Annotated in this window: 38 protein-coding genes and 3 tRNA genes (1 of these 41 only partly in view); 7 read left to right on the forward strand and 34 right to left on the reverse strand. The window is 67.6% G+C overall.

Features of this window, described 5'->3' with window-relative positions; translation table 11 throughout:
- Positions 1-442, reverse strand: partial view of a DAK2 domain-containing protein gene (locus ACZY0Y_RS07985; RefSeq protein WP_463957355.1) — the start only. The gene continues 620 nt to the left of window position 1, outside the view; 442 of the gene's 1,062 nt are visible here — the first part of the coding sequence; it begins with the start codon at positions 440-442; its stop codon lies off the left edge, out of view.
- 22 nt (positions 443-464) lie between these two features.
- The gene (gene thiL / locus ACZY0Y_RS07990) at positions 465-1,523 is read right to left on the reverse strand and encodes a thiamine-phosphate kinase (RefSeq protein ID WP_463957336.1); all 1,059 of its coding nucleotides are present in this window, start codon (positions 1,521-1,523) and stop codon (positions 465-467) included.
- 95 nt (positions 1,524-1,618) lie between these two features.
- Here thiL and ACZY0Y_RS07995 point away from each other — a divergent pair, with 95 nt between their 5' ends.
- A complete protein-coding gene (locus ACZY0Y_RS07995; RefSeq protein ID WP_463883463.1) occupies positions 1,619-2,122 on the forward strand; it encodes a DUF3515 family protein in 504 nt (167 codons plus the stop codon).
- 3 nt (positions 2,123-2,125) lie between these two features.
- Here ACZY0Y_RS07995 and ACZY0Y_RS08000 read toward each other — a convergent pair whose 3' ends face one another.
- The 6 genes from ACZY0Y_RS08000 to leuC all read right to left on the reverse strand — a co-directional run bounded on the left by ACZY0Y_RS08000 (position 2,126) and on the right by leuC (position 8,696).
- The gene (locus ACZY0Y_RS08000; protein WP_463883465.1) at positions 2,126-3,271 is read right to left on the reverse strand and encodes a D-alanine--D-alanine ligase family protein; all 1,146 of its coding nucleotides are present in this window, start codon (positions 3,269-3,271) and stop codon (positions 2,126-2,128) included.
- A gap of 2 nt (positions 3,272-3,273) precedes the next feature.
- Complete coding sequence (locus ACZY0Y_RS08005; protein ID WP_463957337.1) at positions 3,274-4,326, reverse strand: NAD(P)H-dependent glycerol-3-phosphate dehydrogenase; 1,053 nt, start codon at positions 4,324-4,326, stop codon at positions 3,274-3,276.
- Positions 4,323-5,096 (reverse strand): lysophospholipid acyltransferase family protein, encoded by a 774-nt coding sequence (locus ACZY0Y_RS08010; RefSeq protein ID WP_463957338.1) that lies wholly within the window; start codon positions 5,094-5,096, stop codon positions 4,323-4,325. The genes ACZY0Y_RS08005 and ACZY0Y_RS08010 overlap by 4 nt, the downstream gene beginning before the upstream one ends.
- 10 nt (positions 5,097-5,106) lie before the next feature.
- Positions 5,107-6,432, reverse strand: coding sequence for a UDP-N-acetylglucosamine 1-carboxyvinyltransferase (gene murA / locus ACZY0Y_RS08015; protein ID WP_024367320.1), 1,326 nt, complete (start codon positions 6,430-6,432; stop codon positions 5,107-5,109).
- 152 nt (positions 6,433-6,584) lie between these two features.
- Positions 6,585-7,187 (reverse strand): 3-isopropylmalate dehydratase small subunit, encoded by a 603-nt coding sequence (leuD, locus tag ACZY0Y_RS08020; RefSeq protein ID WP_024367317.1) that lies wholly within the window; start codon positions 7,185-7,187, stop codon positions 6,585-6,587.
- A 54-nt stretch (positions 7,188-7,241) separates the two neighbouring features.
- The gene (gene leuC, locus ACZY0Y_RS08025; RefSeq protein ID WP_463957339.1) at positions 7,242-8,696 is read right to left on the reverse strand and encodes a 3-isopropylmalate dehydratase large subunit; all 1,455 of its coding nucleotides are present in this window, start codon (positions 8,694-8,696) and stop codon (positions 7,242-7,244) included.
- A gap of 125 nt (positions 8,697-8,821) precedes the next feature.
- Between leuC and ACZY0Y_RS08030 the strand changes: the two genes are divergently transcribed.
- Both ACZY0Y_RS08030 and ACZY0Y_RS08035 read left to right on the forward strand, forming a co-directional pair.
- Positions 8,822-9,541, forward strand: a complete 720-nt coding sequence (locus ACZY0Y_RS08030; RefSeq protein WP_069952151.1) for an IclR family transcriptional regulator — start codon at positions 8,822-8,824, stop codon at positions 9,539-9,541.
- A 17-nt stretch (positions 9,542-9,558) separates the two neighbouring features.
- Positions 9,559-10,095 (forward strand): DUF1697 domain-containing protein, encoded by a 537-nt coding sequence (locus ACZY0Y_RS08035; protein WP_463957340.1) that lies wholly within the window; start codon positions 9,559-9,561, stop codon positions 10,093-10,095.
- 9 nt (positions 10,096-10,104) lie between these two features.
- On the opposite strand, the gene ACZY0Y_RS08040 is transcribed toward ACZY0Y_RS08035, so the two are convergent.
- The 4 genes from ACZY0Y_RS08040 to ACZY0Y_RS08055 all read right to left on the reverse strand — a co-directional run bounded on the left by ACZY0Y_RS08040 (position 10,105) and on the right by ACZY0Y_RS08055 (position 14,306).
- Positions 10,105-11,724: a GTPase gene (locus ACZY0Y_RS08040; RefSeq protein ID WP_463957341.1), complete on the reverse strand. Its 1,620-nt coding sequence runs from the start codon at positions 11,722-11,724 to the stop codon at positions 10,105-10,107.
- Positions 11,721-13,466, reverse strand: a complete 1,746-nt coding sequence (locus tag ACZY0Y_RS08045) for a dynamin family protein (protein ID WP_463957342.1) — start codon at positions 13,464-13,466, stop codon at positions 11,721-11,723. The genes ACZY0Y_RS08040 and ACZY0Y_RS08045 overlap by 4 nt, the downstream gene beginning before the upstream one ends.
- A 565-nt stretch (positions 13,467-14,031) precedes the next feature.
- Positions 14,032-14,104 (reverse strand) — tRNA-Glu (locus ACZY0Y_RS08050).
- 130 nt (positions 14,105-14,234) lie between these two features.
- Positions 14,235-14,306: transfer RNA gene (locus ACZY0Y_RS08055), tRNA-Gln, on the reverse strand.
- 332 nt (positions 14,307-14,638) lie between these two features.
- Between ACZY0Y_RS08055 and ACZY0Y_RS08060 the strand changes: the two genes are divergently transcribed.
- Positions 14,639-16,042 (forward strand): hypothetical protein, encoded by a 1,404-nt coding sequence (locus tag ACZY0Y_RS08060; RefSeq protein WP_463957343.1) that lies wholly within the window; start codon positions 14,639-14,641, stop codon positions 16,040-16,042.
- On the opposite strand, the gene ACZY0Y_RS08065 is transcribed toward ACZY0Y_RS08060, so the two are convergent.
- The 17 genes from ACZY0Y_RS08065 to ACZY0Y_RS08145 all read right to left on the reverse strand — a co-directional run bounded on the left by ACZY0Y_RS08065 (position 16,039) and on the right by ACZY0Y_RS08145 (position 38,470).
- The gene (locus ACZY0Y_RS08065) at positions 16,039-16,797 is read right to left on the reverse strand and encodes an HAD family hydrolase (RefSeq protein WP_463957356.1); all 759 of its coding nucleotides are present in this window, start codon (positions 16,795-16,797) and stop codon (positions 16,039-16,041) included. The two genes, ACZY0Y_RS08060 and ACZY0Y_RS08065, sit on opposite strands and share 4 nt — an antisense overlap.
- 2 nt (positions 16,798-16,799) lie before the next feature.
- The gene (gene gltX, locus ACZY0Y_RS08070; protein ID WP_463883478.1) at positions 16,800-18,332 is read right to left on the reverse strand and encodes a glutamate--tRNA ligase; all 1,533 of its coding nucleotides are present in this window, start codon (positions 18,330-18,332) and stop codon (positions 16,800-16,802) included.
- A 131-nt stretch (positions 18,333-18,463) separates the two neighbouring features.
- Positions 18,464-19,240: a fumarylacetoacetate hydrolase family protein gene (locus ACZY0Y_RS08075; protein WP_463883480.1), complete on the reverse strand. Its 777-nt coding sequence runs from the start codon at positions 19,238-19,240 to the stop codon at positions 18,464-18,466.
- A gap of 27 nt (positions 19,241-19,267) precedes the next feature.
- Positions 19,268-20,041 (reverse strand): MBL fold metallo-hydrolase, encoded by a 774-nt coding sequence (locus ACZY0Y_RS08080; protein WP_463957357.1) that lies wholly within the window; start codon positions 20,039-20,041, stop codon positions 19,268-19,270.
- Between the two features lie 165 nt (positions 20,042-20,206).
- A complete protein-coding gene (locus ACZY0Y_RS08085; RefSeq protein ID WP_463883482.1) occupies positions 20,207-21,319 on the reverse strand; it encodes a branched-chain amino acid aminotransferase in 1,113 nt (370 codons plus the stop codon).
- 137 nt (positions 21,320-21,456) lie between these two features.
- Entirely contained in the window at positions 21,457-22,509 is a 1,053-nt protein-coding gene (locus tag ACZY0Y_RS08090) for a 3-isopropylmalate dehydrogenase (protein ID WP_463957344.1), read from the reverse strand.
- A 105-nt stretch (positions 22,510-22,614) separates the two neighbouring features.
- Positions 22,615-23,397 (reverse strand): class F sortase, encoded by a 783-nt coding sequence (locus ACZY0Y_RS08095; protein ID WP_463957345.1) that lies wholly within the window; start codon positions 23,395-23,397, stop codon positions 22,615-22,617.
- 109 nt (positions 23,398-23,506) lie between these two features.
- Complete coding sequence (locus ACZY0Y_RS08100; RefSeq protein WP_463957346.1) at positions 23,507-24,163, reverse strand: hypothetical protein; 657 nt, start codon at positions 24,161-24,163, stop codon at positions 23,507-23,509.
- A gap of 518 nt (positions 24,164-24,681) precedes the next feature.
- Complete coding sequence (metG, locus tag ACZY0Y_RS08105) at positions 24,682-26,241, reverse strand: methionine--tRNA ligase (RefSeq protein WP_463880262.1); 1,560 nt, start codon at positions 26,239-26,241, stop codon at positions 24,682-24,684.
- Positions 26,242-26,251: 10 nt separating this feature from the next.
- Entirely contained in the window at positions 26,252-27,019 is a 768-nt protein-coding gene (locus ACZY0Y_RS08110; RefSeq protein ID WP_024366359.1) for an ABC transporter ATP-binding protein, read from the reverse strand.
- The gene (locus ACZY0Y_RS08115; RefSeq protein WP_463957347.1) at positions 27,016-29,805 is read right to left on the reverse strand and encodes an FtsX-like permease family protein; all 2,790 of its coding nucleotides are present in this window, start codon (positions 29,803-29,805) and stop codon (positions 27,016-27,018) included. The genes ACZY0Y_RS08110 and ACZY0Y_RS08115 overlap by 4 nt, the downstream gene beginning before the upstream one ends.
- Positions 29,806-30,010: 205 nt before the next feature.
- A complete protein-coding gene (gene serA, locus ACZY0Y_RS08120; protein ID WP_463957348.1) occupies positions 30,011-31,606 on the reverse strand; it encodes a phosphoglycerate dehydrogenase in 1,596 nt (531 codons plus the stop codon).
- Between the two features lie 126 nt (positions 31,607-31,732).
- Complete coding sequence (gene ilvC / locus ACZY0Y_RS08125; RefSeq protein ID WP_463957349.1) at positions 31,733-32,758, reverse strand: ketol-acid reductoisomerase; 1,026 nt, start codon at positions 32,756-32,758, stop codon at positions 31,733-31,735.
- 82 nt (positions 32,759-32,840) lie between these two features.
- The gene (gene ilvN / locus ACZY0Y_RS08130) at positions 32,841-33,353 is read right to left on the reverse strand and encodes an acetolactate synthase small subunit (RefSeq protein ID WP_024366363.1); all 513 of its coding nucleotides are present in this window, start codon (positions 33,351-33,353) and stop codon (positions 32,841-32,843) included.
- Between the two features lie 2 nt (positions 33,354-33,355).
- Complete coding sequence (locus ACZY0Y_RS08135; protein WP_463880258.1) at positions 33,356-35,254, reverse strand: acetolactate synthase large subunit; 1,899 nt, start codon at positions 35,252-35,254, stop codon at positions 33,356-33,358.
- A 427-nt stretch (positions 35,255-35,681) separates the two neighbouring features.
- Positions 35,682-37,403, reverse strand: coding sequence for a dihydroxy-acid dehydratase (gene ilvD, locus ACZY0Y_RS08140; RefSeq protein ID WP_463880255.1), 1,722 nt, complete (start codon positions 37,401-37,403; stop codon positions 35,682-35,684).
- A gap of 128 nt (positions 37,404-37,531) precedes the next feature.
- The gene (locus tag ACZY0Y_RS08145; protein WP_463957350.1) at positions 37,532-38,470 is read right to left on the reverse strand and encodes a LysR family transcriptional regulator; all 939 of its coding nucleotides are present in this window, start codon (positions 38,468-38,470) and stop codon (positions 37,532-37,534) included.
- Between the two features lie 116 nt (positions 38,471-38,586).
- Between ACZY0Y_RS08145 and ACZY0Y_RS08150 the strand changes: the two genes are divergently transcribed.
- From ACZY0Y_RS08150 to ACZY0Y_RS08160, 3 genes are all read left to right on the forward strand, one after another.
- Complete coding sequence (locus ACZY0Y_RS08150) at positions 38,587-39,597, forward strand: sunset domain-containing protein (protein WP_463957351.1); 1,011 nt, start codon at positions 38,587-38,589, stop codon at positions 39,595-39,597.
- 38 nt (positions 39,598-39,635) lie between these two features.
- Entirely contained in the window at positions 39,636-40,811 is a 1,176-nt protein-coding gene (locus tag ACZY0Y_RS08155; RefSeq protein WP_463880250.1) for a PQQ-dependent sugar dehydrogenase, read from the forward strand.
- A gap of 117 nt (positions 40,812-40,928) precedes the next feature.
- Positions 40,929-41,004: transfer RNA gene (locus tag ACZY0Y_RS08160), tRNA-Lys, on the forward strand.
- Between the two features lie 63 nt (positions 41,005-41,067).
- On the opposite strand, the gene ACZY0Y_RS08165 is transcribed toward ACZY0Y_RS08160, so the two are convergent.
- From ACZY0Y_RS08165 to ACZY0Y_RS08185, 5 genes are all read right to left on the reverse strand, one after another.
- On the reverse strand, positions 41,068-41,688 hold the full coding sequence (locus tag ACZY0Y_RS08165) for a hypothetical protein (RefSeq protein ID WP_463957352.1): 621 nt from the start codon (positions 41,686-41,688) through the stop codon (positions 41,068-41,070).
- Between the two features lie 76 nt (positions 41,689-41,764).
- On the reverse strand, positions 41,765-41,926 hold the full coding sequence (locus tag ACZY0Y_RS08170; RefSeq protein WP_463957353.1) for a hypothetical protein: 162 nt from the start codon (positions 41,924-41,926) through the stop codon (positions 41,765-41,767).
- A gap of 15 nt (positions 41,927-41,941) precedes the next feature.
- Positions 41,942-42,076 carry a hypothetical protein gene (locus ACZY0Y_RS08175; RefSeq protein WP_272927707.1) on the reverse strand — a complete coding sequence of 45 codons (135 nt, stop codon included), beginning with the start codon at positions 42,074-42,076 and terminating at the stop codon, positions 41,942-41,944.
- Between the two features lie 82 nt (positions 42,077-42,158).
- A complete protein-coding gene (locus ACZY0Y_RS08180) occupies positions 42,159-42,665 on the reverse strand; it encodes a cysteine hydrolase family protein (RefSeq protein ID WP_463957358.1) in 507 nt (168 codons plus the stop codon).
- A gap of 19 nt (positions 42,666-42,684) precedes the next feature.
- Positions 42,685-43,146, reverse strand: a complete 462-nt coding sequence (locus tag ACZY0Y_RS08185; RefSeq protein ID WP_463957354.1) for a universal stress protein — start codon at positions 43,144-43,146, stop codon at positions 42,685-42,687.
- Positions 43,147-43,388: the final 242 nt, after the last annotated feature.

Below are 43,388 nucleotides of genomic sequence, written 5' to 3' on the forward strand. Positions count from 1 at the left end.
CGGAAAGCATGGTTCCGGGAACCGGGTCGCTCAGCGCGGACCAGGCCCGGAGCTGGGCGCGGTTCAGGGCGGCGGCCAGCAGCGGAGCGCTCAGCCGGTGGTGGCCGCCGAGGGGTTCGGCTGCGGCGCAGAGGAACACGGCGAACAGGGTGCCGGAGTTGCCGCGCGCCTGTTCCATGGCGGCCAGGCCGGCCCGTGCCAGGATGGCGCCGACGTCGTTCTGGGCCGGGTCCGGCGGACCGAAGGAATGGACCCCGGGGTCCGCGCCGATCTGGGGTATCGCCGCAGTGTCCAGGCTGTGAAGTGCCTGGGCGGCGGCACGCACCGTCAGGTAGAGATTGGTGCCGGTGTCACCGTCGGCGACCGGGAAGATGTTGATGGCGTTCAGGCGGTCGCTGTGGTTTCCAAGCGTCGTTTCGGCCTTGCCCAACCACCGCTTCATCGCTTGCGCGTTGGCGGCAATTTTAGTCTGCAAAGTGATCCCATCCCACAGTGTCAGCGGGCCTTCCCGCTATGGTTACGCCCGTGCGGTCCGTTGATGCAGGGGCTTCTACCGAGCCTATCGCAGCGAACCCGTGAGGCAGCTGAACGCCCGGCGGGAATGTGGCCAGCAGTCCGTGGTCCTCCCCGCCGCCCAGGACCCAGTCCATCGGATCTGCGCCGAGCAGTTCGGCGGCAGGCAGGAGCGGACCTGCCAGTTCCTTCAGGGCCGCTGCGTCCATGTTCAGGACGGCGTGGCTGGCGGACGCCATCCGGTTGCCGTCGCGGACCAGGCCATCAGAAATGTCCATCAGGGCCGTGGCACCGGAGTCCCGGGCCAGCGGGCCCGCCGCGAGCGGGGGCAGGGGCCGGCACTGCGTGTCCAGGAGGGCGCGCTGCTCCAGGCTGAGGTCCTCGACGGGGGTAGCCGATTCCAGCAGCGCCAGACCCGCCGCCGCCCGACCCACTGTGCCGGCCAGCGCCAGGGTGTCCCCCGGGCGGGCGCCGGAGCGCAGCACGGCCGCCTTGCCGTCGAGGGTGCCCAGGATCGCGACGCTGACCGCGAGTTCACGTCCCCGGCCGAGGTCTCCACCGGCCACGGCACAGTCCGGCGCGCCCAGTTCCCGGATGCCGGCACTGATTCCGTCGGCAAAGTCCTCGACCCAGGCGACACGGGTTTCCGGGGGCATGGTCAGGCTGACGACGAGGGAGGTGGCGCGGGCGCCCATGGCGTTGATGTCGCTGAGGTTTTGCGCGGCGGCCTTCCAGCCGACGTCGTAGCCGGTGGTCCGGTAGCCGTTGTTCCACTCCAGGCGGAAGTCCTGGTCCGCCACCTGGGTGTCGATGCTGAGGACTGTCCGGCCGTCCGGCGCGGCCACAATCGCGGCGTCGTCGCCGGGGCCCAGGATCAGGGACGGGTTGTGTTCCTGGCCGTAGTGCAGGCGCGGGAAGATACGCTCCAGGAGCTGGGATTCGGAGAGCTCCGCCACGGTCAGGGGCGCTGTGGGCGGGGTCGTACTTGGGACAGTCTCGTGTTCTTGCACAGCCCTACGCTATCGCGAGGCGGTGACAGCGGCGGGCTTTGTGCGGCAGTCGCAGGCCGTCCGGTCGTCCTTCCGCACCGGGATAGGCTTAAACCATGCATCAGCTCCGTTTCCCGGCCCTCGCACGTCCGCTCCGTATCCTGGCCACGGCGGCAGCCGCAGGGATCCTGCTGAGCGCCTGCTCCCCGGTGGTCGACGTCGCTCCCGCCAAGGACGCGGCGAACGCCGCGTGTGCCCCCATGATGGTGGCGCTGCCGGATGCGATCGGGGAGGCCAAGCTGCGCAAGACCAACAGCCAGGCCACCGCGGCGTGGGGCGATCCGTCGCTCGTGATCCTGCGCTGCGGGGTCAACGTGCCGGGTCCGACGACGGACCGCTGCGTCAGCGTGAACGGCGTCGACTGGGTCATCAAGGAAGGCGACCCGGTGTGGACGCTGACCACCTTCGGCCGCGAACCCGCCACGGAGATCCTGATGGACCCGGACAAGATCAGCTCCGCCACGGTGCTCGCGGACCTCGCCGCCGCCGCCGCGAAGGTGCCGGCGGCCCGGAACTGCGTGGGCCAGGCGGACCTGCAGAACCTGCCGCCCAGCCAGTAACCGCTAGCGCAGGCCGGTCTTGCGGTGCAGCGCCAGGTAGATCAGCTCGTCGATCAGCTCCGCGTAGCCCAGACCGGTGGCCTTCCACATCTGCGGGTACATGCTCTTGGGCGTGAACCCGGGCATGGTGTTGATCTCGTTGATGATCAGCTCGCCCTCGGGCGTGTAGAAGAAATCGACCCGGCTCAGTCCCTCGGCCCCCACGGCGTCGAACGCGACGGCGGCCAGCTCGCGGACCCGGGCGATGGCTTCATCCGGGAGGTCGGCAGGGCAGCTGAGGTCCGCGGCGTCGTCCACGTATTTGGCGTTGAAGTCATAGAACTCATGCCCGCCGCCGGCCACGGCAATCTCCCCCGGCATGGACGTCCGGGGAGCATCGGTCCCCCGGCCTTCCAGCACGGCGCACTCGATCTCGCGGCCCACAATGCCCGCCTCGATGACAAGCTTCGGATCATGTTCACGGGCGGCCTCGATCGCGGCGTCCAGGCCTTCGAGTGAGTCCACCTTGGAGATGCCCATGGAGGAACCCGCCCGTGCGGGCTTGACGAAGACCGGGAACCCGAGCTGGTCCACGCGCTTGCGGACAGTCTCCGGGTCATTGCGCCACTGCCGGTCCGTGACGGCGATGTACGGACCCACATGCAGCCCGGCGGATTCAAACACCACCTTCATGAAGTGCTTGTCCATGCCCACGGCGGACGCCAGCACCCCCGCGCCCACGTAGCGGGTGTCGGAGAGCTCCAGGAAGCCCTGGATGGTGCCGTCCTCGCCGAACGGTCCATGCAGCAACGGGAACACGACATCCACGGCACCGAGTTCCTGCGGCACCTGGTTCGGTGAGGCGACAATCAGCTGGTGTTCGCCGCCGATTTCGGTCAGCGCCACGGTCCGGGCCGAGGACGCCACCTCCGGCAGGGATGACGCCGAGAGTGACCAGTCATGCGTGTCCCCGGAGGCCAGCACCCACTGTCCAGTCTTGGCGATCCCGATCGGGATGACCTCGTACTTCGTCTCGTCAATGGCCCCAAGGACGCCGGCCGCCGTCACGCAGCTCACCGCGTGTTCGCTGGAACGGCCACCGAACAGCACCGCCACCCGGGGACGACGCTGGGCGCTCAGGCCCTCTGTGCTCACGTTTTCTTCAGACACGCTCAGTAATCGCCTTCAGGTTTCAGGTCCCGGGACAGCAGCAGCGGCCCCAGTTCGTCAACGGACAGTTTTCCGGCCAGCACGGCTACCACCGCCGCGGTGATGGGCATCTCGACGCCGAGCTTGCCCGCCAGCTCGTGAACGGCCTGGGCGGATTTGATCCCCTCGGCCGTCTGCGTCATTTCGGCCGTGACCTCGTCCAGGGTCAGGCCCTTGCCCAGCAGCCGTCCCGCCGTGTGGTTCCGGGACAGCGGCGAGGAACAGGTGGCCACGAGGTCGCCGAGGCCGGCCAGCCCGGCCATCGTCCGGGCCTCGCCGCCCAGGGCGAGTGACAGCCGGGAAGTCTCCGCCAGTCCGCGGGTGATCACCGAGGCCTTGGTGTTGTCGCCCATCTGCTTGCCCTCGCAGATGCCGACGGCCAGGGCAATGATGTTCTTGACGATCCCGCCGATTTCGACGCCGACGACGTCGCCCGTCGTGTACGGCCGGAAGTACGGCGCGGTACAGCTCCGCGCGACCCAGCCCGCCGCAACGGAATCGGCGCAGGCGACCACGGACGCGGTGGGCTCCTCCCGCGCGATCTCCATCGCCAGATTGGGGCCGGAGACGACGGCGACCCGCTCGGCAGGAATCCCCAGCTCTTCGCAGATGACCTCGCTCATCCGGGCGTCGGAGTGCAGCTCGAGTCCCTTCATCAGGGAGACCACCAGCGCACCGGGAGCCAGCAGGCCCTTCCATTCGCGCAGCTGCGGCCGCAGGGTCTGGGCCGGAACGGCCAGGACCACCAGCTCGGCGCCGGCGAGGACCTCGGCGACGTCCGTGGACGCGGTGATGCTGGGTGGAAGGGCAATGTCCTTGAGGTAATGCTCGTTCCGGTGCTTCAGGTTAATCTGCTCGACGACTTCTCCGCGGCGGCCCCACAGCCGGATCTCGCGTTCGACGCCGGAGGCCGTGGCGGCGTCAGCGAGGATCTTCGCGAAGGTGGTCCCCCAGGATCCGGCCCCGAGGACGGCCACCCGGGTGGCGGACGCCGTTGCGCCGGAGTCCCCCGTCACTTGGCGCCGTCCGCGCCAGTGGCAGTCCCGGCGTCGCCCTCAACAAAGCGGCCGTGCGTGGACTGGTTGTGGGCCGACGGGTCCCACCGGACCAGCGGCGGCTGTCCACCGCGAAGAGTGGCGAGGAGTTCGGTGATGGCCTCCATGATCACGTTGGTGGCCTCGGTAAGGGTGGCCTTGTCCAGCGGCCGGCCGGCGAAGGCGCTGAGGTCCACGGGATCTCCGACCACCAGGCGCGAGGTCTTCCGCGGGAAGATGTGGAACCGCTTGGCGTAGCGGGGAAGGACCTCGTGGGCTCCCCAGTGCGCCATCGGCACCACGGGGATTCCGCTCTCAAGCGCCATGCGCGCGGCGCCGGTGTGGCCCTTCATCGGCCACAGCTCGGGGTCCCGGGTCAATGTGCCCTCGGGGTAGACGATGATGGCGCCTCCTTCGTCCACCACTTCCTTGGCGATCTGCAGCGAGCGGTTGGCTCCCGCCGACGAGCGTTCCACCGGGACCTGTTTGGTGGCGCGCAGCACGAATCCCAGCACGGGCACTTTGAACAGTCCGGCTTTGGCCAGGAAGTGCGGCATCCGCTGCTGGTTGTAGAGCATGTGCCCCACCACCAGGGGATCGATTTCGGTGCAATGGTTGGGGGCTGCAATGAAGCCGCCGGCGGGCAGCTTCTCCAGGCCGATCCATTTCTTCCGCATCAGAAGGTTCATGACCGGCCGGACAATCCCGGCTACAACGACAAAGGTGATGTGGCTCTTGGCCGTTTCCTTCATGTCGCCCCCGCTACTCGGTCGAGGTGATGTCGAAATCGGCGCCCAGGCCCGCAAGCTTCTCCGTGAAACGCTCGTAGCCGCGGTTGATGATGTCGATGCCGGTGACACGCGAGGTGCCGTTCGCGGCCAGTGCCGCGATCAGGTGGCTGAATCCGCCGCGGAGGTCCGGCACGTCAATGTCGGTGCCGGTCAGCTGGGTTGGACCCGAGATGACGGCTGAATGCAGGAAGTTGCGCTGGCCGAAACGGCACGGGACGCTGCCGAGGCATTCGCGGTGGACCTGGATGTTGGCGCCCATCCGGATCAGGGCTTCCGTGAAGCCGAAGCGGTTCTCGTACACGGTTTCGTGGACGATCGACACGCCCTCGGCCTGGGTCAGGGCGACGATGAGCGGCTGCTGCCAGTCGGTCATGAAACCGGGGTGCACGTCCGTCTCGAGGACCAGTGGGTTGAGCTTGCCGCCCTTGTGGTAGAACCGGATGCCATCATCGCCAATGTCCATCCCGCCGCCGACCTTGCGGTAGGTGTTGAGGAACGTCATCATGTCGCGCTGGGTGGCGCCTTCGACGAAGATGTCCCCGCGTGTGACGAGTGCCGCGGAGGCCCAGGAGGCCGATTCGTTGCGGTCCGAGAGGGCGCGGTGGTTGTAGCCGCCGAGGTCCGGGACGCCCTCGATCCTGATGGTGCGGTCCGTCTGGACGCTGATGATGGCGCCCATTTTCTGCAGCACCGCGATGAGGTCGACGATTTCGGGCTCGGTGGCTGCGCCGGAGAGCTCGGTGATGCCTTCGGCCCGCGTGGCGCTCAGCAGCACCTGTTCGGTGGCGCCGACGGACGGGTAGGGCAGGGAGATCTTCGCGCCCTTGAGCCCGCCGGGCGCGGAGATGTGGATGCCGCCGGGACGCTTTTCGACGACCGCGCCGAACTGCCGCAGCACGTTCAGGTGGTAGTCGATGGGGCGGTCGCCGATCTTGCAGCCGCCCAGGTCCGGGATGAAGGCCTCGCCGATCGCGTGGATCAAGGGCCCGCACAGCAGGATCGGGATGCGGGAATCGCCGGCGTGGGCGTCGATCGCCGTGTGGGAGGCCGTCTTGGCGTTGGTCGGGTCGAGGGTCAGGTCCCCGGTGATGGGGTCTTTCTCTACCGTGACGCCGTGGAGTTGGAGCAGGCTGGTGACAACCTCGACGTCCTTGATTTCGGGGACGTTGCGCAGCACGGATGGCTCATTGCCCAGCAGGGCAGCCACCATGGCTTTGGGGACAAGATTCTTGGCCCCCCGCACGGTGACGCGGCCAGTAAGCGGGACGCCTCCGCGGATTGTCAGAACACTACTCATATACCGGTTTCCTCACGACTACTCGCCCCAAATCCTTACAAAGGCACCAGCTAAGCATAGGAGCTTGCGTTACCGATCTGAAATACGGGGTGCGCCACGCCGTGGTGGCGGCCGCGGTCACCACTGTCGAAAACGACGAGGGAGACGCCGCGTCAGGACAGCTTGGCCGGCAGCGTCTTGGGCATAAACGCGGGCCGGGTGGCCTCGAAAGCGGTGATGTCTTCCTCATGCTTGAGGGTCAGCCCGATGTCGTCCAGGCCCTCGAGCAGGCGCCAGCGGGTGTAGTCATCGATTTCGAACGGCGCGACGATGTTGCCGCACTGCACGGTCTTGGAGACGAGGTCCACGGTGACCGCGGTGCCGGGGGCGTTTTCGAGTTCCTTCCAGATGAGTTCGATGTCGTCCTGGGCCAGTTCGGCGGCCAGGAGGCCCTGCTTGCCGGAGTTGCCGCGGAAGATGTCCGCGAAGCGTGAGGACAGCACGGTCTTGAAGCCGTAGTCCTTGAGCGCCCAGACGGCGTGCTCGCGGGAGGAGCCGGTGCCGAAGTCGGGGCCGGCCACCAGCACGGAGCCGGCGTTGAAGGGTTCCTGGTTGAGGATGAACGCCGGGTCCTTGCGCCAGGCGGCGAAGAGCGCGTCCTCGAAGCCGGTGCGTGTGATGCGCTTGAGGTAGACGGCCGGGATGATCTGGTCCGTGTCGACGTTGCTTTGGCGCAGCGGGACGCCGATGCCGGTGTGGGTGGTGAACTTTTCCATGGCGGATCCTTCTAGGCTGTGTGGATCTGAGCAGGGTGGATCTGTGCGGGCGGGCTAGGCGGCGTCGGTACGGACCGCTGCGGACCCGGGGGCGGGGTCCAGGTCCGACGGCGAGCTCAGGGTGCCGCGCACCGCCGTCGCCGCTGCCACCACCGGGGAGACCAGGTGGGTGCGCCCGCCCTTGCCCTGGCGGCCCTCGAAGTTCCGGTTCGAGGTGGACGCGCAGCGCTCCCCCGGTTCCAGCTGGTCCGGGTTCATGCCCAGGCACATGGAGCAGCCGGCGAAGCGCCATTCGGCCCCGAAGTCCTTGAAGACCTTGTCCAGGCCCTCGGCTTCGGCCTCGAGGCGGACGCGGGCGGAGCCGGGCACCACGAGCATCCGGATGTTGGGGTCCTTGGTGCGGCCCCGGATGATGTCCGCTGCCGCGCGGAGGTCCTCCATCCGGGAGTTGGTGCAGGAACCGAGGAAGACCGTGTCCACCCGGATGTCCTTCATCGGGGTGCCGGCTTCCAGCCCCATGTACTGCAGCGCGCGTTCCGCCGCGGCCTTGGCGTTCTCGTCGCCGAAGTCCTCGGGCGAGGGCACCTTGGCGGAGAGGGACACACCCTGGCCGGGGTTGGTCCCCCAGGTCACGAAGGGTTCCAGGGTGTCGGCGTCGAGGTCCACCTCGACGTCGAACGTGGCGTCGTCGTCGGAACGCAGGGTGTTCCAGTACTCGACGGCGGCGTCCCACTCGGCGCCCTGCGGCGCGTGCGGACGGCCGAACATGTAGTCGTACGTGGTCTGGTCCGGGGCGACGAGTCCTGCCCGGGCGCCTGCCTCGATGGACATGTTGCAGATGGTCATCCGGGCTTCCATGGACAGCGCCCGTATTGCGGAGCCGCGGTATTCAAGCACGTACCCCTGGCCTCCGCCGGTGCCGATTTTGGCGATGACGGCCAGGATGATGTCCTTGGCGGAAACGCCGGGGCGCAGGGTGCCCTCAACGTTGATGGCCATGGTTTTGAAAGGCTTCAGCGACAGCGTCTGGGTGGCCATGACGTGCTCCACCTCGGAGGTGCCGATGCCCATCGCGAGGGCGCCGAAGGCCCCGTGGGTGGAGGTGTGCGAGTCGCCGCAGACCACGGTCATGCCGGGCTGGGTGAGGCCCAGCTGCGGGCCGACGACGTGGACGATGCCCTGCTCGGCGTCGCCAAGGGAGTGCAGCCGGACACCGAATTCCTGGCAGTTGTTGCGCAGGGTCTGGATCTGCGTGCGGCTGGTGAGATCGGCGATTGGCTTGTCGATGTCCAGCGTGGGAGTGTTGTGGTCCTCGGTGGCGATGGTGAGGTCGGGCCGGCGCAGCGGGCGCCCGGCCAGCCGGAGGCCCTCAAAGGCCTGCGGCGAGGTCACCTCATGCACCAGGTGGAGGTCGATGAAGAGAAGGTCGGGCTGGGCGTTGGCTCCTTCGCCGTCGCCTTTGCGCACCACGTGCGCGTCCCAGACTTTCTCGGCCAGTGTCTTTGCCACGGCCTTCTCCCTTCACTGCGGTGATTCGTACTTGCCGGCTTGTTGTCTCCACTGAATCAGGACTCCCGCGTAATGCGCCAGCAGATTGACTTGCATCTCAGATAATGAGACGGCAATATCATTACATGGACAATTCTAGTGGCGTCGGTGTCATCGATAAAGCGGCCCATGTGCTTGACGCACTTGAGGCCGGGCCCACCACCCTGGCGCAGCTTGTTGCTGCCACGGGACTGGCGCGGCCCACCGTGCACCGGCTGGCGCTGGCGCTGGTCCATCACCGGCTGGTGAGCCGCGACATCCAGGGCCGTTTCGTGCTCGGCAGCCGCCTCGTGGAACTCGCCTCCGCCGCCGGCGAGGACCGCCTGATCGCCTCCGCCGGGCCTGTCCTGATGCAGTTGCGGGACGCCACGGGTGAGAGCGCCCAGATTTTCCGCCGGCAGGGTGAGTGGCGCGTCTGCGTGGCCTCCGCCGAGCGGCCCATCGGGCTGCGCGACACTATTCCGGTGGGCACCCAGTTGTCCATGAAGGCCGGCTCCGCCGCCCAGGTGCTGCTCGCCTGGGAGGACCACGACCGGCTCCTCGAAGGCCTGCAGGCCGCCCGGTTCACCCCCACCGTCCTGGCCGGAGTACGACGCCGGGGCTGGGGCCAGAGCCTCGGCGAACGCGAGCCGGGGGTCGCCTCCGTTTCGGCACCCGTGCGCGGTCCGTCCGGACGCGTGATCGCCGCGGTGTCCATCTCCGGCCCGATCGAACGCCTCACCCGCCAGCCCGGCCGGCTGCACGCCGAGGTGGTCTGCAACGCGGCCCGGGTGCTGACCGAAGCCTTGCGCAAGACCAACGACTGACGGCATAGGCTGTCCGCATGAACAGCTATGCGGTCTTCCTGCGCGGGGTCAATGTCGGCGGCATCACGATCAAGATGGCCGAACTGAAGCAGGCCCTCGCCTCCCGGCCCTTTTCGGGCGTGAAGACGCTCCTGGCCAGCGGAAATGTAGTGCTCGCCAGCGAACTTTCCCCCCGGGGTGTCAAGAAGGAATTCGAGGCCTGCCTCCGGGCAGCCTTCGGCTATGACGCCTGGGTGGTGGTGCTTCCGGCGGAACGGGTGGGCGAACTGGTGGCGGCCTGCCCCTACCCCGCGGACGACGCGTCCACCCACACCTATCTCACGCTGGGCTCGGACACCGACGTGCTTGCTGAGCTGTATGAGGCCGGCAAGGGCCTGGACGGGGCGCAGGTGGCCACGCTGGGACCGGAGGCCCTGGCGTGGCTGGCACCCGCCGGCGGCACCCTGGACAGTCCGTTCAGCAAGCTGTCCTCAAAGCCGAAGTACAAGGCCTCCACCACAACCCGCAACCTGCGCACCATGATCAAGGTCCGCGACGCCGCAGCCCTGTTGTAGGCATGCTTTCTATTGACGCGCCGCCGCCTGGAGGGCCTTGTTGAAGGATTCCAGCCGGCTGACCTCAAGCTCGACGGGCTCCACCACCAGGTTCTCCGCCACCGCAGCGACGGCAGCCGTGAGCCGTTTCCGGGCCGCTGAGCCCCGGGCCCTGGCCGCGGCCCCCGCGATGAACTTGGCCAGGATGGCGAGGACAATCCCAAGAAGCGCCCCGCCGGCGATCATGACGGTCGGCACCGGCCAGCCCTGCACCCGCGGGACCTCAGGCACGGGAAGCTGAAAGTAGCCCAGCGCAGCGAGCACGCCGAGCCAGGCGAAGCCGCCCAGGGCCGTCAGCAATGCCAGCCACTGCACAATGTTGAACGGCGTCCACCACCAGGCCTTGCTCCCGGCTTTCAGCTCCGTGGACGCGATGGCCTGGTCCAGCGCGTCCGGCAGCCGGTCGCGGCCCTCACGGGCGGCAGCGCGGATGACGGCCCGCCAGGGGCCGGGGGCGCCGTCGGATGCTGCCTCGGCAAATTCCCGGACCGCGGCATCCGTGCGGGCCCGTTCCGGGGCGCCTGCCGGCGGCAGCGAGGTGCGGTTCACTTCCGGCCTGGCGCCCTCGCGGCGCAGGTTCAGCCGCCTGAGCGGATCGGGCCGGAAGCGGACCAGCCAGCGGGTGACAGGCCAGCCGGTGCGGCGGGTCGACTCCAGCTGGTAGGACCGGACGACGGCGTCCACCACGAGCGGGACATTCGCGGCGACGGCCAGTTCCCCGGCCAGCCGGGACTTCGACGCCGTTTTGACCCCCGCCGCCCCGCCCTCTCCGGACGCCTCGGCAAGCCATGCCGAGGCGCGGGTGACGTCAGCGCCGAGGCGCTGCGATTGGGCCTGCCGCTGCGTGGCCACCTGCCGGATGGCGGCCCGGACTTTGTCCACGCCGGTGCCCGCCACGGCGGAGGCGCCAATGACCGTCACTTTGCCCAGCCCGTCCCGTGCCAGAATGCCCTTGAGTGACTCCAGCACCGGCGGAAGGTCCCGGTCCGGGAGCCGGTCAATCTGGTTGAGTACCACGAGGGTGACGGCGCCGTGGGACGCCAACGGGGCGAGGAAGTCGTTGTGCACCGCGGCGTCGGCGTACTTTTGCGGATCGAGCACCCAGACGAGGACGTCGACGAGTCCGACCATCCGCTCCACGATCCCGCGGTTGGCAGCGCGGGTGGAGTCGAAGTCGGGAAGATCCAGGAGGATCAGGCCCGTGCCCTCGTCGGCGAACCCGGGGACCGGGCTGGCGTGGTGCCGGTTCCGGACCTCCAGCCAGTCCAGGAGCTCCTCGCTGCCCTCGGTTCCCCAGATGCCGGCGAGCGGTTCGGAGGTCGTGGGCCGGCGGGCGTCCGCCGTCGCGATTTCCTCCCCGCTGACAGCGTTGAAGAGGGAGGACTTGCCGCTGCCGGTCGCCCCAAAGAATCCGACCACGGTGTGGTCCGCCGAGAGGGAGCGCCGGGAGCCCGCCCGCTCCAGCACCTGGAGCACGCTGCCCAGGACGTCCGCGGGGAGCGCCCCGGCGGCCAGTTCACGCGCTTCGTTCAGGGCTATGAGCCTGCGGTCCAGCCGGGAGGCCTCGGCGGCGGCGCCGTGGCGGCTCATGCGGAGTCCGCCAGCCGGCGGAGCGCCGCGGCATGGCCGGCGAGCACTGCGGGGTCGATGCCGCCGGAAGGATCAAGCCGGTCCAGGAACCGCCGCTGCTCGTCCTGAAGCAGGTTCTGGCAGCGGGTGTGGAGGTCCTCCCGGGCAGTCTTGGCGAGCCGACGGACGGCGTCCTCGCCGAACACGGCTTCCAGCAGCCGCTGTCCGGCAATGGCGGTTCCGCCTGCGACGCCGACCTCCAGCCCGGTCAGCCCGGCGGTCATGGAAAACACCACGATCATCAGGGCGGCGCCGAGGCCGTTGATGCCGAAGGACAGCCAGCGGGCCTGCGTGCGCTTGCCCTGGCCCTCGGTCCGGATGAGTTCCATGAGGCTCCCCTGCCAGGCCCGGATCTCGGCAGCCGCCCTTTCGGCGAATCCGTCGGAGGTGCCGGCGAGGTCGTCGCTGCCCAGCAGTTGGCGGCCGGCGGGATCGGAGCGCCAGCGCCCGTCCGCATCGTCGCCCGCGTTGGCGGCCTCATCGATAATAACGGCCTGCAGACCGGTCTCGATCGCCGTCTCCACCCGCACCGCCGGCGCCGGTTCGCCACGAACGAACGCACCGACCCGGTCACGGAACCGGCCAATGTTCTGCTCCATCGCCCGGAAGAACTCACCGGTGCCCACAAAGTCCTGCCAGCGGGTCAGGACCTCGCCCCGCAGCAGGGCACCGTCACGGGTGGCCTCAAGGATCCGGGCCACGGCGTCCCGGTAGGCGCTGCGGGCGTCCCCCGCGAGGACTTCCGCGGCATGGTCCTGGTCTCCGGCGGCCTTCGCCGCCGCCTCGACGCGGTCCGCCAGGGCCTTGACGGTCCCGTTGAGGGTCCGCCGGGCGATGCCGGCGCGTCCGGCCGCGTCCGCGGCGATTTCCTGCAGCCAGAGCCGCAATGGCTCGACGGCGGCCGCCGGAAGCATCCCCATCCCGTCCAGTTCCGCTTCGGGTACAACAAAGAGGCAGGACGAGCCGAGGCCTTCCCGGCTGAGCATGGACTGCAGGTCCGCGCTGACCTCGGCTTCGGCGGCGGGCGGGACCCGGTCCAGGACCACGGCCACCATAATGTCCCGCGAGGCCGCGTCCAGCAGCAGACGCCACGGGACGGCGTCGGCATAGCGGTTGGCGGTGGTGACAAAAACCCACAGGTCGGCGGCCGCCAGCAACTGGCCGGCAAGCTTGCGGTTGTCAGCGGAAATCGAGTCGACGTCGGGCGCGTCCAGCAGCGCGATCCCCTGCGGCACCGCCGTGTCGGCGACCAGCACGAGCGAGGTGACCTCGGCGGCGTCCGGGGTGGGACCGGCCTGGCTGGCGGGCAGCGGCGCAGGGTTGACCGTGCCGCGGACCCGGCCCAGGCCCGGCAGCACCCGCTGGTCCTCGAACCAGCGTCCGTCGGCGGGGTGGTGCAGCAGGATGGGCTGGCGGGTGGTGGGCCGGATCGCGCCGGCGCGGGTGACGGCATGGCCCGCGAGCCCGTTGACCAGGGTCGATTTGCCCGCGCCGGTGGAACCGCCCACGACGGCGAGGAGCGGCGCGTCGAGGCTGCGGTAGCGCGGCAGGATGTAGTCCTCGAGCTGGGCGAGGGCGTGGCGGATGTCACCCCGGGCCTCGTCCGCGCCGGCCAGGGCCAGCGGCAGCGCGGTTGCAGCCAGGTCACGATGGACGGCTTCCAGCAGTTCAACGGCATGGCCGGGAGTTTGGTCGGAGCTCACCGCATCATCATGCCAGTTCCGGGCCACGCCGGTTCAGGATCGGGGTTGTGGGACAAAACGTGTGAATGGAATGGTGCCCGCTTCCCAGTGACGCGGCGGGGCTCCGGGGTAGCTAGGCTTCGAAAGCTTAGGGCTGCTGGGGTGCTTGTAAGCGGTCCGGGTAGGCGCCTGCTGCGTGCCGGCGTGCCGGCCGGACATGAACCGCGAAGAAGCGCGCCACCGAGAGGCTGTTGTCCCTGCGCAGCGGGAGCCCCGGGCATTCCTTCCGGTTCGTCTGACCTGAACTCCGGACGGCGCCGTTCGCGTTGCGGGGCGCCTTTGAACATGATTTCCGGCCCTGGGCTCCGGTGTTTGCGGCGTGTCCGTGTCGATGTGCCCCCGGACCGCCCACGACGGGCGAAACCAGGGGGCGCGCCCGGGCCCGCTTGCTTAGGGTCCAGGCAGGACGCGCCCGGCACGCCGGGGGTTTGCACACGTTTTGTCCAATCACCCTATAACCCAGGATCGACGACCCGCCGGACAACAAAAAACGGCCCCGGGCTGATGCCCGGGACCGTTCAATCTGTGACCCCAGCGGGATTCGAACCCGCGTTACCGCCGTGAGAGGGCAGCGTACTAGGCCGCTATACGATGGGGCCGCGTACTCTCCAGAACAGCATTCCTGCCGTTCGCGCTAAGCGATTATTTCATACACTCAGCAAGTGTTTCAAATCGGCAAACCGATTCAAAACCCCTGATCAGCCGCGGAATTTCGCGGATTTTTCAGAGCTGGGATACCAGGACTCGAACCTAGAATGACGGTACCAGAAACCGTAGTGTTGCCAATTACACCATATCCCAATGCAACTTTCGGGCCGGATCCGCGGGTCGAAACCCGCGCTCCCGGCGCCTCAGCACGAGTAATTACTTTACCCGAGAGTTTTCCTTCGCACAAATCGGCCACCCGGACGCCTGCAGAACGGCGCCGCGACTCCGGGGCGCGCACGCCGCACCCAGAAAACCCTTGCCAATCCGCCCCCCACAAGTTTACGCTCGGTAAGTTACCAACGAGTAACCACCCTCCCCCATGCCACTGAGGGCAGCTACGCGGGCATTTCCGAATGTTAGCTGCATCACAGTTCGGGGGCTGGCAGCAAAGCCGCTGCCGGCAACGCCGTCGAGAGGAACCATCTGTGACACAGAGTCGTGCCGCCATCAACAAGACCCGCACCCGTGCCCAACAGATCGCCATCGCCACCCTTGCCCTGCTGCTGATTGCCCTGCTGGGGTTCTACACCCTCGTCACCGGCCGGATTGCGGATGGTTCAGCCCGGCTCAAGGAGGGCGCGGGGCAAGCCTCCGCCGGCGCCTCACAGCTGAAAGACGGCGCCGGGAAGCTCGCTACGGGCGCCGGCCTCGCAGACACCGGTGCAGGCAAGCTCGCCGCCGGTGCCGAAAAGGTCCGTGACGGGATCAGCCAGAAGCTGGCCCCGGGCGCCGAGAAGCTCCAGGCCGGCGCGGACCTGCTGGCCACGGGTGCCGTGAAGATTGAAACCGATGTCAACAACAAACTCGCCCCCGGCGTCTACAAGGTCGACGACGGCGCGCACAAGCTCGCCGCTGGAGCCGTCCAGCTCTCGGCCGCCCTGACTCCGACCGCCGCCGGCAACGCGGAGAACAACCTGGCCGACGGCGCCACGCAGCTTGAGGCGGGCGCGGCCCGGCTGGCATCGGGATCCGGCGAACTCGCGGCCGGGACGGTCCAGCTCAAGGGCTACCGTGGCGCCAACAATGACCCCGAAGCCGGGACCGGGACTGCCGCCCTGGCGCAGGCCCTCGAACTCCTGCAGGCTGCCGCCTCGGATCCGGCGCAGGGCCTGGTGCCTCTAGCCGTGGTCAAGGACAAGATTGCCAGAATCGCGGCCGGGGCCAAGAAGCTTGACGCAGGCGCATCCCAGCTGCAGGCCGGAGCGGGCCGCCTGCAGGATGGCGCAGGCCAGCTGCACGCCGGGACGGGAAAGCTGACGGCCGGTTTCGGGACCCTCGCCGGCAAGCTCAACAGCCGGGACCCCAACAACCCCGGCGTGGTGCTCGGCACCGAACTGCTGGCCGACGGGACGTCGAAGATCCGGACGGGCATCGACGGCGTACCGGGTGACCCGGAGCATCCGGGCCTGATCAAGGCGGCCGCCAGGATGACTGACGGCAGTTCCCGGCTGGCTGACGGGACGGTAGCGCTGAACGCCGGCATCAAGGGCGATCCTGCGGATCCTGCCAACCCCGGCCTGCTCAACGGCTCCCTTGCCCTCGCCTCCGGAGCCTCCGAGCTCTCAGCCGGCAACACCAAGCTGGCATCGGGCTCCTCGCAGCTTTCCACCGGTGCGGACAAGCTGGCAGACGGGAACGCCCGGATCGCGGAAGGCACGGGGACGCTGTATTCGAGCGCCGCGGCCGTCTCGCCGTCGAACATGGTCGGGCAGTCCGATGCCGGCCTGGCCCTTGGGATCGTCGGTGCCCTGGGCCTGGGCTCGGCCGGCGGGTTCCTGGTGCTGCGGAACCGCCGCGCACAGGCCGGTTCAGCGCCGGCGGAGCTTTAGGCCAGCAACTCCAGCAGGGAACCGACCTCGCGGCCCACAAAGCCCGGGGCCGGTTCCCCGCCGCGGTTCAGCCAGACGCCCAGGAGGCCGGCCGCCGTCGAGCCGTCAGCATCCAGAAGCCGGTTGTCCCCCACATAAAGCGTCTCGCCGGCACCGGTGCCCAGACGGCGGACGCCCTCCAGGTAGATGGCCGGATCCGGCTTGGCCGCACCCACGGTGTCGGTGCCCACCAGGATGCTGATGCGTTCCAGGCCGGCGGCGTCGAGCTTGACCCGCTGGTAGTCGTGGACGTTGTTGCTCACGGCGCCGTAGGGAATGCCGGCGGCATCAAGGGCGTCCAGGATCGGGGTGACGTCGTCGAAGGCACGGATGTAGCCGTGCTGCCGGCTGGCGTAGGAGCTGACCCAGTGGTGGGCCTGCTCCCCCTCCTCCAGCTCGACGCCGAAGTGCCCCAGGGCCGCCCGGCCGCGGAGGAGCCGCTGCTCGTTGAAGGTCAGCTCCCCGGCCAGATACCGGTCGTAGAAATGCGTGGTCTCGCGGGTGAAGATCCGCCCGAACTTCTCCCACCCGGCCGGGTCCAGGGCGGGCAGGAGGTGCTCGCTGGCGTCGCGGAGGGCTGCCGTCATGGCGAACTCGAGGTCCACCAGGGTGTCGTCGATGTCGAACAGCACCCCGCGAACGCGGCCCAGTCCGCCGTCCAGGCCGGCGGCCAGGGCGGCGGTCCGGGCGCTGGTGATTGCCTCGGGCGAGCTCATCATCAGCCGCGGAAGGCGCGCAGCCGGGCCAGGGACGAGTCCTTGCCCAGGATCACCATGGATTCGAACAGCGGCGGGGAGATCCGGCGGCCGGAGATCGCCGTGCGGACCGGGCCGAAGGCCAGCCGCGGCTTGACGCCGAGGCCTTCCACGAGGGCCTCCTTGAGGGCCGCCTGGATGGAATCGGCGGTCCAGTCGGCCAGCGGTTCCAGGGCGGCAAGGGCGGCGTCGAGCACCTCCGTAAGGTTCTCCGGCAGTCCCTTGCGGGCGTCGTCCGCGACGTCGATGGCGTCGTCGTTCTTGAACAGGAAGGCGAGCATCCCGGGGGCTTCGCCCAGCAGCGAGATACGCTCCTGGATCAGTGGGGCCGCCTCGGCGAGGATCTCCTCCTGGCGTGCGGTGAGGGTCTCGCCGACAAACCCGGCGGTGCGCAGGTACGGGACGAGCCTGCCGCGGAAGTCCCCGGCGTCGAGCATCCGGATGTGCGTGCCGTTGATGGCCTCGGCCTTCTTGATGTCGAAGCGGGCCGGGTTGGCCAGGACGTCGTTGACGTCGAAGTGCTCGATCAGCTGGTCCACCGTGAAGATGTCCTCGTCGGCGGAAAGGCTCCAGCCCAGCAGCGACAGGTAGTTGAGCAGGCCCTCGGGGATGAAGCCCCGGTCCCGGAGCAGGAACAGGTTGGACTGCGGGTCGCGCTTGGAGAGCTTCTTGTTGCCCTCGCCCATGACGTACGGCAGGTGGCCGAAGACCGGCAGGTAGCTCGCGACGCCGATGTCCATCAGCGCGCGGATCAGCACCACCTGGCGGGGCGTGGACGAGAGGAGGTCCTCGCCGCGGAGCACGTGGGTGATGCCCATAAGAGCGTCATCGACGGGGTTGACCAGGGTGTACAGCGGGGAGCCGTCGGCGCGGACGATCACGTAGTCCGGGATGCTGCCGGCCTTGAAGGTGATGTCGCCGCGTACCATGTCGGTGAAGGTGACGTCCTCGTCCGGCATCCTGACGCGGAGCACGGGCTTGCGGCCCTCGGCCTTGAACGCGGCCAGCTGCTCCGCTGAGAGTTCACGGTCGAAGTTGTCGTAGCCGAGTTTGGGGTCCCGGCCCGCGGCGCGGTGGCGGGCCTCGACCTCCTCCGGCGAGGAGTAGCACTCGTAGGCGTAGCCGGCGTCGATCAGCTTGGCGACGACGTCCTTGTACAGGTCCAGGCGCTGAGACTGGCGGTAGGGCTCGTGCGGGCCGCCGACCTCCACGCCTTCCTCCCAGGTGATGCCGAGCCATTTGAGGGCCTTGAGCAGCTGCTGGTAGCTCTCCTCCGAGTCGCGCGCCGCGTCCGTGTCCTCGATGCGGAACACGAAGGTGCCCTTGGTGTGCCGCGCGTGGGCCCAGTTGAACAGGGCTGTGCGGATCAGGCCGACGTGCGGGGTGCCGGTGGGCGACGGGCAGAACCGGACGCGGACCGGGGTGTCGGCGGTGACTTCGCTGGTCACACTGGGGGCGGAGCTGGAGACGGCGTCGTGCGCGGAGGGAGTAGTCATAGTGGTACCAACATTACCAACCCGGATCATCGCCGGACGCCCACGCTTTCCGCTACGAAAACGGACAGCCGCACCGTGGATCCACGGTGCGGCTGTCCGAAATCGGCGCAGTTTTCTTCCGGCGGAGTTCCCTACCGCCGGACGACGGGGTTGGAGAGGCGGCCGATGCCCTCGATCTCGACCTCGAAGCGGTCGCCGGCCTGGACGAGTCCGACGCCGGCCGGGGTCCCGGTCATGATGACGTCGCCGGGCAGCAGGGTGAAGGCCTGCGAGACGATGGAGACGAGTTCGCGGACGCCGCGGATCATCTGGCTGGTGCTACCGTCCTGGCGCAGTTCGCCGTTGAGCCGGCCCTGGATCTGCAGGTCCTCGGTGTTCAGTTCGGTCTCGATCCACGGGCCCAGCGGCGCGGAGGTGTCGAAGCCCTTGGCCCGGGCCCACTGCAGGTCGGTCTTCTGGACGTCGCGGGCCGTGAGGTCGTTGCCGCAGGTGTAGCCAAAGATGACGTCGTCGACGCGCTCCTCGGGGACGTCCTTGCAGATCCGGCCGATCACGACGCAGAGCTCAGCCTCGAAGGACACTTCCTCGGAAAACTCCGGCAGGACGATAGGGTCGTTGGGCCCGATCACGGAGGTGTTGGGCTTCAGGAAGAGCAATGGCTGCTTGGGGACCTCGTTGCCGAGTTCCTGCGCGTGTTCCACGAAGTTGCGGCCAACGCCGATGACCTTGCTGCGCGGGATGATCGGCGCCAGCAGGCGCACGTCCTCCAGTTTGTGCCGGACAGCGGTTCGTTCCACGCCGTGGAAGAAAGGGTCGCCGTTAATGACAGTGACTTCCTCACTGCCGGACTCACCTTCAACAATGCCGTAGAGGGGATCAGAATCGACTACAAACCGGGCGATACGCATGGCTCCAAGCGTACCGTCTCCGGCGGGCTAGGGGGTGCCGCTGTCCAGGCGCAGGTAGTGCAGCTGCGCGGCCACTGAGAGTTCCGCCGCAGGCCGCACGGCGGGGTCGACGGCGGCGTAGACGGCGTCGGCGACCTCGGCTACCCCGGCCCCGGCTCCCAGGTTCTCGAGGGCGGTGCGGATTTGCCCGAGGCGGTCCTCGCGGTGGTCCCGGTAGGCGCGGACGATCGTGTCCAGGGCGGGCAGCATCGGCCCGTGGGCCGGCAGGACGGTCGCGGGGCCCAGGCGTTCGAGCCGGTCCAGCGACGCGAGGTAGTCCCCCAGGGTGCCGTCAGGGTAGTCCAGAACCGTGGTCCCGAGGCCCAGGATCGTATCGCCGGTGAGGACCGAGCCCTGGGGGCCGTCGTGCGGCAGGTGGAAGCAGACCGAGTCCGAGGTGTGGCCCGGCGTCGCCAGCACCCTGATTTCAGCCCCGGCGGCGTGGATGACTTCGCCGTCCACGAGGGGGCTTCCGCCGTGGCAGTGGGCCGGGTCCGCGGCGCGAACGGGTGCTCCGGTCAGTTCGGCGAACCGGGCGGCGGCGGCCGTATGGTCGGCATGCCGGTGCGTGATCAGGATGAGTTCGACGGCGCCGGCCCGGGCCAGTTCCTGCAGGTGCGGCTCATCGAGCGGGCCGGGATCCACCACGACGGTGCCGGCCGCTCCGGGGGCGGAAATCACGTAGGAGTTGGTCCCGTGCAGGCTCATCGGCCCCGGGTTGGGGGCAAGCCTGAAGCGGGTCAGCTCTGTGCTGCGCACCATGGCGCGGGGGTCGTCCGGAATCACAGTTCCATCTTCCCACCGAACCGGCGGTCATACGAGCGTCCGTCACACGAGCAGCAGCACCACCCATTAACGACGACGGCGGCCCCGCACCGGAACGTGGGGGCCGCCGTCGAACGCTGCGTGTTGGTGAGGCCGTCCCGCTTAGGCGAGGCGGGTCAGCCAGCCGTGGGTGTCCTCGATGGTTCCGGTCTGGATGCCCAGGAGCTGTTCGCGGATGGCCATGGTTGTCTCCCCCGCCCTGGCGTCTTCGGAGCCGATGAACTCGGTGTTGTCCTTGAGCACGCCGATGGGGGTGATGACGGCGGCGGTTCCGCAGGCGAAGACCTCGGCGATGTCGCCGGAGGCCACGCCGTCGCGCCATTCGTCCAGGGTGACCTTGCGTTCGGTGACCTTGCGGCCCATGTCCTTGGCCACCTGGATGACGGACATGCGGGTGATGCCTTCCAGGATGGTTCCGCTCAGCGCGGGGGTGGCCAGCGAGCCGTCCTTCATGACGAAGAATACGTTCATGCCGCCGAGCTCTTCCACGGCGTTGTCATTGAACTGGTCCAGGAACAGCACCTGCTTGCAGCCGTGGGACTCGGCCTCCTGCTGCGCGATCAGTGACGCGGCGTAGTTGCCGCCGCACTTGGCGGCGCCGGTCCCGCCGCGGCCGGCGCGGGCGTATTCGCGGGAGATCCAGATCGAGACGGGCTTGAGCTCGCCGCCGAAGTAGTTGCCGGCCGGGGAGGCGATGACGCGGAAGGACACTTCGCGGGCGGCCCGGACACCGAGGAAGGCTTCGGTGGCGATCATGAACGGCCGCAGGTACAGGGCCTCGCCGTCGCCGGAGGGTACCCATTCGCGGTCCACGGAGACGAGCTCGCGGATGGCGCCCAGGAAGTACTCTTCCGGGAGCTCCGGGAGTGCCAGGCGGCGGGCCGACTTGTTCAGGCGGGCGGCGTTGGCCTCGGGACGGAAGGTCCAGATGGAACCGTCGGCGTGGCGGTAGGCCTTGAGTCCCTCGAAGATTTCCTGGCCATAGTGGAGCACCGCAGCGGAGGGGTCCAGGGAGATGGGACCGTAGGCCTCAATACGGGCATCATGCCAGCCGCCCTTGCCCTCGGCGTCGACGCTGTAGTCGACGATGGCGGTGTGGTCGGTGAAATAGTTGCCGAAACCCGGGTTCGCCAGGATGGCAGCACGTTCTTCAGCGGACCTCGGGGTTGCCGAGAGCTGCTGGGTGAATTCGACGCCATGGGCAGTCTGAGTCATGGTTCCTCCACGGTCGGCTGCCTGGCGTGTGAACGTGGTTCAGCGTCGGACCACGGCAGCATATTGGTGATTCGAAACAAGCTTACGCCCGTTGGCTGAGCCTCCGGCGCCGCACCGGCGCCGCGCCAACGAGGGGGCTACAGGGCGGCGGCGATGGCGTCGCCGATGGCGCTGGTGCTGCGGACCGCAGTGCCCCGGCCGGCGATGTCGGCAACGACGGCCGCTTCGATTTTGCGGGCGGCGGTGCCGTAGCCCAGGTGGTCCAGGAGGAGCGCGGCGGAGAGGATGGCGGCAGTGGGATCGGCCTTCTGCTGGCCGGCGATGTCCGGTGCGGACCCGTGGACGGGTTCGAACATGGACGGCGCGGTGCGTTCCATGTTGATGTTCCCGGACGCGGCGAGGCCGATGCCCCCGGTGACTGCGGCGGCAAGGTCGGTGATGATGTCGCCGAAGAGGTTGTCGGTGACGATGACGTCGAACCGGGCGGGATCGGTGACCATAAAGATCGTGGCCGCGTCGATGTGCAGGTAGTCGTGGGTGACTTCGGGGAACTCCTGGGCCACGGCCTCCACGGTGCGCTTCCACAGGTGCCCGGCGAAGACCAGGACGTTGTGCTTGTGCACCAGCGTGAGCTTTTTGCGGGGGCGGTCGTTGGCCCGGCGGAAGGCGTCCCGGACCACGCGTTCCACGCCGTGGGCGGTGTTGAGCGAGACCTCGGTGGCAACCTCGTGCGGGGTGCCGGCACGCAGCGTGCCGCCGTTGCCCACGTACGGGCCCTCGGTGCCTTCGCGGACCACGATGAAGTCGATGTCGCCGGGGTTGGCCAGCGGGCTGACGACCCCCGGGTAGAGCCGGGACGGACGCAGGTTGACGAAGTGGTCCAGGCTGAAGCGCAGCTTGAGCAGCAGTTCACGCTCGATGATGCCGGAGGGGATCCGGGTGTCGCCCGGTGCCGCCCCGACCGCGCCGAAGAGGATGGCGTCGCGGGTGCGGAGATCGGCGAGGGTTTCTTCCGGCAGGGTCTCCCCCGTTTCGAGCCAGTGCTGCGCGCCGAGCTTGTAGTGCGTCTGCTGCAGGACAATACCCTCGGCGGCGGCAGCCTTCTCGAGGACCTTCACGGCCTCGGCAGTGACCTCGGGGCCGATGCCATCGCCCGGAATAACGGCAAGATCAATCGTGGATGCGCTCATGTTTTCAGCGTAGCCAAGTCATCCACATACTGGTCAAGTTGTCTCATTATTCGAACAGCCGGTTCCGGATCCGCCGTCGCGGACCCCGGCGACGGGGCGGGACGGTCAGGGGCCGCGGGCGGGAGAGGCGACCACCACAACGTTCTTCCCCCAGGGATCCTCGGTGTAGCAGCTGATCAGCACCAGACGATTGGGGACGGCGTCCCAGACGGGGCTGTCCTTCAGGGTGGACTTCGTGTAGGTGGTGACAGACTCGACAGCGTAGCGGAGCACACCGGTCTCCGTGGCCATAGTGAGAATGTCGCCAGGGGCGGCGGCCGAGCTCAAGTGGTTGAACGGCGCGTCCAGGCCCTCCCAGCTGTGGCCGATGACGTAGGTGGTGTTTTCAGAGCCGACCCCCGGCGCGCCAAAGGGAGTGAGCCAGTAGCCGTCCATCGTCTCGGGGGGCACGATGCTCCGGCTTTCGGCGTCACCGCCCTGCGGTTCCAGGGGGTGGACCACAACCTCCATGCCTGCCGCGGGGTACGTGATGCGCTGTGGGACGGAGGCCACTGGTCCGCTTTCTGTCGGTGCCTGCGCCGCGCTTTCCTGCTCTGCGGGACTGGCGGCCGCTGTCCCGAACGGAAGAAGCCCGGAACTGCTTCCGTTCGGGACAGCGGCCGGGAACGACGTCGGCTGTGGCCTGGCGGTTGCCACCAGGGACTTCGCTGCCGCCACCTCCTGTCCGTAGGCCGGCTGCACGTTTCCCGGGCCGGACGCCGCGTAGAACAGCCAAGCGGTGGCGAGTCCCAGGACGCAGGCCACCAGCAGGAGGATGTCCCTCGGGCCGAGCACCAGGCCCCGGATACCGGGCACCCGGGGTAGATGGTTCCGACGGTGGCTGCTCATGAGTGCTCCTCTTGACATGCCTGCGCCCTGCAAGCGGAACGGAACGTGCTGGGCGGGTGCTGCAATCGCGGCACCCGCCCCCTGTACTGCTCTGTCCAAGCTGTACCGTCTAGGCGTCAGTGGTCCTGGCGCGCCTTCTGCCGCTCCAGAGCACTGCTGCAGCTCCCGCCGTGAACGCTCCGGTCAGCGCCAGCAGCCACGCGGGAATCCCGGTGCCCGAGGTGCGGCCGACCGCAGTCTGGACGTTGTAGCCGACGTTCGCCTTCTTGCTGGCAGGTGCGGCGGTTTTCGCAACCGGAACAACTGCTGTCGGAGCCACCACAGCGGGTGACAACGGCGTCACAGCCGTTTCCGGCGTCGCAGCCGATTCCGGCGTCACGTCCGTTCCCGGGGTTTCGTCCCCCGTCCCCGGATCAGCTGGCGGATCTACTGGCGGATCCACGGGCGGATCCACGGGCGGATCCACCGGGGGAACAGCGACGGCCACGCAACCATTTGCCAGGAACGCCAGGTTCGCAGTGCTCAGGTTCTGTCCATTCGGAAAGTTGTTCCCGTCATTGGCCGGCACGATGTCCAGAGTGTCGTTCGCGTGGGCCTTCAGCGCGCTCAGGTTGATTGTCTCGACGACGAACGGGTTCCCCGGCGACCTCGTCGCATGGCAGATCGTAATGCTTTTTTCATTTTGCGGGGGCGCCGCGTTGGCAGACACCGTAGCCGCCATCAGCCCCAGCCCCACGACCCCCAGTGTGGCAATTGTCCGTCTCATGTTCCGTCGCTCCATCCAGTCAGGTCTAAAGGACTTGACTGCACGCGGAGTAACCGTCTTAGAGACCCAGGAATGACAACTATTCGAGACCTCAAACAGCGAATTAAATGGTGACAGTTACTCCCCAGCAGTGTCCTCAGTTCGCTTGCTATTTCAGGCTATGGGGGCCGCATCGCCGGGTCGTGAGTAGCTGGTACCCGTCTAACCGATGGTCTAATACCTTGTTCCCGGGTGGGGTACTCAGTAACGGAGCGGTTCACTACTTGCCGGTAGCTTGCTATCGAAAGAGTCGGACGGCCGGGCCTCGAAACGGGCCCTATTACCCGGAAGCACGTCCGCAACCTCTCGTGAGTACAACGCAAATGCTCCCCCACCTTTTTGTCAAAGGTGAAGGAGCATTTTGGGCCGGCGGCAGGCTGGGGCTGCCCCCGCCGAGGTGAAGTTTCGCGCCCATGTCGCGGCAGGACATGGGCGCCAAGTCCCACCTCGGCGGGCCGGCGGCGGACGGGTGGCGGAGGTCAGGCCTCGGCGGGCTCCTCGTACTTCGGGAAGACCGGAGCCGGAGCGGGCAGCGCGGTCCCGGCTTCAAGCGGGGTGCCCAGGGCGGCGAACCCCCGCGCCTCGCCTTCGGGCTGGCCGAGGGTGCCCAGGATGGCCGCAGACGCCGCCGGCATGACGGGCTGGGCAAGGATGGCAACGATCCGCAGCACCTCGAGGGTGACGTACAGGACAGTGTTCATGCGCTCGACGTCGGTCTTGCGCAGCACCCAGGGGGCCTGCTCGGCGAAGTAGGCGTTGGTGTCGCCCAGGACGGTCCAGATCGCTTCGAGCGCGCGGTTGAACTCCTGCTTTTCGAAGGCGGAGCGGGAAATGTCCAGAAGACCGTTCGCCTGCCCCAGCAGCGCGGCGTCCTCGGCGGTGAAACCTCCGGGGACGGGAACGGCGCCGTCGCAGTTCTTTGCCACCATGGACAGCGAACGCTGGGCCAGGTTGCCGAAGTTGTTGGCGAGGTCCGAGTTCATCCGGCCCACGATCGCGTCGTGGCTGTAGGAGCCGTCAGCGCCGAACGGCACTTCACGCAGCAGGAAGAAACGCACCTGGTCCAGCCCGTACTGCGCCACCCAGTCCGCCGGCGCCACCACGTTGCCGAGCGATTTGGACATTTTCACGCCCTGGTTGTGCAGGAACCCGTGGATCATCACGCGCTTAGGCAGTTCCAGCCCGGCGGACATCAGGAACGCCGGCCAGTAGACGGCGTGGAAGCGGGAGATGTCCTTGCCGATGACGTGCACGTCCGCCGGCCAGTACTTCCGGAACAACTCGGACTCGGTGTCGGGGAAGCCGACGCCGGTCAGGTAGTTGGTCAGCGCGTCCACCCAGACGTACATCACGTGGTCCGGGTTGCCGGGGACGGGGACGCCCCAGTCGAAGGAGGTGCGGCTGATCGACAGGTCCTCAAGGCCGCCCTTGACGAAGCTGACGACCTCGTTGAAGCGGTTGTGCGGGGCGCCGAAGGAGGGGTGGTCCGCGTAGAGGGCCAGCAGCCGGTCCTGGTATGCGGAGAGCTTGAAGAAGTAGCTTTCCTCTTCGGTCCAGGTCACCTCGGTGCCGGTTTCGGCGGCGTAGCGGAGGCCATCGGCCTGCACCTCGGTCTCGTCCTCAACGAAGTACCGCTCGTCGCGGACCGAATACCAGCCGGCGTATTTGGACAGGTAGATGTCCCCGTTGGCTTCCATCCGCTGCCAGAGCGCCTTCGCGGCCTCGTAGTGGTCCGGGTCCGTGGTGCGGATGAAACGGCTCAGGGAGATGCCGAGGTCATCGCTCATCTGGCGGAACGCGGCCGAATTTCGGTCGGCCAGCTCCTTGACCGGAATGCCTTCCTTTTCCGCCGTTTGCTGCATCTTGAGGCCGTGCTCATCCGTGCCGGTCATGAAGAAGACATCGTAGCCGTCCAGGCGCTTGAAGCGCGCCATCGCATCCGTGGCAATGACCTCGTAGGCGTGGCCGATGTGCGGCACGCCGTTGGGGTAGCTGATGGCCGTGGTGATGTAGAACGGAGTCTTCTCGGAGGTTGTCACAGTTTTCAGCCTAAATCAGTTCGGTGAGGGTATCGCTTTGGCGGACAAGTTCGTGGTCATGGGAAGCCACCAGGACGGCGATTCCGTCCGAGGTGGTGTCCTTGAGGATGCTGATGATGCGGTTGGCCGAGGCCCGGTCCAGGCTGGCGGTCGGCTCGTCGACCACCAGCACGCGGGTGCCAAGGATCAGCGCCCGGGCGATCGCCACGCGCTGGCGTTCGCCGCCGGAGAGCTGGGCCGGGCGGTGGCGCATGCGCCGGCCGAGGCCGACGAGGTCCAGGAGATCCTTGGCCATGTCGCGGCGCTTGTCCACCTCGCCGTCGGGAACGGCGGGCAGCAGCACGTTCTCGAGCGCACTCATTCCGTCGATCAGGGCACCGCCCTGGTCGACGTAGCCGATCAGGGCCCGGCGGCGGTCGGCGATTTCGTCGTCGCCCATGGTTTCAAGCGAGTCGCCCTCCCAGAACACCCGGCCCGACGTCGGCAGGGTCAGGCCCGCGCCGACTGTCAGGATGCTGGTCTTGCCCGAGCCGCTGCGGCCGGCTACGCAGTGCATCTCGCCGGCGTGCAGGGTCATGTTGAAGTCGTCCACCACGTTGACGGCTTCCGCGCCGCTCTTGCCACCGCCGTAGTGGATCGTGATGTTGCTGAGCTCCAGCGGTGTGGCGTGGTCAGCGGCCTTCACGATCGTGTTGGCGCGCGTCTGGTGGGCACCGCGGCGGGTGCTCGCAGTCATCCGCTCGTGAGCCTCACGGTCAAGGTTCAGGTCGTTGTTCATCGGACCACTTTCGTTGCAATTGGAATCCAGCAAAGTACAGCCACGAGCCCGGCGATAGCGGCCCAGAGCGCGGCATAGGGGGCCAGGAGGAGACCGACGCCCAGGGCGCCCAGGACACCCAGCGGCAGCGCGACCGTCCCCACCATGGCATTTTCAAAGAAGCGGACCTGGCCCAGCATGTCCGGGTTCCAGCCCATGGCCTGCAGCGTGCCAAGATACTGGCGCTTGGCCTGCAGCTCGAAACGGCCGGTGACCATCGTCAGCAGCAGGCCCACGGCCACGCCGGACAGTCCAAGGATGATGCTCGGCAGTGCGATGGACGTGGCAGCCAGGCCGCTGAGCGCGCTCGCCCCGGCGGCCCGGGGAATGTCGATCAGCAGCGCGACCATCCCGCCGACTGCGGCGGCGAAAACACCGACAGCAACAGCCAGGGAAATGGTGTTGAACTTGTTGGTGCTCAACTGCCGGTTGGCGAAGGTCAGCGGGGAGTCCACGGAGATGAGCCGTTCATCGTGTTGCGGCTCCTGGTCCACCACTTCGCGATGGCGCAGTTGCTGGGCGGCGAAGACGGCCGCACCCACGTACAGCACCAGCACGGAGGCCGAGACGATCGCGGTGGCCGGATTCCAGCTGACCAGGCTGAGGATGAGCCCGGCGAGGGCCAGCAGGGCAGCGCCGACACCAAACTCGGCAAGCACCCAGGACCGGATCCGGCGCTGGGTCCAGCCCATGGCGCGCAGGGTCCCGGCCTCGCTGCGGCGTTTCCGGACGTAGCTGACGGTGGAGGCGCCGGTCAGCAGGGCGGCACCGCAAAGGGTCAGGAACAGCAGGGTCAGGTTGGTGCTGGTGAGGGAACCGGAGACGGCGTCAGCGGCGTTCTGGCGCACCCACGACTGCTGCACGGTGCCGAGCGGGGACTCCTTGCCGGCGTCGTCCTTGGAGTAGCCGGGGACGAAGATGCTGGCGTCCTCGCGTGCCGAGCCGGCAACAACGGTTGCCTGCAGGCCCATGTCGCGGATCTCGTTGGCCAGCTTCTCCACCTCGGGCTGCGCCTCTTTCCAGCTGCCGGGCACCTTGGCACGGACCCGCACGGCGTCGATCACTGAGGCGTTGTTCTCGTACCCGCGGGCGGCGGCCAGGCCGTAGTAGTCAGTGATGGCGCCGGCGGACTGGCTTGCCAGGCCCGTGGCGCTCAGCGACGGCTTGAGCTCGGTGTTGCCGGCGTCCTTGCCGGCGGCGTCCTTGGTGAGACTAAACGGTGTGGGGTCATAGCCGCCCAGCGGCAGGCGGTTGACGTCGCCGGCAGCCGCCTGGACCTTCCCGGCGTCGAACGTGCCGTAGACCATGGCGAGCGGGGTGGCCGGCTTTTTGCCGGTCTCGAGGCCTTCGCGGTAGGCACGCTCGTCGACGGGCTTGCGCTGGGTCTGGTCCACCGCGGCACCGTTTGCGGCCTTCTCGGGAAGGCGGTTCACGGTGACCCAGTCTCCGGGGGTGGCGCTTTTGTCCACGGCGCCGTTGCCGGCGGTCCCGCCGTCCTTGTACTTCGGGGCGGAGGCGAAGTCGGTGCTCCAGGTGGCCGGGTTGTAAAGGCCCTGGCTGAAGCTGTCGGTGTCGCCGAGCAGCTGCGAGAGGTCCTTGGAGCCGGGCCAGGCCAGGGCGAACGGGGACTTGGAGACGAACGGGAGGTAGTCCTTGTCCAGCGAGCGGGTCACGGTCCCGACGTCCTTGGTCACGTTGCCGGCGGCGTCGATTTCCTCGATCTTGACCGAGTACTTGAGGTCAAGGGACGTCCCGGAGCGGACAATCAGCGGGATCGCCTGCGAGTCGTCGGTCAGCTGTCCGTTGCGCTTGGCCTGCTGGTACTGGCTCATCAGCGGGGCCCAGTACTTAAGCTTGACGCCGAGGAAGTCCGGGCCTTCCTTGAGTGCGTCCATGCCGATGCCGGTGGTGAAGAGGCTCTCGAAGTGCCGGCCGATTGCGCCGGCGTTGCGGGCGTCGGCGGGTGGCGCCTTCTCCAGCGGGGCGAGGAAGTCGCCGGCGCTGCCGAGCAGGGCACGCTCGGAGACTGGGTCGACGGCGACGACGGACTCCGTCACCTGCGGCGCAAACGGCAGCGAGACGGAGAGGTTGAAGAGGTTGTGCTCGGAACCGCCGGCCGGGGCCGGGAATTTGATGCCGGTCTCCCCTGCCGGGCCCGCGATGCGGACGTTCTTGCCGCCGGCGACCTGTTCCTCAATGAGCTTCGCCTTGCCGAGGGATCCTTCGGCCGTGGTCTTGAACAGGGTCTGGTCGGACTGGCCGTCGGAGCTGACGGCGCTGGCAGTGAGCCGGTATTTCTTCGGCGTGTCGGACAGGACCGACTCCGCGGCCGGCCATTTGCTCGGATCAGTGGCGCTGGGGTCCCCGGCGGTGCCGGCGAGTCCGGCGTTGTAGCCAAGGTAGTCGGTGGCCTCCAGGCGCGGGGATTCGAGGTTCTGGGTGACCCGGGAGACGAGGCTGATCGGTGCCGCAACGGACGTGCCGGAGAGCTTCCGGACGGCGTCCAGCTGTTCGAAGCTCATGCCGCCCTGGCCGGTGGCGATGTCCGGCTGCATGAGCCCGCTGTTGTCGTCGGCCTTGGCCTGGACGAGGACGTCGTAGAGCCCCCGCGAGTTCTGGTCAACGGTCCGGTTCAAAGCGGCCTGCGACTGACCTTGCACGAGGACCGAAAGGCACATGGCCACGATCAAAATGGACGCGGTCAGCAGAAGCACTCGGCTTCTGATGAACCTCTGGACGGCGTTCATTGGGCTCCTGAAAGCTCGATTGCGTGCGCACACCGAAGTTCAATCCCTGCGGAAGTGAAGGCGTCCCCTGCCGGGTGTGCAAAAAGTAAAGGCCGGGCTACCGGCCGGATCCGAAATTCGGACCTAGCCATTGTACGCAGACCAGCCATGTGTTCGCGGACACCGGCGGCGGTCGGAACCGCCGCCGGTGTCCGCGGTCAGGACATCAGTCCTCGAGGTCGACCTCGCGCACCATGTCAGCGCCGATGCCGGCCTTGATGGCGTCCAGGACCTGCTGCGGGACGGAGCTGTCGATGGTCAGCAGGGCGAGCACCTGGCCGCCCTCATCCTGCCGTGCAACCTGCATCCCGGCGATGTTGATGTTGTTCATTCCGAGGATGTGGCCGATGGTGCCGATCACGCCGGGGCGGTCAGAGTAGGCGACCACCACGAGGTGTTCGCTGATCGGGATCTCCACCTCGAAGCCGTTGATCCCCACGAGCTTCTGGACCTGCTTGGGTCCCGTCAGGGTTCCGGCGACGGAGATCTGGCTGCCGTCGCTGAGGGCGCCGCGCAGGGTCAGGACGTTGCGGTAGGACTCGGTGTCCGGAGTGGTGATCAGCCGGACGTTGATGCCGCGCTGCTCGGCGATTACGGGGGCGTTGACGTAGGAGACCTGCTCGGTGACGATGTCGGCGAAGATGCCCTTGAGTGCCGCGAGTTCGAGCACCTTGACGTCGAGGGAGGAGATTTCCCCGGCGACCTCGACGTCGAACTGGGTGAGCGAGGCGTGCGTCATGGCGGTGAAGATGCGGCCCAGCTTTTCCATCAGCGGGATGCCCGGGCGGACGTCCGGGGCTATCACGCCGCCGGCGACGTTGACTGCGTCGGGAACCAGTTCGCCGGCCAGGGCCAGGCGGACGGACTTCGCGACGGAGACGCCGGCTTTTTCCTGCGCCTCGTCCGTGGACGCGCCCAGGTGCGGGGTGACCACAACGTTGTCGAGCTTGAAGAACGGCAGGTCGGTGCTGGGTTCCTTGACGAAGACGTCGACGCCGGCGCCGGCGATTTCGCCGGACTCCAGTGCAGCGTACAGGGCTTCCTCGTCGACGAGGCCGCCGCGGGCGACGTTGACGACGTACGCGGTGCTCTTCATCTTCTTGAAGGCCTCGGCGCCGAGCATGCCGACGGTTTCCGGCGTCTTGGGCATGTGGATGCTGATGAAGTCCGACTGCGCGAGCAGCTCGTCGAGGGTCACCAGCTGCACACCGAGCTGGGCGGCGCGGGCCGAGGTGATGTAGGGGTCGTAGGCGAGGATCTTGGTGTCGAAGCCCTTGAGGCGGGCGGCGACGAGGGCGCCGATCCGGCCGAGGCCGATGATGCCGATCTTCTTCTCGAAGAGTTCGATGCCGGTGTACTTGGAGCGCTTCCACTCGCCGTCCTTGAGGGCGGCGGACGCCTGCGGGATGTGGCGGGCAAGGCTCAGGATGTGCCCGACCGTGAGTTCCGCGGCGGAGACGATGTTCGAGGTGGGGGCGTTCACCACCATGACACCTGCCTGTGTGGCGGCCTTGATGTCGACGTTGTCGAGGCCGACGCCTGCGCGGGCGATCACCTTCAGGTTCTTCGCGGCGGCGATGGCCTCGGCGTCCAGCTGGGTCGCGGAGCGGACCAGGATCGCGTCGACGTCGGCGATCGCAGAGAGCAGCTGGGAACGGTCGGCGCCGTCGGTCTGCCGGATTTCAAAGTCCGGGCCAAGGGCCTCGATCGTGGCGGGCGAAAGTTCCTCAGCGAGGAGTACTACAGGTTTGGTGCTTGTCACCGGTGACCTCTTTAGCTCTCTTGTATAACAGGCGGGGATTTTGGTGAATCGGGTGCTGCGGGCGGTGCTTCACAGCAGGGAAGCCGGACCCCGGTAATGGTGTCCGGCTTCCCTGCCGGTCAGTGCCTAGCGGGCCACTGAGCCTTCGGTGTAGTCGTCCTCGTTCTTGATCCAGGAGAACAGCTTGCGCAGTTCGCGGCCGGTGGCCTCGATCGGGTGGTCCTCACCCTTCTTGCGCAGGGCCTTGAACTCGGGGGCTCCGGCGTCCTGGTCGTCGATGAAGCGCTTGGCGAAGGTGCCGTCCTGGATGTCCGCCAGGACAGCCTTCATGTTTTCCTTCACGTCCGGGGTGATCACGCGCGGGCCGGAGACGTAGTCGCCGTACTCGGCGGTGTCCGAGACGCTCCAGCGCTGCTTGGCGATGCCGCCTTCAACCATGAGGTCCACGATGAGCTTGAGCTCGTGCAGCACCTCGAAGTAGGCAACCTCGGGCTTGTAGCCGGCTTCGGTGAGGACCTCGAAGCCGTACTGGATGAGCTGGGAGGCGCCGCCGCAGAGAACAGCCTGCTCGCCGAACAGGTCCGTTTCGGTCTCTTCGGTGAAGGTGGTCTCGATGACACCCGCACGGGTGCCGCCGATGGCCTTGGCGTAGGACAGGGCCAGTTCCTTGGCCTTGCCGGACGGGTTCTGCTCGACGGCGATCAGGTCCGGCACGCCGCGGCCGGCCTCGAACTCGCGGCGGACGATGTGGCCCGGGCCCTTGGGTGCAACGAGGGCGACGTCGACGTCTGCCGGGGGCTTGATGTAGCCGTAGCGGATGTTGAAGCCGTGGCCGAAGAACAGGGCATCGCCCGGCTGCAGGTTCGGGGCGATGTCCTCGGCGTACACGTGGCGCTGGACCTGGTCCGGGGTGAGGACCATGATGAGGTCGGCTTCGGCGACGGCGTCCGCGACGTTCAGGACGCGCAGGCCCTCGGCCTCGGCCTTGGCGCGGGACTTGGAGTCTTCCTTGAGGCCGACGCGGACGTCAACACCGGAATCGCGCAGGCTGAGGGCGTGGGCGTGGCCCTGGGAGCCGTAACCGATGACGGCGACGGTGCGGCCCTGGATGATCGACAGGTCGGCGTCGTCGTCGTAGAACATTTCAGTCACTGGGGTGTCTCCTTTTAAGTGGATTCTTAGGTGGTGCTTGTCGGTAAGACTTCGCTAAAGCTGGTGTGGTGCTGCGGCAGGTCTACGCGCTGCGCAGGGCCCTGTCGCTCATGGAGCGGGATCCCCGCCCAACGGCCAACGTGCCGGACTGCACGATTTCGCGGATGCCGAAAGGCTCGAGCACTGAGAGCAGCGCCGTGAGCTTTTCCGGGTGGCCCGTTGCCTCAATGACCACCGACTCTGTGGAGACGTCGACCACTGATGCGCGGAACAGGTCTGCAGCCTGGGTGACCTGCAGCCGCGTAGCGGCATCCGCACGTACCTTGACCAGGATGTGGTCACGCTGTACGGAAGATTCGGGGGTGAGCTCAACGATCTTGATCACGTTGACCAGCTTGTTCAGCTGCTTGGTGATCTGCTCGATCAGCTCACCGTCGGCGTCGACGACGACGGTCATCCGGGACATGCCCGGAACTTCCGTCGGCCCGACGGCCAGGGAGTTGATGTTGAAGGCCCGGCGGGCGAAGAGGCTGGCGACGCGGGTCAGCACGCCGGGCTTGTCTTCGACCAGAACGGACAGTGTGTGGCGGGTCATGTTCAGTCCTCCTCTTCCCATTCCGGGGTCATGTTGCGGGCAACCTGGATCTGGTCGTTGCTGACTCCGGCGGGGACCATCGGCCACACCATGGAGTTGGGGCTCACGACGAAGTCAATGACCACGGGGCGGTCGTTGATCTCCAGGGCCTTCTGGATGGTGGCGTCGATGTCCTCGTCGCGGTCGCAGCGGAAGGAAGCGCAGCCGTAGGCGTCCGCCAGCTTGACGAAATCCGGGATCCGGACGGTGTCGTGGCCGGTGTTGAGGTCGGTGTTGGAGTAACGGCCCTCGTAGAAGAGGGTCTGCCACTGCCGCACCATGCCCAGCGAGGAGTTGTTGATGATGGCGACCTTGATCGGGATCTTGTTGATCGCGCAGGTGGCCAGTTCCTGGTTGGTCATCTGGAAGCAACCGTCGCCGTCGATCGCCCAGACCACGCGGTCCGGTTCGCCCACCTTGGCGCCCATGGCGGCCGGTACGGCGTAGCCCATGGTGCCGGCACCGCCGGAGTTCAGCCAGGCGTGCGGGCGCTCGTACTTGATGAACTGCGAGGCCCACATCTGGTGCTGGCCGACGCCGGCGACGTACACGCCTTCCGGGCCGGTGAGGGCGCCGATGCGTTCAATCACACGCTGCGGCGCGCTGAGGCCGTCGTCGGGTTCGGTCCACCCCAGCGGGTAGGTCTCCTTGAGGTTGTTCAGGAAGGCCCACCAGTTGGTGTAGTCCGGGGTGCCGGAGACGGCGAACAGGGCTCGCAGGGCCTCGCTGAGTTCCGGGATGATCTCCTTGACCGAGCCCACGATCGGCACATCGGCCGTGCGGTTCTTGGAGATCTCGGCCGGGTCGATGTCCGCGTGGATGACCTTGGCGTTCGGCGCGAAGGACTTCAGGACGCCGGTCACCCGGTCGTCGAAGCGTGCGCCGAGCGTGATGAGCAGGTCCGACTGCTGCAGGGCGGTCACGGCCGAGACCGTGCCGTGCATGCCCGGCATGCCGACATGCTGCGGGTGCGAGTCCGGGAAGACGCCGCGGGCCATCAGTGTGGTGACCACGGGGGCGCCGGAGAGCTCAGCGAGCTCCAGCAGTTCCGCCGAGGCGTGTGCCTTGACGACGCCGCCGCCCACGTAGAGCACGGGCTTGCTGGCCGCCGCGATGAGCCTGGCGGCCTCGCGGACCTGCTTGTTGTGGCCCCGGAGCACCGGGTGGTACCCGGGCAGGTCGATCTTGGGCGGCCAGGAGAAGGTCATCTGGCCCTGCTGGGCGTCCTTGGCGATGTCCACCAGGACCGGGCCCGGGCGTCCGGTCGAGGCGAGGTGGAACGCCTCGGCCATCACATGCGGGATGTCGTTGGGGTCGGTCACCAGGAAGGAGTGCTTCGTGATCGGCATGGTGATGCCGACGATGTCCGCTTCCTGGAAGGCATCGGTGCCGATGACCCCGCTGGCGACCTGGCCGGTGATGGCCACCATCGGCACGGAGTCCATGTGGGCATCCATGATGGCGGTAACGAGGTTGGTGGCACCCGGGCCCGAGGTGGCGATGCAGACGCCAACCCGTCCGGTGACCATGGCGTAGCCTTGCGCGGCGTGGCCGGCTCCCTGTTCGTGACGGACCAGAATGTGGTTCATTCGGGAAGCCATCAAGGGGTCATAGGTGGGCAGGATCGCGCCACCGGGCAAACCAAAAATATCGTCCACGCCGAGTTCTTCGAGCGAGCGGACAATTGCTTGCGAACCGGTCATCACCGTCGGGGGTACGACGTTGTTCGGTCCGAGGACAGGAGAGACGGCAGCAGTGTCGACACCGGCGTCGGCCGGGCGTTCGACGCGGTCCGAAGCCTTGGAGGCTCCAGCGGACTTTGTGGCCATCAGCGAGGGGCTGATCGGCGATCCTTTGCTCATCGGACTCTTCCTTTGTGGATCTACGGGTGGATCTTCGGTGATCGTGGAACTGCTCGTAGTGCGTGCTGCTGGCGGTACCGGTGGTGCGGAAATAAAAAAACCCCTCAGCCGGATGGCTCTTCGAGGGGTTTGCGCGTGACGGTTCGTTACCAGTGAAGGCTATGGAGCCACGCGCTCGGTAAGTACGACGGAGACACCTGCAGCGGCGCCGGCGGTAACGAATGCGATCATGCGTTCAGTTTTCCCTCTTAGTGAGACAGGTGTCAACGAGCCCGACCTCTGTCTCACTATCTGGACAACGCTGTCCACTAGCTGGGACCCTCATTTCCCCCAGGTGACCCTGCAACGTTCGGCGGCAGGGCTTAATAGGGGGGATTCCGAGGGCCCCTGAGGTTACGGCGCTAGCGCCGTAACCTCAGAGTAGGAATCACCCGCAGTAGGCGCCGGTGGAGGCGCTGTGGACCAGCTTGGCGTACTTGGCGAGCACACCCTTGGTGAACTTGGCCGGGAGCGGTTCCCAGCCGACTTTGCGGGCATCGAGTTCGGATTCGTCGACCAGGAGGTCGAAGCTGCGGGCGGCGATGTCCACGCGGATCCGGTCGCCGTCCTTGACGAAGGCGATGGGGCCGCCGTCGACGGCTTCCGGGGCCACGTGGCCGATGCACAGGCCCGTGGTTCCGCCGGAGAAGCGGCCGTCGGTCAGCAGCAGCACGTCCTTGCCAAGGCCCGCGCCCTTGATGGCGCCGGTAATGGCGAGCATTTCGCGCATACCCGGCCCGCCCTTGGGGCCCTCGTAGCGGATGACGACGACGTCGCCGGCTTTGATCTGGCCCTTGTCGAGCGCGTCCAGGGCACCCTGCTCGCGCTCGAAAACGCGGGCGGTGCCCTCGAAGACGTCGGCGTCGAAGCCGGCGCTCTTCACGACGGCACCCTCGGGAGCCATGGTGCCGTGCAGGATCGTGATGCCGCCGGTCTTGTGGATGGGGTTGTCCATGGCCCGGAGGATCTTGCCGTCGAGGTCCGGCGGGTTGATCGCCGCGAGGTTCTCCGCGACGGTCTTGCCCGTGACGGTGAGGCAGTCCCCGTGCAGGAGGCCGGCGTCGAGCAGCGCGCGCATGATGACCGGCACGCCGCCGATCTTGTCGACGTCGGTCATGACATAGCGGCCGAACGGCTTGAGGTCCCCGAGGTGCGGGATTTTGTCGCCGATGCGGTTGAAGTCCTCCAGCGAGAGGTCCACTTCGGCCTCGCGGGCAATCGCGAGCAGATGCAGCACGGCATTGGTGGAGCCGCCGAAGGCCATGGTGACGGCGATGGCGTTCTCGAAGGCCTTTTTGGTCATGATGTCGCGGGCGGTGATGCCCAGGCGCAGGAGGTTGACCACGGCCTCGCCGGACTTGTGCGCAAAGGCATCGCGGCGGCGGTCGGCCGAGGGCGGAGCGGCCGAGCCTGGCAGGGACATGCCCAGCGCCTCGCCGATGCAGGCCATGGTGTTGGCGGTGTACATGCCGCCGCAGGCGCCTTCGCCCGGGCAGATGGCCTTTTCGATGCGGGTAAGGTCCTCCATGCTCATCTTGCCGGCGGCGCAGGCGCCGACGGCCTCGAAGGCGTCAATGAGGGTGACTTCCTTTTCGGAGCCGTCCTCCAGCTTGACCCAGCCGGGCATGATGGAGCCGGCGTAGAGGAAGACGGCGGCAAGGTCCAAGCGGGCGGCGGCCATGAGCATGCCCGGGAGGGACTTGTCGCAGCCGGCCAGGAGGACGGAGCCATCGATGCGCTCGGCCTGCATCACGGTTTCAACGGAGTCGGCGATGACCTCGCGGGACACCAGCGAGAAGTGCATGCCCTCGTGTCCCATGGAGATGCCGTCGGAGACGGAGATGGTGCCGAACTGCATCGGGAACCCGCCGCCGGCATGCACGCCTTCCTTGGCGCCCTGGGCAAGCCTGTTCAGGGACAGGTTGCACGGAGTGATTTCATTCCAGGAGCTCGCGACGCCAATCTGCGGCTTGGCGAAGTCGTCGTCGCCCATGCCGACCGCCCGGAACATCCCGCGCGCAGGCGCGGCGTGGATTCCGTCGGTGACGACCCGGCTGCGGGGCTTGATGTCCGGTTTGGTCTCTGTCGCTGTTTGGGTGTCCTCACTCATGGCTCAAAGTCTAGGGCTCCGCCGCGGGGCGCAACGACCCGAGCGGGAGCATTAAGCGCAAAACCGGGAATGTTTCGACCAAATAGTGGACTAGCGTCTCACTGGATGGACGCTTCGATCACGCGGGATCAGTTGAGGTGAGCGGCGTCACGCAGTTCCGGGGCTTCGGCAACGGACCGGGCTTCGGCTTTGAGCAGGGTGAGCACCTTCTGGATAGTGGTCCGGGCCGCCACCTCCGGTCGCGCGAGGGCGACGATGCTTCGGCTGGCTTTGACCCCGGCGAGCGGACGCAGCACGAAGCCCCGCCCCTGGTTTTTCAGTGCCGTGTAACGCGGCAGCAGGCTCAGCCCGTGCCCGGCGCTGACGAGGGCCTCGAGGACCCGCAGATCCGGGAACAGCTGGGCGCGGTCCGCAGGGGAATCGGCCTGCACCTCGATCTGGCGGAGCACTGTATCGAAGGGAAACCCCTCGGGCACTCCCATCCACGGGAAGCCAATGACGTCTTCGGCCCGCAGGGTCGTCTTGCCGGCGAGCGCATGGCCCTCGGGGATGGCGACGTCGAGGGGTTCGTCGAGGAGCGGCACCACCGTGAGCCCCAATCGGGCAAAGACGTCCGGACCATCGACGCTGTGCGCCAGCACAATGTCATAGTCGGCCGTCAACCCCGCGAATCCGGCCACGTTGGGATCCTCGAAGTGCGCCTGGAAGCGGAGTCCATCGATGGCCTTGACCCGGTGCAGGAGCCCCGGGAGGAACATCTCGGCTGCGCTCGGGAAGAATGCGGCCTTGACGTTTGTCTGCCAGCCCCGCCGGTAGGTGTCGATGGCGGCTTCCGCGCGGGCCATGGCGGTGGAAACTTCGGCGGCTGCCCCCGCCATCGCGAGTCCGGCTTCCGTGAGGCGCACTCCCCTGCCCGATTTCTCGACCAGGACCACCCCCAGCTCATCCTGCAGGGTCTTGAGCTGCTGCGAGACGGCTGAGGGCGTCACCTTCATGGCCTCAGCCGTGGCCCCGACCGTACCGCGATCGGCGAGCTCGCGGAGAATGCGCAGTCTCTTGAAATCCATGAAGAGAGGCTACAGGCCCGCGGCCTGGAGGCTGGACAGCCCCCTTCAGGCAGACGTACCGTCGAGCAACGGCAACCTTGCCTGATGGACAGACTTATGGACAGAAGGGCTCTGCTATGGATTGGATTATCTGGCTCGTCGTCATCGTGGCGATTGTCGCCATCGTCTGGTGGCTGCTCAACCAAAACAGCTCCCGCCGCAGGTCCGCTTCCGCAGGCACGGGGACCGCCGCCACGCCCGAACCCATTCCTCCCCATCTGCACGACGTCGACCACGGCGCCAGTCACCGCGGCGCCCTGTCCGGCGGCGTTTCCGCCGCTTCCGCGTCGGCTGCCGGCCTTGCCTGGATGCCCACGGCTGCGGGATTCAGCCAGGCCGAACCCGAGGCCGAACCGGAACCTGAGCCCGACCCCGCCGCTGTCGCCGAGGATGCAGCAGCCGCCGAGGCCCGCGCCGCGGCACGCGCGGCAGCCATGCGCGCGTCGGCGTCGGGAGACGTGCCCGCGACCGCCGCCGAAGCGGCACCGGCCACAGAGAGTCCGGAGTGGGAAACCCAGTGGTCCGAAACACCTCCGGCCGAACCACATGGGACCCTCCACCAGGAGCCTGGCCACGGCCTCCACGCCGACCACGCGCCGGCAGCGGCCGGTGCGGCGGCAGCGGTGAACGTCCCGGTGCATCACCCTGAGTACACGGAGCCCCACGCCCCCACCCTGCCCGGCGCCGAGTCCGCTGCGGCGGAGGCCAGCGCCGGCACTGCGGGCGAAGAAGTCCGGGCCGCCGTGCCGGCAGCGCCGCCGTCGCAGTCAGCGGCTGAAGCCCCCCTGGCTGAGGCTGACGCCCGGCAGGCCGCAATGTCCTCGGCCGCCGCGGAAACGGCCGCCACCCATGAGGCCGAACCTGCCGGCCATCTCGCCGTCGACCAGCCGTATGGTGAGGGATCGGCGGCGCCGGCCGCCGACGGCAGCGGTCCGGAAGGCTTCTCGGTCAAGGGCAACGCTTCGTCCATGGTCTATCACGACGAGACGAGCCCCGCCTTCGAGGAAACCCGCGCCGAAGTCTGGTTCCTGTCCGCGGCCCACGCCGAGGCTGCGGGCTTCCGCCCGCCGCGACGGACACGGCAGTAGCCCGCATTACGGGCTGTCGGGAAGAACCCGGAGCACGGATGATGGGCGCGCGCCCGTGGGTTGTCCTGGGGGCTGCCGTCGCGGTCCTTCTGAGCGGCTGCACCTCCGGCGACGGGGGCGGTGTGTCCAGCGGCACCTCTCCTGGCGGCACCACCTCCCCGGCCGGAAGCGGCCCCGCAGCCGCCAGCCCGTCGGCGCCCGGCCCGTCTGCCTCCGGCGCGTCCGGGACCCGGCCGGGCGTGGACCAGCCCACGGTTGCCCGAAAGATCGACGCCGAGCTGCAGGTGCCGTGGTCCACGGTCTTCCTGCCCGACGGCACCGCCGTCATTTCCGAACGCGAGACTGCCCTGCTCCGGACCATCGCACCCGGCTCAGGCAACGGACGGGCAGGCACGCTTGGCAAGGTGCCCGACGTCGTACCCGGCGGCGAAGGCGGGCTGCTGGGCCTGGCCCTGTCGCCAGATTTCGCGAGCGACCGGTACCTCTACGCCTACTTCACCTCCGCCAGCGACAACCGGATCGCGCGGCTGCGCCTTGAGGACAGTGCCGGGACGCTGCGCCTGGGGGCACCGCAGGTCATCTTCACCGGAATCCCCAAAGCATCCACGCACAACGGCGGGCGGATCCGGTTCGGTCCGGACGGCAACCTCTACGTCGGCACCGGCGATTCGCAGCGCCGCGGCCAGCCCCAGGACCCGAATGCCCTGGGCGGAAAGATCCTGCGCCTCAGCCCGGACGGACGCCCCGCGCCGGGCAATCCCTTCGACGGCAACCCGGTCTACAGTCTTGGCCACCGCAACGTCCAGGGACTCGCGTGGGACAGCGCCGGCCGGCTGTGGGCAAGCGAATTCGGCCCCGACGTCGACGACGAACTGAACCTGATCGTGCCCGGCGGGAACTACGGCTGGCCGGAGGTTACCGGCGCCCCGCACCGCACCGGCTTCCTGGACGCGAAGGTGGTCTGGCCCTCGACGGCCGAGTCCTCTCCGAGCGGGCTCGAAATCGTCGGCGACACGGCCTACCTGGGCGCGCTGCGCGGGCAGCGGTTGTGGGCAGTGCCCCTGAACGGTGAATTCGCCGGCGATCCTGTGGGCTATTTCACACGGATGTACGGCAGGATCAGGAACGTTTCGCTGGCCCCGGACGGCCGCCTGTGGGTGCTCAGCAACAACAAAAACCCCGACTTTGTGCTGGTTTTGGAGCTGCCGGAGTAGACGCACGGCCGGCCACCGCCGCCGATTTCACACTCCGCCCAAACTCGTGTAGAGTTTCATGTCGTTGCGGAGAACAACGCGGGAACAAAAAGCCCGCGATGAACGAAAACAACAGATGCACCTCTAGCTCAACTGGCAGAGCAATTGACTCTTAATCAATGGGTTCCGGGTTCGAGTCCCGGGGGGTGCACCACCTAAGAAAGCCCCGTCTTCACTGGCCAAAAGCCATGAAGACGGGGTTTTGTTTTGCCCGGAACTACGGGGGTCTGGTCGCACCCTCACCGGAGGGCGTCAGAATTCGACGCCGGACCTGCGCGTTGAATGTCGCGCGGTTCCCGCCCCTGACCACCATCACGGACAGGATCGTAATCGGCACGTCGCCGGCCGGGCGGAGGGACTTCGGGCCCGCGGGTTCTGTTCCCACGGTGAGGGCAGCCTTGTCGCCGACGCCGTCGAGCGGCTCACCGGGCAGGCCCTGGGCGGCCAGCGCCGGGGCTGAACCCTTGCGGACTTCGATGGTGAAGACCAGGGAGTCCGGGCCCGGTGTGCCCAAGTCGCCGAACCTGTAGCGGCAGTTGACCTCGCCCGGGAGGATTTCCGGTTGGGTCTTCGCCCCGAAAGCCTGTTTGAGATCATCGGCACTGATCAGGGCACAGACCGCGTTGTTCGTCGTGGCCGGCGGACCCACAGGCGGAGCGGCGGGGACATTGAGTGCGGTGCCGTTGCCCCAGCCCGCGTCCACAGCAGCCTGCGCGAGCGCGCGGGCCATCGCGTCGCCATCCGGGACGGCCGACCCGGCCATAGGCGGTCCGGTTACGTAGGGCATCTCCAGGGTCTCGTTGCCGCGGACAGCCGTGAGGACAACATTCGCGGACACGTTGCCGGGCTCACCGCGGAAGTACCCCGTCCACTGCAGGCAGGCGACGTCGCCGATGCCAGTGACAGGAGAACAGTCAGGCGTCGACGTCGCTTTGGGAGATGTCGGCGTCCGATGCGGGCGACGCGAGGGCCACCGAAAGGGCCGGCAGACCTGCTTCCTTGGACTTGCTCGAATAGGTGCACACGTCGGCCTTGCTCCCCGGCGGCTTGGCCGGGATGATCTGGCCAACAGGCACGAGCCCCGTTCGGGATCAGCGCCGAACCGCGGCGGCCAACTGAAAATCGATGGGCAGCGCCAGCTGGACCGGCGAGGCACCGACTGGCTCGTCAAGGAGCTCGTTGATCGAGGTCTGCCCTTCGAGCTCCACAGTCAGGTTCGCGTCCATGTCTTGAGCCTATGCGCAGCCGGGGGCCGGTCCGCTGAGGGACACGGGCGGGGAGGGCAGCTGCCCCCCGCCGTCCAACGGGTTAGCCCAGGGCGCTGTTGAAGTCCTCCGACGTCATGGGTGTGGAAAACATCGGGTAGTCGTAGGTGATGGCGTTTTCATGCTCTTCAATGGAGGTCGCCGCCACGCAGTCGCTCAGGGTGATCACCTGGTAGCCATTCTCGTAGCCGGACCGCATGGTCGATTCCACGCAGCAGTTGGTCAGGAAGCCGCCGAGCGCGATCGTCTTGATCCCCTTGCTGCGCAGGATGAAGTCCAGGTTGGTGCTGGCGAAGGTATCCAGGCCCCGTTTTCCTTCGATCAGGATGTCCCCCTCGGCCGGGACTAGTTCGTCGATGATCCGGGCGCCCCAGGTCCCCTTGACGAACACCTTGCCGTCGACAACACCCTTGAGGATGCCGTACGGGTGCGGTCCGAGTTCGTTGTAGCCCTCGGCGAAGGTTATCGGTGCGTGCATGATCGTGGCACCAGCGGCCCGCGCTGCCTCCACGATCCGGGCCGTATTGGCCAGCATGTCGGTCTTTTCCATCACGGGCCGGACCCGCCGCTCAGGTCCCCCTGACCCCGGTGTCCGTCGCCGCACCGCGGACAACCAGCACCGGGCACTGGGCGTGGTGGACAGTCTGCGTGGACACCGATCCGAGCAGCATGCCGGTGAAACCACCGCGTCCATGCGAACCCACGACAACGAGATCGGCCCGGTGTGAGGCATCCACCAAGGCCTTCGCCGCGTTCCCCTGGATAAGCCTCCCCGTGATCTGCACGGCGCGGTCCCCGACCCGTTCAAGCTCCTCATCGAGGACCGCCCGCGCGTCCTCCTCAAAGCCCTGATACTCCCAGACCTGCCCGAGGGCATCGCCGACATACGGATAGTGCCAGGCAGAGAGGGCCAGGATCTGCCCGTTCCGGAGCCTGGCCTCGTCCACGGCCCAGTCCATGGCGGCCCGCGATGATTCCGAACCGTCCACTCCCACGACGATCCTGTATGCGCCGTTACTGGAACTCTCCATGAGTCATGCCTCTCGCCGGGTCCGCTTCTGAGCCGGATCAGCCGGGTACGGACAGGGCCATCCTCGCACCACCTGCGCCGGTCCGGGAAGGTCCACACAGACGCGACACGGGGAAAACAGTGCCCTAGCTCCAATACCGTTTACTTAGCGTCTGTTCTGTTAATGTTGGTGTATGGCTCGCAGCGGATGGATTAAGCCCGAAACCCCGGAACGTTTGAGTGATCACGTCTCCCTGGGGGTTT

Source organism: Pseudarthrobacter kochi (assembly GCF_055412805.1).

What these genes read in the sequence shown, in the direction of transcription:
- ACZY0Y_RS07995 (WP_463883463.1), top strand. Translation starts at nt 1,619, where the DNA reads ATGCATCAGCTCCGTTTCCCGGCCCTCGCACGTCCGCTCCGTATCCTG.
- ACZY0Y_RS08145 (WP_463957350.1), bottom strand. Translation starts at nt 38,470, where the DNA reads ATGGATTTCAAGAGACTGCGCATTCTCCGCGAGCTCGCCGATCGCGGT.
- ACZY0Y_RS08035 (WP_463957340.1), top strand. Translation starts at nt 9,559, where the DNA reads ATGAACAGCTATGCGGTCTTCCTGCGCGGGGTCAATGTCGGCGGCATC.
- ACZY0Y_RS08155 (WP_463880250.1), top strand. Translation starts at nt 39,636, where the DNA reads ATGATGGGCGCGCGCCCGTGGGTTGTCCTGGGGGCTGCCGTCGCGGTC.
- ACZY0Y_RS08150 (WP_463957351.1), top strand. Translation starts at nt 38,587, where the DNA reads ATGGATTGGATTATCTGGCTCGTCGTCATCGTGGCGATTGTCGCCATC.
- ACZY0Y_RS08085 (WP_463883482.1), bottom strand. Translation starts at nt 21,319, where the DNA reads ATGACTCAGACTGCCCATGGCGTCGAATTCACCCAGCAGCTCTCGGCA.
- ACZY0Y_RS08095 (WP_463957345.1), bottom strand. Translation starts at nt 23,397, where the DNA reads ATGAGCAGCCACCGTCGGAACCATCTACCCCGGGTGCCCGGTATCCGG.
- ACZY0Y_RS08180 (WP_463957358.1), bottom strand. Translation starts at nt 42,665, where the DNA reads ATGGAAAAGACCGACATGCTGGCCAATACGGCCCGGATCGTGGAGGCA.
- ilvN (WP_024366363.1), bottom strand. Translation starts at nt 33,353, where the DNA reads ATGACCCGCCACACACTGTCCGTTCTGGTCGAAGACAAGCCCGGCGTG.
- ACZY0Y_RS08175 (WP_272927707.1), bottom strand. Translation starts at nt 42,076, where the DNA reads ATGGACGCGAACCTGACTGTGGAGCTCGAAGGGCAGACCTCGATCAAC.
- ACZY0Y_RS08080 (WP_463957357.1), bottom strand. Translation starts at nt 20,041, where the DNA reads ATGGTGCGCAGCACAGAGCTGACCCGCTTCAGGCTTGCCCCCAACCCG.
- ACZY0Y_RS08075 (WP_463883480.1), bottom strand. Translation starts at nt 19,240, where the DNA reads ATGCGTATCGCCCGGTTTGTAGTCGATTCTGATCCCCTCTACGGCATT.
- ACZY0Y_RS08065 (WP_463957356.1), bottom strand. Translation starts at nt 16,797, where the DNA reads ATGAGCTCGCCCGAGGCAATCACCAGCGCCCGGACCGCCGCCCTGGCC.
- ACZY0Y_RS08010 (WP_463957338.1), bottom strand. Translation starts at nt 5,096, where the DNA reads ATGAAGGAAACGGCCAAGAGCCACATCACCTTTGTCGTTGTAGCCGGG.
- gltX (WP_463883478.1), bottom strand. Translation starts at nt 18,332, where the DNA reads ATGACTACTCCCTCCGCGCACGACGCCGTCTCCAGCTCCGCCCCCAGT.
- ACZY0Y_RS08185 (WP_463957354.1), bottom strand. Translation starts at nt 43,146, where the DNA reads ATGGAGAGTTCCAGTAACGGCGCATACAGGATCGTCGTGGGAGTGGAC.
- ACZY0Y_RS08100 (WP_463957346.1), bottom strand. Translation starts at nt 24,163, where the DNA reads ATGAGACGGACAATTGCCACACTGGGGGTCGTGGGGCTGGGGCTGATG.
- leuD (WP_024367317.1), bottom strand. Translation starts at nt 7,187, where the DNA reads ATGGAAAAGTTCACCACCCACACCGGCATCGGCGTCCCGCTGCGCCAA.
- ACZY0Y_RS08110 (WP_024366359.1), bottom strand. Translation starts at nt 27,019, where the DNA reads ATGAACAACGACCTGAACCTTGACCGTGAGGCTCACGAGCGGATGACT.
- ACZY0Y_RS08040 (WP_463957341.1), bottom strand. Translation starts at nt 11,724, where the DNA reads ATGAGCCGCCACGGCGCCGCCGCCGAGGCCTCCCGGCTGGACCGCAGG.
- murA (WP_024367320.1), bottom strand. Translation starts at nt 6,432, where the DNA reads ATGAGTAGTGTTCTGACAATCCGCGGAGGCGTCCCGCTTACTGGCCGC.
- ilvD (WP_463880255.1), bottom strand. Translation starts at nt 37,403, where the DNA reads ATGAGTGAGGACACCCAAACAGCGACAGAGACCAAACCGGACATCAAG.
- ACZY0Y_RS08030 (WP_069952151.1), top strand. Translation starts at nt 8,822, where the DNA reads ATGGACAATTCTAGTGGCGTCGGTGTCATCGATAAAGCGGCCCATGTG.
- ACZY0Y_RS08135 (WP_463880258.1), bottom strand. Translation starts at nt 35,254, where the DNA reads ATGAGCAAAGGATCGCCGATCAGCCCCTCGCTGATGGCCACAAAGTCC.
- ACZY0Y_RS08115 (WP_463957347.1), bottom strand. Translation starts at nt 29,805, where the DNA reads ATGAACGCCGTCCAGAGGTTCATCAGAAGCCGAGTGCTTCTGCTGACC.
- ACZY0Y_RS08090 (WP_463957344.1), bottom strand. Translation starts at nt 22,509, where the DNA reads ATGAGCGCATCCACGATTGATCTTGCCGTTATTCCGGGCGATGGCATC.